Origin of the sequence: Sphingopyxis sp. BSNA05 (assembly GCF_013265645.1) — a bacterium.
Taxonomy (GTDB): domain Bacteria; phylum Pseudomonadota; class Alphaproteobacteria; order Sphingomonadales; family Sphingomonadaceae; genus Parasphingorhabdus.
On sequence record NZ_PYIA01000114.1, the window covers coordinates 1 to 48205 of the forward strand.

General features: G+C 57.6%; 27 protein-coding genes, 9 pseudogenes and 1 riboswitch. Of the genes and pseudogenes, 7 read left to right on the forward strand and 29 right to left on the reverse strand.

What is annotated here, in order from left to right:
* Positions 1-404: zinc-binding dehydrogenase (locus C8024_RS13905; protein ID WP_173206231.1), on the forward strand; the 404-nt coding region annotated here is incomplete at its 5' end.
* 894 nt (positions 405-1298) lie between these two features.
* Here C8024_RS13905 and C8024_RS13910 read toward each other — a convergent pair.
* From C8024_RS13910 to C8024_RS13920, 4 genes are all read right to left on the reverse strand, one after another.
* The gene (locus tag C8024_RS13910; protein ID WP_173206234.1) at positions 1299-2714 is read right to left on the reverse strand and encodes an efflux transporter outer membrane subunit; all 1416 of its coding nucleotides are present in this window, start codon (positions 2712-2714) and stop codon (positions 1299-1301) included.
* Complete coding sequence (locus tag C8024_RS23565) at positions 2711-4138, reverse strand: efflux RND transporter permease subunit (RefSeq protein ID WP_367947350.1); 1428 nt, start codon at positions 4136-4138, stop codon at positions 2711-2713. The genes C8024_RS13910 and C8024_RS23565 overlap by 4 nt, the downstream gene beginning before the upstream one ends.
* Positions 4139-4367: 229 nt before the next feature.
* Positions 4368-5873 carry an efflux RND transporter permease subunit gene (locus C8024_RS23570; RefSeq protein WP_367947351.1) on the reverse strand — a complete coding sequence of 502 codons (1506 nt, stop codon included), beginning with the start codon at positions 5871-5873 and terminating at the stop codon, positions 4368-4370.
* A gap of 192 nt (positions 5874-6065) precedes the next feature.
* Positions 6066-7175: an efflux RND transporter periplasmic adaptor subunit gene (locus tag C8024_RS13920; RefSeq protein WP_173206237.1), complete on the reverse strand. Its 1110-nt coding sequence runs from the start codon at positions 7173-7175 to the stop codon at positions 6066-6068.
* A gap of 477 nt (positions 7176-7652) precedes the next feature.
* Here C8024_RS13920 and C8024_RS13925 point away from each other — a divergent pair, with 477 nt between their 5' ends.
* The gene (locus C8024_RS13925) at positions 7653-8825 is read left to right on the forward strand and encodes a thiolase family protein (protein ID WP_173206240.1); all 1173 of its coding nucleotides are present in this window, start codon (positions 7653-7655) and stop codon (positions 8823-8825) included.
* 48 nt (positions 8826-8873) lie between these two features.
* Positions 8874-9803, forward strand: a complete 930-nt coding sequence (locus C8024_RS13930; protein WP_173206243.1) for an acyl-CoA thioesterase II — start codon at positions 8874-8876, stop codon at positions 9801-9803.
* A gap of 3 nt (positions 9804-9806) precedes the next feature.
* On the opposite strand, the pseudogene C8024_RS13935 reads toward C8024_RS13930, so the two are convergent.
* The 10 genes and pseudogenes from C8024_RS13935 to C8024_RS13980 form a co-directional block, all read right to left on the reverse strand.
* Positions 9807-11524 (reverse strand): annotated as a pseudogene (locus C8024_RS13935) (class I adenylate-forming enzyme family protein).
* A 54-nt stretch (positions 11525-11578) separates the two neighbouring features.
* Positions 11579-13612 (reverse strand): annotated as a pseudogene (locus tag C8024_RS13940) (3-hydroxyacyl-CoA dehydrogenase NAD-binding domain-containing protein).
* 345 nt (positions 13613-13957) lie between these two features.
* Positions 13958-14308 (reverse strand): hypothetical protein, encoded by a 351-nt coding sequence (locus C8024_RS13945; protein ID WP_173206246.1) that lies wholly within the window; start codon positions 14306-14308, stop codon positions 13958-13960.
* Between the two features lie 591 nt (positions 14309-14899).
* Entirely contained in the window at positions 14900-15820 is a 921-nt protein-coding gene (locus C8024_RS13950) for a LysR family transcriptional regulator (protein WP_173206249.1), read from the reverse strand.
* A gap of 241 nt (positions 15821-16061) precedes the next feature.
* Complete coding sequence (locus C8024_RS13955; RefSeq protein ID WP_217272208.1) at positions 16062-17672, reverse strand: BCCT family transporter; 1611 nt, start codon at positions 17670-17672, stop codon at positions 16062-16064.
* Positions 17669-19665: pseudogene (locus C8024_RS13960) on the reverse strand (sulfotransferase). The gene C8024_RS13955 and the pseudogene C8024_RS13960 overlap by 4 nt, the downstream one beginning before the upstream one ends.
* Before the next feature lie 74 nt (positions 19666-19739).
* Positions 19740-22367, reverse strand: coding sequence for a TonB-dependent receptor (locus tag C8024_RS13965; protein ID WP_173206252.1), 2628 nt, complete (start codon positions 22365-22367; stop codon positions 19740-19742).
* Between the two features lie 389 nt (positions 22368-22756).
* Positions 22757-23995, reverse strand: coding sequence for an MFS transporter (locus C8024_RS13970; protein WP_173206255.1), 1239 nt, complete (start codon positions 23993-23995; stop codon positions 22757-22759).
* 133 nt (positions 23996-24128) lie between these two features.
* Positions 24129-24497, reverse strand: coding sequence for a DUF6481 family protein (locus C8024_RS13975; RefSeq protein ID WP_173206258.1), 369 nt, complete (start codon positions 24495-24497; stop codon positions 24129-24131).
* Positions 24498-24859: 362 nt separating this feature from the next.
* Complete coding sequence (locus tag C8024_RS13980) at positions 24860-25207, reverse strand: hypothetical protein (protein WP_173206261.1); 348 nt, start codon at positions 25205-25207, stop codon at positions 24860-24862.
* Between the two features lie 204 nt (positions 25208-25411).
* Positions 25412-25623: riboswitch (cobalamin riboswitch) on the forward strand.
* Between the two features lie 80 nt (positions 25624-25703).
* Between C8024_RS13980 and C8024_RS13985 the strand changes: the two genes are divergently transcribed.
* Genes C8024_RS13985 through C8024_RS13995 form a run of 3 tightly spaced genes read left to right on the forward strand, consistent with a single transcriptional unit; the run spans position 25704 to position 29137 of the window.
* Complete coding sequence (locus tag C8024_RS13985; protein WP_173206264.1) at positions 25704-27641, forward strand: TonB-dependent siderophore receptor; 1938 nt, start codon at positions 25704-25706, stop codon at positions 27639-27641.
* Positions 27642-27668: 27 nt separating this feature from the next.
* Entirely contained in the window at positions 27669-28217 is a 549-nt protein-coding gene (locus tag C8024_RS13990) for a hypothetical protein (protein ID WP_173206267.1), read from the forward strand.
* Positions 28214-29137, forward strand: a complete 924-nt coding sequence (locus C8024_RS13995) for a cobalamin-binding protein (protein WP_173206270.1) — start codon at positions 28214-28216, stop codon at positions 29135-29137. Before C8024_RS13990 ends, C8024_RS13995 begins: the two co-directional genes overlap by 4 nt.
* A 213-nt stretch (positions 29138-29350) precedes the next feature.
* On the opposite strand, the pseudogene lpdA reads toward C8024_RS13995, so the two are convergent.
* From lpdA to C8024_RS14010, 3 genes and pseudogenes are all read right to left on the reverse strand, one after another.
* Positions 29351-30761 (reverse strand): annotated as a pseudogene (gene lpdA, locus C8024_RS14000) (dihydrolipoyl dehydrogenase).
* A gap of 21 nt (positions 30762-30782) precedes the next feature.
* Positions 30783-31166, reverse strand: a complete 384-nt coding sequence (locus tag C8024_RS14005; RefSeq protein ID WP_254305938.1) for an acyl-CoA thioesterase — start codon at positions 31164-31166, stop codon at positions 30783-30785.
* Positions 31163-32481: pseudogene (locus C8024_RS14010) on the reverse strand (pyruvate dehydrogenase complex dihydrolipoamide acetyltransferase). The gene C8024_RS14005 and the pseudogene C8024_RS14010 overlap by 4 nt, the downstream one beginning before the upstream one ends.
* A gap of 136 nt (positions 32482-32617) precedes the next feature.
* Here C8024_RS14010 and C8024_RS14015 point away from each other — a divergent pair.
* Positions 32618-33073 (forward strand): universal stress protein, encoded by a 456-nt coding sequence (locus tag C8024_RS14015; protein WP_100094789.1) that lies wholly within the window; start codon positions 32618-32620, stop codon positions 33071-33073.
* Here the strand turns inward: C8024_RS14015 and C8024_RS14020 are convergent.
* The 12 genes and pseudogenes from C8024_RS14020 to C8024_RS14075 form a co-directional block, all read right to left on the reverse strand.
* Positions 33070-33600 (reverse strand): peroxiredoxin-like family protein, encoded by a 531-nt coding sequence (locus C8024_RS14020; RefSeq protein ID WP_173206273.1) that lies wholly within the window; start codon positions 33598-33600, stop codon positions 33070-33072. The two genes, C8024_RS14015 and C8024_RS14020, sit on opposite strands and share 4 nt — an antisense overlap.
* A 69-nt stretch (positions 33601-33669) precedes the next feature.
* Positions 33670-35967: a ribonuclease R gene (gene rnr, locus C8024_RS14025; protein WP_173206274.1), complete on the reverse strand. Its 2298-nt coding sequence runs from the start codon at positions 35965-35967 to the stop codon at positions 33670-33672.
* Positions 35967-37501: pseudogene (gene proS, locus C8024_RS14030) on the reverse strand (proline--tRNA ligase). Before proS ends, rnr begins: the two are co-directional and overlap by 1 nt.
* Positions 37502-37534: 33 nt before the next feature.
* The gene (gene phaR / locus C8024_RS14035) at positions 37535-38152 is read right to left on the reverse strand and encodes a polyhydroxyalkanoate synthesis repressor PhaR (protein WP_100094793.1); all 618 of its coding nucleotides are present in this window, start codon (positions 38150-38152) and stop codon (positions 37535-37537) included.
* Positions 38153-38329: 177 nt separating this feature from the next.
* Positions 38330-39385, reverse strand: coding sequence for an alanine racemase (gene alr, locus C8024_RS14040; protein WP_173206277.1), 1056 nt, complete (start codon positions 39383-39385; stop codon positions 38330-38332).
* 19 nt (positions 39386-39404) lie between these two features.
* A complete protein-coding gene (locus C8024_RS14045) occupies positions 39405-41042 on the reverse strand; it encodes an MFS transporter (RefSeq protein ID WP_173206280.1) in 1638 nt (545 codons plus the stop codon).
* A gap of 26 nt (positions 41043-41068) precedes the next feature.
* Entirely contained in the window at positions 41069-43039 is a 1971-nt protein-coding gene (locus tag C8024_RS14050; RefSeq protein ID WP_173206283.1) for an acetyl/propionyl/methylcrotonyl-CoA carboxylase subunit alpha, read from the reverse strand.
* A 150-nt stretch (positions 43040-43189) separates the two neighbouring features.
* A pseudogene (bioB, locus tag C8024_RS14055) lies at positions 43190-44185 on the reverse strand (biotin synthase BioB); the annotation flags it as partial.
* An 88-nt stretch (positions 44186-44273) separates the two neighbouring features.
* Positions 44274-46409, reverse strand: a complete 2136-nt coding sequence (gene scpA / locus C8024_RS14060) for a methylmalonyl-CoA mutase (RefSeq protein ID WP_173206286.1) — start codon at positions 46407-46409, stop codon at positions 44274-44276.
* A gap of 51 nt (positions 46410-46460) precedes the next feature.
* A pseudogene (locus tag C8024_RS14065) lies at positions 46461-47242 on the reverse strand (enoyl-CoA hydratase-related protein).
* A gap of 88 nt (positions 47243-47330) precedes the next feature.
* Positions 47331-47764 (reverse strand): annotated as a pseudogene (mce, locus tag C8024_RS14070) (methylmalonyl-CoA epimerase).
* On the reverse strand, positions 47761-48205 hold a 445-nt coding region (locus tag C8024_RS14075), incomplete at its 5' end, for a DUF808 family protein (RefSeq protein WP_173206289.1). The gene C8024_RS14075 and the pseudogene mce, both read right to left, overlap by 4 nt.

Consider the following 48205-nt stretch of genomic DNA (forward strand, 5'->3'; position numbering starts at 1 on the left):
AAAACGAAAACGTGACCGAGCGACTGGGCGCGCTCTGCCCCGAGGGAATTGACCTGTGTTTTGAAAATGTTGGCGGTGACATATTGGACGCATCCCTGACGCATATGAAGGATTTCGGCCATGTCGTGATCTGCGGATTGATTTCATCTTATAACAGCAATGAACCGACCCCTGGCCCCTACATGTTTCGCAATCTCATCATGCGTCGCCTGACCGTTCGCGGCTTCGTTATACTTGACCATGAAGACCGTTTTCCAGACGCCATGGCTGCGCTTGCCGGATGGCTTGCCGAAGGAAAGCTGAGCATGCCCCTCCATATTGTCGATGGGCTCGAAGCCGCGCCCAAAGCACTCAACCTGCTCTATACTGGCGGCAATACCGGCAAGCTATTGGTCAGGGTTTAGGCCGATTGCAAACCGACCCTGCACAACCAAAGCTTGATTGCAGAGCGCCATCCACACATGATAATGCCGAGCAAAAACCCTGAGAAACTGCCGGCAACAGGTGTTGCGATCTTCCGACTTGGTCATCGCTCGTTTGCTTTCCCAACCGAGCAAGCACTGCTTTTAAGGGGGTCGAGCGGGATTTGTCGTTAGCGTGGTTGCGACACATCATTGGGACACGGCTAATCGCAAATGAATGACTGTTGCGGGGTCACGTCAGCCGGCTTGGCCCGTCAATCGGAGCCTCAAAAGACCCAAAGCAATAAGGATATCGTAAGAGAGTTATCTCGATCTGTTCGCGGTGGCGTAGGTCAAGCTTAACGGAGCCTATTAGCATGCGTGTGAAAGATGCCTGCCGCTGCACGGGGATCGGCCAGAGTACGCTCTATCTGTTGATTGCGAGGGGAGATGTCGAGATCATCAAGCTTAGCGCATCGACATTAGTGGTGACCGAAAGCCTTAGGCGCTTCGTCAATAAAAGGCGCCGTCGCGCTTCCTGACATATCAGGTCAAGCAGACGGTATCGTAGTTTAGAAAACTGCAGAAAAATCTGGACAAAATTCGGCGCTTCGGGCATAACAATATCACACCGGCTTTGACCATAGGCGGATGCGTGTGGTAACAGGTGTGGTAACGAAGATTTGGGTATGATAACCTGCAAGTCATTACAAATACTTGCAAACTTTTTTTAAAACCACCCTGTCCGCCACAACCCGATCCCGCCCAATACGATACCAGTCATTTTCAGACGGAATTACGCCGCCGATGACGTCCTGCGACGTCGGGTTTCCGGGGAGTGCTAACTCCGGATAAAAACGATCACCCGCCCGACTAACCAGGGCGCGACGTCTCAAATCAAGGTCTGATTCCACCGCCGAGTGCGATAAAAAGCGACACCTGGTTCTGGTCATTCGCGCGGATCAGTTCCAGCAGAGACTGCTGGGCGCTGAACAGGTTTCTCTCTGCGTCCAGAACTTCGAGATAGCTGACGACGCCCTCGCGGTAGCGCAGACGGGCTATCCGTGCGGTCGCTTCTTGCGCCGCAACCGTACGCCTTGCCGTATCGACCTGTTCGCCAAGCCAGCGGCGACCGGCCAGAGCATCGGAAACCTCGCGAAATGCCGTCTGCACGGTCTTGTCATAAGTGGCGACTGCCTCGGTTTCGAGAGCCCGGGCAAGGCCGAGGTCGACATCGCGTGCGCCCCAGTCGAAGATCGGCAGGCTGATCGATGGACCGAAGCTCCAGGTAAAATTGTCGTCGCTGAACAGATCATCCAGACTGTCGGACGTCAGTCCGCCGGACCCGGTCAACGATATGCGCGGGAAAAATGCCGCGCGCGCGGCTCCGATATTGGCGCGGGCTGCGCTCAGGTTTTGTTCGGCTGCGACGATGTCAGGACGGGTGAGCAACAGATCGGAAGGAAGACCAGCATCGAGAGGGCCGGCAAATTCCTGTCTCTCCAGCGGAAGACTGTCGGGCAGATCGGCGGGAAGCCGGCCACCAACCAATACCGTCAACTGGTTGCGGGCTTGTGCGTGCGAGAGGCGTTGTGCCCCCAATGTTTGCTTCGCTTGGGTCAACAGCACTTCTGCTTGCCGGTAATCGAGAGCCGATGTGACACCGGCATCCAGCCGCAATTTGGCGATCCGCAAGCCTTCGGTCCGGCTTTGCAGGGTCGCTTCGGCGAACGCGATCTGTTCCCGGGTTTCGATAAGATCGAGATAGGTCGAGGCGACATCACCGATCAGTGAAAGATAGAAAGCGCGCTGGGCCGATATGGTTGCCAGATAGCTGGCGCGCGCGGAGTCACTCAAATTGCGGACGCGGCCCCAGAAATCCAGTTCGAAAGAGGTGACGGCAACGCCGACATTAAAATTGTCGATTGTGACCGAACTGCTCCCGCCGGTGTCCGTCTCGAGCGGCGTGCGCGTGCGAATCCCGCTACCGCTGGCGTCGATTCGCGGCAGGCGCTGGCTGTCCTGGATCCGGTATTGGGCGCGCGCCTGTTCGATGCGCGCCGTAGCCGCCACCAGATCACGGTTGTTCTCAACCGCGGCAGCGAGCAGCCGTTTAAGCTGCGGATCGTTGAAATATTCGCTCCAGCCCAATTGCGAAGCAATAACGGTGCCGTCGGGACGATATTCGCCATCATAGCCCGGTGCGGTAGCAAGCTCCGGACGCCGGTCTTCAGGCGCCAGATTCACGCATCCGCCGAGCAAGGTGGAGCAGGCCAAAACAACGGATAATGCAAGACGGGACGGTCTGGTCATGCGCTTTTCCCTTCTGCTTGTTCTTCGTCGAGCGAGCCTGCCGCCATCGGAGCCTGTCGGCTCAATTTCTGCCGTACCAGCATGTACAGCAGGGGTATGATGAAGATGCCGATAGCGGTTGCGCTGACCATGCCGCCCATCACGCCCGTTCCCACAGCTATGCGGCTGTTCGCGCCGGCACCCGTCGCAATCGCCAGCGGCACCATCGCCAGGATGAAGGCAAGCGAGGTCATGATGATCGGACGCAGACGCAAGATTGCAGCCGTTTTGACCGCATCGATGGTCGATTTGCCCGCCGCCTCTTCCTCAATGGCGAACTCGACAATCAAAATGGCGTTTTTCGCCGCCAGTCCGATGATGGTTATCAACCCGACATTGAAATATATGTCAGCCGACAATCCACGCAGCAGGGAAAATACCACTGCGCCCAAGACGCCGATCGGAATGATCAGCAGGACCGCCAGCGGCACGGCCCAGCTTTCGTACAGCGCGGACAGCAGCAGGAAGACCACCAGTACGGAAAGCCCCAGCAACAAGCCGATCTGGCCCGCTGACTGCTTCTCTTCATAGCTGAGACCGGTCCATTCATAGCTGATCCCCTCGGGCATTTGCGTCATCGCCTCTTCGACCGCTGCCAGGGCATCGCCGGATGACATGCCGGCCGCAGCAGACCCCGAAACGGTCATCGCAGGATAGCCGTTATAGCGCGCAAGACTGGGCGCCCCGGCCGTCCATTTGGCGGTGGCGAATGTTGAAAATGGTACCAGCTCGCCCTGATCGTTCGGCACCCGCAGCGCCATCACGTCATCCGGGGTCATCCTGTATCGGGCGTCCGCCTGCACATAGACTTCCAGCGATCGCCCGTCGAGAATGAACTCATTGGCGAAAGCGGAGCCAAAATTGATCGACAATGTGGTGTTCACATCGCTGATGGACAGACCAAGCGAACGCGCCAATACCCGGTCGATATCAACCTTGAGTTGCGGGGCGGGTTCCTGGTCTTCCGGCCGCACGCCCGTGACCACATCGCTTTGCGACAAGATGCCAAGCAACTGGTTGCGCGCTTCTGTCAGCCTGGCCCGGCCCAAACCGGCGCGATCTTCGATTTTCACGCTGAAGCCGCTGGCGTTGCCCAGAGACTGTATGGCCGGCGGTTGTATCACGAAAATGATGGCATCTTCATTCTGCGCGAATTTTCCCATGGCCTCGTTCAACAACGCATCCGCCTGGCTTTCATCGGCGGAGCGTTCGTTCCAGTCGATCAAGGGCGAAAACATCATCGCATTATTCTGGCCCTGCCCATAGAAACTGAAACCGCGCACCACGACCAGATCAGAAACCTCATCCTTGTTCATCCAATGTTCGGAAACGGGCTTAACGGCTTCCTCCGTGCGCGCCCGGGTGGCGCCCGAAGGCGATTGCACGACGGTTATCAGATAGCCTGATCCTCGGTGGGCAGGAATGCGGTCGGCAGGCGCAGGAACAACAGGCCTGCAACCAGACACAGTACCAGGAACACGGCAAGGCCGCGCATGGGGCGTCCCAGCAACGAGTCGGTCGCACGGCCGTAGCGGTCGGTCAGCCGCGCAAACCAAAGATTGAATTTGTTCAGCCAATCCGAAACATAAGCGACAATTTTTGCCCATATCTTCGCTACGCCGGTATTTTCTTCCTTATCGCTTCGACAGCGTCCAGATCGGATTCCGTCTCGCCGTCCCTGATAGGCTTCAGCAGGGTCGCGCACAGAGCGGGAGTCAGGGTCAACGCCATCAGCGCAGAGAATAGAATGGAAACCGCCAGCGTTACCGAGAATTGACGGTAAATACCGCCCGTGGATCCGGGGAAAAAGGCCATCGGCAGAAACACCGCGACCAGCACCAGGGTGATCCCGATAATAGCACCGGTTATCTGGTCCATCGCCTTACGCGATGCCTCGACCGGCCCAAGTCCTTCTTCGCGCATGATCCGTTCGACATTTTCAATCACGATGATCGCGTCATCGACCAATATGCCGATGGCGAGCACCATGCCGAACAGGGTCAGCACATTGATCGAAAATCCGAACATCCACAGGCCCAGACACGCGCCCGCCAGCGCGATCGGCACCACCAATGTCGGAATCAATGTGGCTCGCCAGCTCTGCAGGAAAAGAAACATGACAAGGAACACCAGAACCATTGCTTCGATCAGGGTAGTGACAACCTCTTCGATGGAAATGGTGATGAAGGGGGTGGTGTCGTAAGGTATGCTCCAGTTGACATCCTCGGGAAGGCTGGAATTAATGGCCTGCATCCGCGCCTCAACCCCCTCGGCAACCGAAAGGGCATTGGCACCTGTGCCAAGCTGTATGGCCATCCCGGCCATCGGCTGGCCGTTCAAGGTCGTCGATGTGGAATAGCTTTGCGCTCCGATTTCCACGCGGGCAACATCACCCAGGCGCACCGTTGCGCCGCCGGTTTCGGCGAGCAATATGATTTCCTCGAACTGCTTGGTGGTGGTGAACCGGCTTTGCGTCGTGATGGTAGCGTTGATCTGGGTATCTTCCAGAACAGGAAGCGCGCCCAGGGAACCGCCGGCGGTCTGGCTGTTCTGTTCGCGGATCGCGGCGAGAACCGTCGATGGCGTTAGCTTGAACGAAGCGAGGCGTTCCGGGTCAAGCCAGACCCGCATGGCATATTCGGACCCGAGCAGAGTCACGTCACCAACACCGTTTACCCGGCGTAACTCGTCGATAATCTGGGTCGATGCAATATTGCCAAGATCGGTCGAATCCAGATCGCCGCTTTTCGAAGTCAGCGCGACGATCTGCAAGAAGCCGCTGGTGGCTTGCCGCACTTGAATCCCCTGCTGGGTTACATCACTGGGCAGGCGGGCCTCGATTGTGCTGAGGCTGTTTTGCACGTCGGTTTGCGCAATATCTATGTCCGTGCCCGCTTCGAAAGTCAGCGTGATCGAGCCCGTGCCATTGGACTGGCTGGACGAGGACATATACAAAAAGCCTTCGATACCATTCAGCTGCTGCTCGATCAGCTGGATCACATTTTGTTCCAGCGTCGCGGCATCTGCGCCGGGATAGACGACCGAGATACTCAGGGATGGCGGGGCGACTTCGGGATATTGCTCGATCGGCAACTGGCGCAAGGCGATGAACCCGGACAATAATATGCCGAGCGCGATGACCCATGCAAAATGGGGCGGTCAATAAAATATCTTGGCACCGCTCAGCCCAACTTTCGCGAAATATATAGCTGGCTCGACAGGATCATCGCACGGCCTCCGTTTTCGGTTTGGAAGCAGATGGAGCAGTCGGCGTTTTCGGTGCGGCTTTAGTGCCGGCGCTGTCCGATACATTCATAGAATTTTTGCTGTCACCGGCACGCCCGCCCGGATTTTCTGCAAATTGCTGATGATGACCTTGTCGCCCGCTTTCAGCCCGCTTTCGATTATCCACATGGCGCCGGTCATCGCGCCCAGTTCGACGGAGCGTTCGGCCGCATTGCCGTCACCATCAATAACCATGACGGTGCCCCCAGTTTCGCTAACGGTTACGGCTTTCTGAGGAACCATAAAGCCCCCTTTCTTCTTGCCCACGAATATTCGAGCCCGGACAAATTCACCTGGCAGCAAAAGTCCGGACGGGTTGGCAAACTCGGCCCGCAAGTCCACCGTACCGGTGGTCTCGTTGACCGAAAAATCCAGAAAGTCGATCTGGCCGGGGATCGGATATTGGGTGCCGTCTTCGAAAATCAGTTCGACCTCTGCGCTATCATTTTCGTTCAAGACAATGGTCCCGTCGGTAATCCCCCGCCTGACGTCCAGCACGCGCGAGGAAGACTGGGCAAAGGTGACATAAACGCGATCGGCCTGTTCTATACGGGTCATCAACGTGGCTTCAGAGGCACTAACCAGCGCGCCCTCGGTCACTTCGGCGCTCCGCGCACGACCGCTGATGGGCGCCCGGACCGTGGTATAACCAAGTTGCAGATTTGCGGCGTCAAGCTCAGCCTTGATCTGGGCGACGCTGGCCTGGGCTTCGCGGGAAGCTGCTACTGCTGCATCATATTCCTGACGGCTTATGGCCTGTTCCGCAACCAGCGGACGATAGCGATCTACCACCGCTTGCGCATTGGCTGCCGTGGCTCTTGCCCGTTGCAGGCTGGCTCGCACCTGCGCGGTGCTGGCACGCAATTCCGAAGGATCAATCGAGAACAAGGGCTGTCCCGCCCGAACATTTGAGCCTTCTTCATAGAGACGCCGCTGTACGATGCCGGTGACCCGCGCTCTAACATCTGCGACGCGCACCGCCTCCACACGCCCGGGAAGCTCTATAATATTGGGTATTTCGGATTCGCTCACAGTGTAAATTTCCACCGGCATAGCCTGTTGCACGGGAGCTTCCGGTTCGCCGGAGCAACCCATAAGGCCGAGAATGAAAAATCCAGCCAGCACATTTTTTATCATATTCAAATTCCTGTGTATCGAGCGAATGTCCGATGAGCTTTGGCACGAGGATAGGCCCATCATTTCCGCACCGCAACATTCATTGTGCACCGCAGCAAAAACATTTGTTTGGAAGGCGCAAACAAATAATTCGGCCCATTTAGGAGATTTCCCACCAGCCTGCAGTCCCTTTCTTCGCTCCGGATCACAATCGAAATACGGGGCCTAGGGCTGATCTATCCGCTATTGACGGGGTTGATGGCGGTCGTCGAACTTCTCCGACGTTGCGCTTTCGGACCACCGTAAATGCATGCCCAGACCCGCTAGGCTTCGGGAAGGTGCGCTGCACTTTTGCCACCATCCCGCCGCCGTGCCCCTACCATGTCTTTATGCGCGGCTCTGCGGTGGACTTTTGCACCCTGCCCCCTATAAATCCGCTTGGACACAGACCGCGACACCAAAACCAACACTCGCGGCACATCGGCAGGAGAATTCAATATGCGTGAAGCAGTCATCATATCCTATGCTCGCACCGGGCTCGCCAAAGCCGGACGCGGCGGCTTCAATATCACGCCTCCGATGACAATGGCTGCCCATGCGGTGAAGCATGCCGTTGCAAAGTCGGGTGTCGAAAGCGATTTCGTCGATGATTGTATTTTCGGCAATGTCGCGCATGCAGCTCCCAATATCGGGCGTAACGCGGCGCTTCTTGCAGGGCTTCCCAAAACCACCGCCGGGGCCACGGTCAACCGCTTCTGCTCGTCCGGCATGCAGTCTATCGCGATAGCGGCCAACCATATCCGCGGCGACGGCGCGGATTGCGTGGTCGCAGGCGGCGTCGAAAGCATTTCGATGCAGGGCCCCCGTGCGGCCGAAGGCAGTATCGACGAGGAAATTCTGAAAATCGCGCCCGCGATCTTCATGCCGATGATCGAGACCGCCGATATCGTCGCAGAGCGCTACAATATCAGCCGCGAATATCAGGACGAATATTCCCTGCAATCGCAGCAGCGTATTGCGAAGGCCCAGGAAGCCGGGCTTTTTGACGATGAAATCGTCCCCATGCAGACCAGGATGAAAGTCGTTGACCGGGACACCAAGGAAGAAACCATCGTCGATTACACGGTGGATCGGGACGAGTGTAATCGCCCCACGACCACCTTGGAAGGCCTGGCCAGTCTGAAACCGATCATGGGCGAAGATAAATATATCACGGCCGGTAACGCCAGCCAGTTATCCGATGGAGCCGCCGCGCTCGTGCTTATGGAAGCGAAGGAAGCGGAGCGTCGCGGGCTGAAGCCATTGGGGCGTTTTGTATCCTGGGCGGTAGCCGGATGCGAACCGGATGAAATGGGCATTGGCCCGGTATTTGCCGTTCCCAAACTGCTGGAGCGCCAGGGCCTCACCGTTGACGACATTGATATCTGGGAACTCAACGAAGCCTTTGCCAGCCAATGTCTGTACAGCCGCGACCGGCTGGGTATCGATCCCGAGAAATATAACGTCAATGGCGGCTCCATCTCGATCGGCCATCCCTTCGGCATGACCGGTGCGCGCTGTGCCGGGCATCTGTTGCAGGAAGGCCGCCGGCGCGGCGCGAAATGGGGCGTCGTCACCATGTGTATCGGTGGTGGACAAGGCGGTGCCGGACTGTTCGAAATATACCCCTGAGCCTTCGCATCAGTCAGAATAAGATAGATTTTAAGGAATAAACGCAGTTTGGATCAACTAACAGACGAACAAGTCGAGCGCCGGCTGTCCGCCGCTCTGGCCCATCGCACTTCCGTGCCCGCAGAGAAACTTATCGCCGGATTGCTCCGGACCTTCACGCTCACCGCGGATGGTGATGACGAGTTCATTTTTCCTGCGCTCAGCTCCACCGCGCGCGAACGGATTTTTGGCGGACAGGTGATCGCGCAGGCGATTGTCGCGGCGGACCGCACGGTAGACGACGAAAAGAATATCCATTCGCTCCACTCCTATTTTCTGCGGGCCGGAGACGAAACAAAGCCGCTGCATTTCCGGGTGCACCGCGATTTTGACGGACGGAGCATTTCCAATCGCAGGGTCGTTGTCCGTCAGAATGACAAGGTCATCTTCAACCTGACCGCTTCCTTTCAGAAGCCGGCCGAAGGGCTGCATCATCAGGTGGATATGCCCGATGTGTTGCCGCCGGAAGACTGTCTGAGCGCGATAGAGCAAATCGCCCGGAATCCGCAGGTCTCGGACGAACATATCGAGCGGATGAGCATGCCCCGGCCCTTTGAGGTGCGCAGCTTCCACCCCGAAGGCAAAACCAAGCACGCGCGCCAATATCAGTGGTTCAAGACCGTCGCGCCGCTGCCCGACGACCCGCTTACCCATCGGGCGACTTTGGCGTTCGCCTCGGACATGGGCTTGCTCTCGACGTCGATGATACCGCATGGACTGCACTGGACGACGCCGGGACTATTCTCGACCAGCCTCGACCATGCCATGTGGTTCCATGACGATTTCAGGGTCGATCAATGGATATGTTACGTGATGGACAGCGACTGGACCGGCAGCACGCGCGGCCTCAACCGGGGTTCGCTTTACCGGCAGGACGGCACATTGGTCGCATCAGCCGTACAAGAAGGTCTTATCCGGCTGATGCCGCCCAAAGTCTGAGGCTCAGAAAAGCGTCTTCAGATCCTTTTTCAATATCTTGCCATTGGCGTTGCGCGGCAGGCTTTCGGTCCGGAACAGAATCTTTACCGGCACTTTGAAACCGGCCAGCCGTTCCCGGACCCATTGCTGCAATTCCGCCTCGCTGGCGGTTTTGCCCGGAACAAGCTGAACGATAGCCGCCGGTTCTTCGCCCAGTGTCTTGTGGTCGATGCCAACGAGCGCCGCATCCATCACAGCCGGGTGGTCGTAGAGAATATTCTCCACTTCGGATGAATAGATATTCTCTCCGCCCCGAATGATCATGTCTTTCGCGCGGTCCACGATATGGCAGAAACCTTCGTCATCCAGTCGGGCCAGATCGCCGGTCCGCACCCAGCCGTCGACAAAGGTTTCGGCCGTCGCGTCCGGACGGTTCCAATAGCCTTTCACCACCATCGGGCCGCGGGCCCATAGTTCGCCAACTTCGCCCACGGGCATTTCCTGGCTGCCGTCGTCACTCATAACCTTCAGGTCTGCTGCCGCCACCGGCGGACCGCAACTGGTCGGCCGATTGAGATAATCTTCGGCGCTATGCGATGTAACCGTCGCCATGGTTTCGGTCATGCCCCAGCCATTTCCGGGCAGCGCGCCGAACACTTCATAGATTTTCCGGGCGAGCTCCGGCGCAGAAGGGGCACCGCCATAGGCGATGGAATCGATGGAGCTGAGGTCATATTTGTCGCGGTCCGGATGTTCGATCAACTGCCACGCAATGAATGGCACGCCGCCGGTTGCATTGACCTTTTCCCGTTCGATAATCTCCATCGCCTGGACGGTATCCCATTTGTGCAGGAAGACCATCTTGTGGCCGCCGTGGACGGTGGGCATCATTATCGCCGAACAGGCCGTGCAATGGAACATGGGCACCACCGTCAGGCCCACGCGAACCGTAGGCTCGGGAAGCTCGTCGCCGCGTCGCAAGGCTGCCGCCGCGCCGGAATAGCCGACCGAAATTGCATTGGTGGTGAGGTTGCGGTGCGAACCGAGCGCCCCCTTCGGCTGTCCGGTCGTGCCGCTGGTGTAGAAAATAGTCGCTGGATCATCGGGTGCGATATCAACCGCCGGTAGTTTCTGATCAGGCAATTCCGCATAGTCATTGGGCCGGCCGATAATTTCTTCCAGAGGACGCGCAGGATCTGCCAACGCCACCGGGCTGCGCGCCACAATGACATGGTCGAGATCGGGCAGGTCCGCCATGTGGGGCGCAATGCGATCCCATCGCTCGGCATCACAGAGCAGCACACTGGTTTCGGAATTGGCCAGTCCGAAGACCAGCTCCTGGTCGGTCCACCATGCATTGAGCGGGACAACAATCGCACCAACCGACGCCGCTGCAAAAATATCACCGGCCATTCGGGCAGATTGCGCATCGCCAGCGACACCCGGTCACCTTTGGCCACGCCCATATTCTGCAGTTCGAAAGCCAGAGCGGCGACCGCGCGGTACCAGTTCTCATAGGTAACGCGTTCATCTGCATATATCAGGAATTCGCTGTCACCATGGCCGCGCGCATGTTCCGCCATGGCGGCGAGCGTGGGATGGGCATGTTTCCAGACACGGGTTGCGACGCCGTCAATATTGACCATTTCCATTTCAAACGGCTGGTCCGGCGCGCACAAGATGGATTCGACTTCCTTGCGCGACCGTACGGGCCATCCAGCAGGCGGTGTCCACTTTTCCAGTGGATCTATTGCTTCAGCTGACAAAATTTTCTCTCCTAAACGATAAAAATTGTTCTATTTGTTGAACTTGCCTCCTGCGGCGGCTTTTTCCTGCAACATGTTCGCGACCGGCAGGCCATGTTTTTTCAAGCCGGCGACAATATTGTCGAGCCCAACCGTATCGGCCCAGAACATCGGTCCACCGGTATAGAGCGGCCAGCCGTAACCATTGATCCAGACCACATCGATATCGCTCGCACGCTGCGCCATACCTTCCTCGAGGATTTTGGCGCCTTCGTTGACCATCGGGTAGAGCAGGCGCTCGCGGATCTCGTCTTTCGAGATTTCTCGCTGTTCTTTGCCCGCTTTGGCTGCGAATTCGGCGATGATTTTTTGACTTCATCGGAAGGCGTGCGCTGACGCGCCTGATCATAGTCATAGAAACCTTTGCCGACTTTCTGACCCCAACGGCCGGCAGCACATAGGGCGTCGCGCAAGGTTTCGATACGCTCCGGATCGCGATGCCAGCCGATATCCACGCCGGCCAGATCGGACATCTGGAACGGTCCCATGGGGAAACCGAATTCGAGCAATACGTCGTCGACGACCCAGTAATTGGCGCCTTCCATGATCATGAGATTGGCCTGCTCCTGACGCGGACTGAGCATCCGGTTGCCGATAAAGCCGGGGCAGACGCCCGAGACTGCCGCGACTTTGCCGATCTTTTTCGACAGCTTCATCGCGGTCATCAGTACATCGTCTGCGGTCTTCTCGCCGCGCACGATTTCTAGGAGCTTCATCACATTGGCTGGCGAGAAGAAGTGCAAGCCGAGCACATATTCGGGCCGCTTCGTTACCGCAGCAATCTCGTCGATATTCAGGTAGCTGGTGTTGCTGGCCAGGATCGCGCCCTGTTGGACGATTGCATCAAGCTTGGTGAACACGTCCTTTTTGACATCCATATTTTCGAACACGGCCTCGATCACCAAATCGCAATCGGCGAGATCATCGTAGGACAGGCTGGGCGTCAAAATGCCCATGGCATCCTCGACTTGCTGCTCCGTCATGCGGCCGCGCTTGGCTGTGTTCTCGTAATTTTTCCGGATCACGCCAACGCCGCGGTCGAGCGCCTCTTCTTTCAGTTCGACGATGGTCACGGGAATGCCAGCGGAGAGAAAGTTCATGCCGATACCGCCGCCCATGGTGCCGGCGCCCAAGATACCGACTTTATTAATCGGGATGGGATCGATCTTGGGGTCGATACCGTCGATCTTGTTCGCGGCACGTTCGGCGAAGAAATAGTGTCGCATGGCTGCCGACTGGGTGCCGGTCATCAGCTTTATGAACAGTTCACGCTCTTTCGCGACGCCATCGGCATAGGACAATTCCCCCGCAGCCTTAACCGCCTGAATGCCCGCTTCCGGAGCCTCGAAGCCGCGAATTTTCCGGCCGTTTTTCTGCCGGAACTCGTCGAATATCGCGGGGTTTTTACGCCATCTTCGTTGGCTGTGCCTTCGGAAGACCGGGGCGGTTGTTTGCCGATCTGTTCGCGGGCGAAGGCTATTGCATCTTCGGCCAGACTGTCTTCACCGACGATTTTGTCTACAAGTCCGATCGAGTGGGCCTTGGTCGCCGAAATGGGATTCCCAATCACAACCATGGGTAACGCCGCTTCCGCGCCGACGACCCGCGGAAGGCGCTGGGTCCCGGCCGCGCCCGGGATAAGCCCCAGCTTGACCTCGGGCAGGCCCATTTTAGCCGACGGAACAGCAACCCGATAGTGACAGGCCAGTGCAACTTCGCAGCCACCACCCAGAGCGGTGCCGTGAATGGCCGCAACAACCGGCTTGCTGCTGGCCTCCAGCCGGTCGAGGGCCTCGCCCAAATTGGGCCCCTGCATCGGCTTGCCAAATTCGGTTATGTCGGCACCGGCAAAAATGTCCGTCCGTCACAGCGGATCACCACCGCTTCTACCTCATCATCGGATAACGCTTCTTCGATGCCGTCGACCAGTCCTTGGCGTACGGCCGCGCCAAGCGCGTTGACCGGAGGGTTGTTCGAGATGATGACAAGAATATTGTTCTGTTTCTCGGTGGTGACGACAGACATTTTTCTCTCCTTGATTATTATGTCCAGAGGCAGAACAGATGCCATGCGCCATGTCAATCGTGACGGTATATGCTGACATGGAAACCCGCTCCGTTGTGAGATACCCGTGCATGTGCAGCCAGGGAGACAGTAGTCAGCAAATTCGGACAAATCTCGAATTCCGTTAAGAGCATTGCCGGGCCCCAAATGGTTCCGCCGTTTTCGAAAGAAATCATTTCGCAAAATAGCTGCTATTTTAGACAACAGTTTGCTTTCTCCCGGCTCTGCGTTGAATTCGGTACAAGTTTCAAGCCGGCACCCCGATGTGCTGCACAAACAAATAGCGAGAGAGCAATGCCAGTCCGTTCACTTCACCACGTTTCCTTCACCGTTACCGATCTTGATAAAACGCAACAATTTGCGGAAGATTTCGGTCTCCTCACCGTCGAGAAAAGCAACGACAATCTTGTCATGAGAACCGGCGGCGGCGATGCATGGTGTTATCAGGCCCGTCCCGGAGAACGTGGTTTTTCCAGCCTCGGTTTCCTTGTCGACAGTGAAAGAGACCTGGAGAACGCAGTCAGGGACCATGGCGCGACCGCTATCCGCGAGCTCGACACACCCGGCGGCGGTCTGGGAGTGACGCTCACCAACCCTGAAGGGATGAAAGTCGATCTGGTGTACGGAATAGCGGGAGATGTCCCAATAGAAGTTCAACCGGAACTGCGTCCCAATACGCCGGCAGCACGGACCCGATTCGGAGAGCCACAAAGCACCCGTCCACTTGGACCCGCGACTCGCGACGCTGCGCCGTCACGACGATCACGTCCAGTCCACCGGACCGTTGCGCTCTTTCGTCGCTGGCGGAATCCTGAGCCGCGGCCGGCGATGCAAACATCGCGGAAACCAGAGCTATCGAAAGTGCGGCCTTGGATACGGACGCATTACATGTATGGAATTTCATTCTTTTCCTCCCCTTTTGAACACGGTTTTTGCCGCTTGTACGCCGCGGCTTGATACCGTCTCGTGAATAAGCCAGATTCACGAATTGCGAAAATCACTTTCAACAATAGTAATAATCATTTTTGCAGATAGCAAAAATCATTTGTTTATGTCAGTATTCACAAATATTATTTATGGATAAAATGGGTCGGAAACCTCTGATTTCGATGGCGATTTGCAGGTTCCCGGATCACCGCTCGCAATTCGAAGCCTGAAAACCAGAAAAATTCGGGTGTTTGGTCCTAGGTTATAATTCGGGGAAAGGCCGCGATCACTGCAAATCTGGATCATTGCGAAAGGGTCCCGCTACGATGCCTTCGGCAACCCCATCGGCCTCTCACTGACCTGTTTCAATTTCCGGCGCAGCCATATCAACGCTTCATCGGTTTCGCGGCTGGCGTGAAACTGCATCATCTCCTGCATCACCGGCAAACTGATCGGCGGCTCGGCGATGACCAGCGAAGCAGCCGGCGCCACTTTTTGGGCCAGCCTTTCATGCATCAGCGACAGCCGCATGGTACCCGGGATCAGCCAGGGCGCCTGGATGAATGATGGTGCTGTTATCTCGACCCGTCTTTCCAGCCCATGGATTTCCAGGGCCCGTTCGATGAGAGTATTGCGATGACCAATCTGCACGGCAATATGGCCGCAACCGAAGAAGCTCTCGGTCGTTAGGGGCTTCTGCATGATCGGATTGCCGGACCAGCCCACGACGACATATCGCTCCTCGAACAACAGATCGCGCGGATGGTCCGGGTGCACAAAATCTTCCGGTGTCAGAAACAGATCAAGCTCGCCGTTGATCAACTGGTCTACCGTGTCGTGATTGGGCAGAGAGATATCAAGCCGCAAATGCGGAGCCTCGCGTTGCAACACGTCAAGCAAGGGGACGATCAGTACGGTGGTGATATAATCGGATGCCGCAATCTTGAAGCGGCGATCCGATGTCTGGGGATCGAATCCCTTCCCGCTGGAAATCAGACTGCGCAACTGCATTATGGTCCTGGAGATTTCCGGGGCTAGGGCGATCGCCCGCGCGGTCGGTATCATCTTCTTGCCATGTTGCTTCAATATGTCGTCTTCAAAGGATTCCCTCAGCCGCTTCAGGGCAGCGCTCATGGCTGCCTGGGTGACGTTGAGGCGGTTGGCGGCACGGGTCACGTTGCGCTCCTGCAACAGCACATCAAAAGCCACCAGCAGATTGAGATCGAAATTGTCCAGCCGCATTGGCAATAGATAGCAGTTATCTAAGGTGGCTTAAACAGAAAATTGAATTGATGGTCTTGTCGCTTACCCACTGCCCCTGAGGGTCGGCAGTATGCACATAGGCCATCGCCCAAGCGTCGTTTCGCCAAGCGTCGTTTCGCCAAGCGTCGCTTCGCAGCGTAGGTCACCTGTCGCTCGTCAATTGCCCCAGGGCCCTGATATTATGCCAAAGCCTGGTACAAGCGGACCGTCTAAATTAATCCTAGGCGTCCGGCTTCCTCGCGCTCAGCAGACGATATTCCGACATCAGCCCCTTGAACAGACTGTAGCAACAGACCAGCAGCACCACGGTAAACGGCAGGCCACTGGCTATTGCTCCGGCCTGCAGCGTCCCCAATGCCGTGGCACCGCCGCCGACCAGCAGCGCCGCTGCAACCATGCCCTGCAATACGGCCCAGAAGATGCGCTGTGCAACCGGCGCGTCGGTTCGGCCACCAGCCGTGATCGCGTCGATTACCAGCGAACCGGAATCGGAAGATGTTACAAAGAATACGATCAGAAGAAGGATGGCGAGAGACGATGCGATAAAGGGGAATGGCATATTCTCGAGCATCTGGAATAGGACCAGCGGTACTTCGCTGATACCGGCGGGTAATTGACCGACACCTTCCTTCACCTGCTCGATGGCCGTCACCCCGAAGGTGGTGAACCAGATGATCGCGACGATCACCGGCACAATGAGCACCACGGTCAGAAATTGCCGGATGGTCCGTCCCCTTGAAATCCGGGCGATGAACATGCCGACGAATGGCGACCAGCTGATCCACCAGGCCCAGTAGAATATCGTCCAGCCATGATACCAGATCTTATCCTCACGACCGGTCCAGTCACTCAAAGGTATGGCATATTCCGCATAGCTGGCGACAGCAGTTCCGAAGCCCTGGAATATCTGCATCGTCGGACCTGCGACAAATACAAAGGCGAGCAGCAATGCGGCCAGAAACATATTGATGTTGCTCAACAGCTTGATGCCGCCGTCAATGCCGCGGATCACCGAAATGATCGCCAGTCCGGAGATGACAACGATCAGCAAGAGCTGCGATGTCAGGCTCGCATCGACCCCGAACAGGAAAGATATTCCGGTGGCAGCCTGTTGCGCGCCAAAACCGAGCGAGGTTGCCAGCCCGAAAAGCGTCGCGATCACGGCGAGAATATCGATAAGATGGCCAGGCCACCCCCAAATCCGGTCACCCAATATCGGGTAAAAAGTCGAGCGTATGGTGAGCGGCAATCCCTTGTTGAAGGAGAAGAAAGCGAGCGCCAGCCCGATCACGGCGTAGACCGCCCATGGCGTGAGGCCCCAATGGAACACGGTCGCGCCGAGCGCCAGGCGTTCGGCCTCGGGCGTCAGCGCTTCGGCATTGAGCGGTGTGCCACCCCAGTCGGTATAATAGGCCATTGGTTCGGCGGCACCGTAGAACAGCATGCCAATGCCGACACCGGCGGAGAACAGCATGGCTATCCAAGAGACCATAGTGAATTCCGGCTTGGCCCCCTGCCCGCCCAGTCGGATTTTTCCCAGAGGAGAGATGGCGACAGCAACACAGAAGAACAGCACGAAATTCGTGGCAATAACGAAGAACCAGTCAAAATATCGCAGCGTCCAGGCTTTGGTTGTCTCGAGTCCGTCTTGCGAGATATGCGGAAATACCAACGACAGCAGCACGAACGCGATAATCAGAATGGCGCTGATGAAAAACACCGGATTGTGCATTTCCAGACCGAATGTATTTACATTGTCCTGTCCCGCTTCATAATCGGTTTCATAATCCGTATCGACAACATCCGCCGCAGTTGTTTCCGTTCCGCTCACTGTCGTGGCTCCATCTTTTTATTTCCCAACGCATCTTTCAACGGCTGCAAATGTGATTGATAGCGGCGCCACAAGTCGACACTCGCTCTGGTGATTGGCCGGCGCACTTGCTCGGAACTGGCAGTACGCACAGCGCGTTCGGTCTGGTGAAAATCGATACAGGCCTGCTCAAAGGGCAAATCCAGATGATCGAGCATCCGGCGGACCTGCCCGACGAGATCGTCGAGCACATCTTCATGCTGCACCCGCAGGACAGCACCGGGTAGTACATTGTCCCAATGGTCCATCAACCGAACATAATCCCGGTAATATTGCCCCACGTCCTGCAGCCCGTAAGTGAATTCCTGCCCCTCGGCGAACAGCTGCTTGAAACCGGAAAAGCAACAGGCCATCGGCTCCCGTCGCGCATCGATAATTCTGGCATTGGGTAATATCAGTTTGATCAAACCGATGTGCCGGAAATTATTAGGCATTTTATCGATAAAAATGGTGCGCCACTCCGGTGAATTCGGGTGCTGTCGATATATTCCTGCCCCATCGCTCGCAGTTGTTCGGCGTCGAGGTGAAAAAGATTGTCCGGATATAGAGAGTCGTTGCCCGCCTGCTTGGTCCGCCGCAGCCGGTGCGCGAGGGACAGGATATTGGGCAATTCCAGCGTACCGTCAATCTGGCTATGCGACGCCAATATCTGTTCCAGCAAGGTCGAACCCGCGCGCGGCAGTCCGAGGATGAAAATCGGGTCCGGAGCATCGCAGCCTTGGCCAGTGTGCTTGTCAAAAAGCATTTCCGTACAAATCTCGATCTGGCGGTCAAGTTCATGCGTCATTTGATCGGCGTCATAGCGCGACTGTACGCGTTTCAACCGGTTTCCGCGATCATAATGGCCAAAAGACCTGTCATAATCCTCGCGGTCTTCATAGGCCTTGCCCAGCGCGAATCCGATATGGATCCGGTTTTGATAGCTCAGCCGATTGCCGGATTCCTGAGCCTCCATCTGATGCAGTTCCTCGTCGCTGAAGCGATAGATTTTCAGGTTGGCCAACCCATACCATGCATCTCCATGACCGGGATCCGACTGAATGGCCCTTTGGTAGGACAGGACCGCTTCTTCATGGCGACCAAATGTCTTCAGCGCATGCCCGCGAGATGTCAGTGTGACGGGATCATCAGGCAAGCGGTGCAGGACCTTGTCAAACAGTTCCAGCGCCTGTTCATAATCTCCGGTCTGCATCGACTCGATGGCGTAGAGCGATTGGAAAACCGGATTGTCCGGTTGCCGCCGATAGAGAGTTTCGCTTTGTTGCAATGCTTCTGCAAATTTCTGACGTTTGCGAAGCACCTGGATATAGTCGATCCGTACCTGAATGTTATCCGGTTCAAATTCCAGTGCGCTTTCCAACAGGAAATCCGCATCTTCCAATATTCCGAGCCGCGAACCGATATCCGCCAGCAAGCGCATGGCCTCCACATGCTGGGGATTGTTTTGCAGGAAGTGCCGGCAGGCCGCCTCGGCCTTGAGCAGCTTTCCCTCATAAAGAAGATTCGCAATCACAACCAATGGCTTTGGCATATTGCCGATCCGCTGTTCCTGTCCGCGCATCTCCTTAGCGGCATCGTGATGGCCCCGGCTTTCCAGAATCTCGGCCTGCGCTCTCCAACTGGCCTGCAGCGCGGGATTGCATTGGCATGCACGCCGATAGGCAATCATCGCCTTGTCCAGATCGCCTGCGGCCTTGAGGATATGACCTTCTTCCTGATGCGCCCGGCCAAAATCGGGAGACAGGCTCTTGAGACGTTCGACGCTTGCAAGAGCGCCATCGCCAAGACCCAGATAGCGCTCGCAAACCGCCTTCATGTAGAGAGCGTCGATATTTTCTGAGTCGGCCCGCAAGGCGCTATCCGCCAAGCGCAACGCAGCATCAAACTGCCCCTCATACATTCGGGTGCGGACCAGTTTCAGCTGCTCTTCGATATCAGGACCGGATTCTGGCATCTGTTTTTGGCTTATAGTCCTCAATGTCCGGGGAGGCCCGCCAAGCGGCGAGCCTCCCCAAATGTTTCTTCAACTCAATAGGCGAAAGAAATGCGGGCGCCCACGGTCAGCGGACGATTTACAGTTATCCGCGCACGATCATAAACGAAACTTCCGCTTATCTCGGCCCTTTCGTCGGTCAGATTCTCGCCAAAGATTTCAAACGACCAGCTGTTGTCCGTCACACCCGCTGCAAGTCCGAAGGTAGTCCAACTGTCCAGCGTGATCCGGTTGATCTCGATGATGTCGGTAGCGGACGAGGCGGAATAGGTAATCTGCGGCTGGACATGCGCCGTCCAGTCACCAAAAGCCTCCCATTCGTAACGGGCCCGTATATTGCCCTGAAAACTCGGCGCATAAGCAAGGCTGCGTCCCTCGACGACATCATTGGTCGGAGTCAGTACGTCGGTGATCTCCGTATCCAGGATCGAGAATGCCGCGCTGATGGTCAGGCCATCGGCAGCATAAGGCGCGATTGTGATATCTGCCTCGATACCGCGGATCTCCGCATTCGCCGCATTGTCCGAGAAGAACAAATTGGTGATGCCGGTGTCAAAAATCGTGGTCTGCAAATTCTGCACATCGACAAAGAAGGCGCTACCGTTGAATCGCAGCTGATTATCGAAGAGCGAGGTTTTCCAGCCGATTTCATAATTGGTCACATCATCGGTTTCGAGCGCGAACGGTACGGTAAAGCCACCCGGGCTTTGCGCGCCGCCCGGACGATTCAGCAGACCTGGCCGGAAGCCTTCGGAATAGGTTGCATAGAAAAGCAAATCCTCGGTCGGCGTCCAGGTCAGATTGGCCTTGAAGATGAAGCCGTCCGTTGCCGCCTTGTCCGGCGCGCTCAGCGAGTTGAACACCTGCTGTGCCTGCGCCTCGCTCAACCCGGCAGCCTGAATATCGGCAACCGTCTGGCCCTGAGTAAAGGTCTGGCGCAGCGCGTCATCGCAACTGCCAATGAAGGTAAAGCTGCCGTCACCGTCATAAAGGTCGCTGATATTGGTGCCGAACGCATTTTCGTCAACGCCGCTGGAATTGCAGAAAGACGAATTGGCGCTGCCTTCGAGATCGACTTTCACGTCATAATAGCGCGCGCCGAGAGTGATCGCGAACTGGTCCGAAATATCATATGTCGCTTCGCCGAACAGTCCGAATTGCTTGTCGGTGCGGCGCACATCGTTGCGGAATATGACACCTGCGGGATAGGCTCCTGTATCCGTATTGAACGCGTTGGGCTGGGAGAAATTGGCTGGAAAGGAACCGCCGAACAAATCTATCGCGGTGCTGCCAGGATAGGTAAAGTCATTGCGCTCTGACAATTCCAGATCGCTGTAGAAGCCACCAGCGGTCAGGCGTAGCGGGTTATCGGCAGGAGTGTTGAAGCGCAGCTCGTGCGTCATCACTTCCGTCTCTGTCCGTGAGTTGACCAGCAGATTCGGTGCCTGGCAAGTCCCGGTGGGTGCCCCGCCCGGATAAGAAACCGAACCATCACAGATATAGTAAGGCAGATACTGGCCAACGAACAGATAGTCGGAATAATCGACCCGCTGCGACGTTTCGCGCTTGGTATAGGCACCGGTGTAAACCAGTTCCAGCGCACCAATGCGGCCTTCCAGGGTCCAGCTCGTATTGCTGAAATCATCCTGGATTTCATCCTGTTCGAAACGTTCTATCTGCAAGTCGTCGAGCGTCGGATCTTCGAAGAACACGCCGTCGGAGTCCAGACCCTGACGGGCATGGGCCACAGTCAGGCTCCAGTCATTCGAGAATTCATATTTGCCGCCAACGCGAAAGCCGAGATATTGCGTGTCGTTGAAATTCTTTTCGGCCAGGGCCGAATTGTCTGCCAATATGAAATTGACACCGGACAAGTCAGCGCCCGACTGCAGACCGTCGCGGGAAGCGCTCACGGGAACGCCATTGTCGCGCACCGTGCCGGCAGAGCGGAAACGGGCACTGTCGGCAGTGCTGCGCGTACCGGCTACATTGTCGATATAGCCGCCCTTGTTGTCATAATAGCCAACCGCACGGACGGCGAAGCTGTCGGTCACCGGGATATTGACCATGGCTTCGATATTATAGCTCGGGTCACCGCTTTTCGTGAAAGCGAGACCGGATTTTACCTTCGCCTGAAACTGTCCGATAACAGGTTTGTTGGTGATCAGGCGCACTGTGCCCGCTTGCGAGCTGGCACCGAATAATGTGCCCTGCGGTCCCGACAATACTTCTACGCGCTCGAGATCGGCGGCATAGACGTCGAGATTGCGACCCGGCTGAGACACAGGCTGTTCGTCGAGGTAAAGCGCTACATTGGGCGCCAGTCCGGCGACTCCGGCTGTGGTCAGATTTGGCGTCGTCGATGCCAGACCACGAATATAGATCGTGCTTTGCCCCGGCCCACCGCCTCCGGCTGTCACGCCGGGCAATTGCTGCAGATAATCGTCAAATACGGTAACGCCCAGCTGATCGAGCGTTTCTTCGCCAAGCGCCTGCACAGCGATCGGAACATCCTGCAGATTGGCGCTGCGTTTTGTCGCGGTAACCACGATCTCGGTCACGCCTTTGTTCGTATCCCCTGATACTGATTCTTGAGCTTGTGCTGATGCACAGCCCAGCGCCGCGATAACCGCGAGCGATGCGCTCGTTTTTAAATAGTTCAAATAACCCTCTTGTGGTTCAAGTTCAAATTTAAGGGAAAAACACGTCCGACCGGAAAACCTATCGAACCCACTGCAAAGCCGAAAAATTAAATGTCCCCTGCGACATCGGCTTTCAAATATGGCGGCGGTATAGCAGCTATTACGCTTTTGTGAACCGTCCTGTCCAAAAAGCGATTCTCCGCTGCTATTGAGACCAATAGCGGCCTGAGCCTCGCAATATCTCAGGAGCGAATTGGCTGCCAAAAGCCCTGTTCTGCGGGCGTGTTCCGGACCGGAGCTTGTTCTCGGTCATTGCCTTGCACAGCGGCAAAGCCATGCGCATGCCAATATACCGACGTTGCCTCCCTCCATCGTTCGCGACCCGCGCGGGGAGCAGAGCCGGCCGCTGGTCAGGCGTGATTCTCCCGATCGGCAAGCACTTCGGTTTCTGGCGTGCTGTTTCGCGCAAAGGGTATATTCTGGAAACTCGCCTTGTCTTCGGCGTCCACCTGCTCCCGCCGCCATACGCGCAACAGGGCGAACAGGACTATGGAAAGATGCGCTGCAAAAAGGGTTGAAAACAGCGCCATCGGCCCGAAAAAGGTCAAGGCGAGACCAGCGATGAACGGTCCGGCAATTGAACCGATGCCGAAGACCATCAGCAGCCCGCCGCTGGTCTGGATGAACTGCCCCGGATCGGCATGGTCGTTGGCATGCGCCACGACGATAGGGTACATGGCAAAAATCGCCGCCCCCAGCAATGCGCTGATCAGGATATTTGCGATGCCGGTGTCAGGCCGGAGAAATATGAATGCGCCGTCGGCCGCCATTGCCACCAGAGCCAGAATTATCAGCACTTTTCGGCGGTCAGACCGGTCAGAGGCGCGGCCGACGGGGATCTGGGACAGCGCCCCGGCAAGAATCGGGACGCTGCAAAACAGGACGATGGCCGTTACGTCCAGACCGATATTATTCGCATAAACCGGCGCCAATGCGCCGAAGCTGCCGTTGGATATCCCGATCATCAGGACGGCGAACACGGCGACGGGGGAATTGCGCCAGAGTTGGGGGATGTTGAGCTTGACCTCGAACAGCGGTGACGGCGCGCGGTTCGAACTGATCGTGGTCGGGATCAGCGCCAGACAATAGAAGATAGCCGCCAGCATGAAAAACCAGGCGGTGGATATATCGGCACCGATCAGGATCATCTGTCCGCCGGTCGTTCCAACCAGATTGATCATCGTATAGGTCCCGAAAACGCGGCCGCGGATAGAGGAATCGACTTCTTCGTTCAGCCAGCTTTCGACGATCATTGCGGCCCCGGCGAAACAGAAACCCGATACGGCCCGCAACGGGATCCAGCTCCAGGGACTGGGGAACATCGCCGATAATAATATGGCAATCGCAGCGGTCGCCGCGAGCGTCCCGAACACCCGGATATGCCCAACCCGGGATACCAGCAAAGGCGTGTAAAGGCAGCCGAGTACATAGCCGGCAGCCCAACCTGTCCCCAGCAATCCGAGGGAAAAGGCGCTAAAGCCTTCCTCCGATCCGCGCAGTGGAAGGATCAGCCCGTTGATTCCGCCGGCGATCAGCAGGAACAGAGAGCCGAGCAAAAGAGCGCTGAGAGGGATTAGTCTGGTTGTCATAACCGCCTGATAACTGCTCGAATTTGGAGGCCCTGTCTAGCAAAGCGTCGGCGCAGTGTGCCTGATGCCTGCGATCAGGCCCGGAAACAAACCCTCTCCGGATGTACTTTTGACGGTATAACCGGTCCGAACTTCAGGACGACGGAGTCTTGTGATCGCTTCCGGGAATTGGCGTCGGCGCGTTATTTCCGGCGTTTTTCCGCTCGGCATAGCGCGCGTCACGGGCGGCTTTCTTTTCAGCTTCCGTCAGGCCGAGCGCCAGTTTGGGCTTGGCCTTTTCCTTGGCGGCTTTGCGCTCTGCTTTCGCCTGTTCAAAAGCTGCACGTTTCGCTTCGCTTGCAGCCGCGCGTTTCTGCTCCCGCGCGAGCTCGGCCGCCTTGCGTTCGGCGATGACTTCATCGCTGAGCGGCGGCTTGGCCTTCAGCTTCTTGAGCGCAGCCTGCTTGGCTTTGGCCGCCATTTGAGTGCGTTCCTGGAATGTAGGTGGTGAAAATGGCGGCATTTGGGTTCATGTTTCCTTGATGGTGCGATGGAGGCGTAGGCGCCGGACTAATTCCGCACATTGATGCCGCCCGTACAGCCATTGGCCCCTTCGGGCAATGTTTAAGCACCCCTATGCTGTTATATCGCATCGCAGACAGCACAGGCAGGACCATGAATCGGGCGGGTTCCGCCAATGTCATGCGATGCAGATTGATACGCTTCGCCAACAGCGATCGCAGGAAAAAGGTTCGCAGCCAGAGGCTGCAACCACATAATAGCGAAGGAATTTGCCTGGGCGGAGGCTATATCGACTCTGCCTCTATGCCTGTCCGGCGCGCGCCCGCCAATATGGCGATGGCGCGCGCGGATCAGCCCGACCGGTCAATCCTGTTTGACGGGCCGCGTGTTCGAACTCATGTAACCCGCATAGCTATCGGTAAATGCAAACAGCACACCGTCGGCTTCTTCCATGGCAAAGCTTGCCGCTTCCTCATCCGAGCTGCCGTAAGTAATCTCGTCTTTTTTGATGGCGGAGATCATCGCTTCACGTTCCGCGGTGCAGGCTGTCTTTGCAGCCTTCTTGAAAGCGCCTGTCCCGGTTTTCTCGTCAAGCTGAGCTCCTGTGAACTCGACGAGGCAGTTGGAATAGGCAATACGCGCGGTTTCCGCGTCGGCGATTGTTACGGCGGATACAGTGCTGAACAAGGCAATACTCAAAAATGCAATCATGACTATCATTCCTAAATTGAGACCGTCTCTATAGCATAACTGAAATCCAGGAGCGAAGCAGAATCCAACGTACTCCCGCTAAAAATTTCTCGGCAGTTGCCGGCCCGAACGCTAATTGCAGATTTTTTCCAGCGCCACATATCGACATGAATATTGCATGGCTCAGTTCATATTGGGGCTTGCAACGCGAATCATTTTCGGCGAATGGGGCGCCAGATATCGGGTTTCTCTTAATCGAGAATTCAAAGGGAAATCGGTGAGAAGCTGGCTCCGGCCTGCTTCAAATCCGGTACTGCCCCCGCAACTGTAAGCGGCTAGTCGATATGCCAAATGCCACTGGATCTCCGGATCTGGGAAGGCGGTGTATCGACAGCGATCCGCAAGTCAGGAGACCTGCCTGTTATCGTCGTTCTTCAGCCGGACGGGGTGTGTCGGGTGAACGGGGCTTTTCCCTGCGTAACGGCAATATTGGTCGTTAACACAAGGAAATATAGTCATGCCGAAATTCAAACAACTGACTTCCCGGCTTCTGGGTAGCGTCGCTCTGTTGTCCGCTCCAGCCGCCTTTGCCCAGGACAATCCGGACCAGGTGGGCAGCGATGAACTGATTGTCGTCACCGGAACCCGTTCGGGCGAGGCTATCGCACCGGATATTCAGGCAGGCTCGTTGACTGTGATTGACGGCAGCCAGATCGTCAACCGCCAGGTACGCGAGGTTTCCGAAGTGCTTCGCGACGTGCCCGGTGTCGCCGTCAGCATTGTCGCCGGACAGACCCAGTTGCGACTGCGTGGTGCGGAAGGCAATCACACGCTTTTCCTGATCGACGGGATAGAGGTTTCCGATCCCTTCTTTGGCGAATTCGATGTCGGAACACTGATCGCTGACGATAGAGCACAGATCGAGATATTGAGAGGCCAGCAAAGCGCTCTGTACGGATCGGACGCCATCGGTGGCGTGGTGCATTACCGCACCCTTAGCGGCGCAGCCGCTCCGGGCCTGTCGGCGCGGATCGAGGCGGGTTCGTTCAACAGCGTCAACAGCGCCGCCCGCCTTGGCGGAAAGACGGGTGCTTTTGACTATGTCGTCACCGCAACGATGGTCAGCACCGACGGCCAGCCCAATGCGCGCGGCGGAACCCGTGATCTGGGCAGCGATACAGCGGCAGTCGCCTTTGTCGGCAATCTGCAAGCGACCGACAATTTGAGCTTCGGTGTCGTCGCCCGCTATTCCGAAAATAGCGGTGATTTTAACGGCACCGAAGGCGATACGACGAGCCCGAATTTTGGACAGATCATCGACAGCCCGGGCCGGGGCTTTGAAAATCAGGGTCTCTATGGTCTGGTGAAAGCCGAGCTAGATCTGATGGACGGTCGCTGGTCGCACCGGGCCTCCGCGCAATTTGCCAATAGCGAAAGGCGCGGATTTTCCGGTGGATCGCAAAGCTCCGGCAGCATCGGCAAGCGCCTCAAGGGCAGCTATGAAACGACTGCAAAATTCACTGGTGGCGCGCTCGAGCACCGGGTGACCTTTGCTACCGACATCGAACGCGAGACCTACCGGAACGACGACCCGTCCGGATTCGCCTTCACCGGAGAAAGAAGCAACGAGAATCTCGGACTGGTCGGCCTCTACGAACTGGAAGCCGGCGGCCGTGCATCGTTCAGCGCGGCGATCCGCTATGATGATAATGACGGCTTCGCCAATGTGACCACCTATCGCGTGCAGGGTGCCTATTTGCTGCCCACCGGAACCCGGTTGCAGGCGGCCTATGGCACCGGCGTCAAGAATCCCGGATTCTTCGAACTGTTCGGCTATTTTGACGGCCAGTATATCGGTAACCCGGACCTGACCCCGGAAAAGTCGGAAGGATGGGAAGTCGGCGTTACGCAGAATTTCCTCCAGGGTCGCGGCAAGATCGGACTGACCTATTTCGAAAGCGAACTGGAAGACGAAATCTACACGACCTATCTGCCACCGACCTTCGCCGCGACGCCGGCCAACCGGGACAGTCTTTCGAAGCGTAACGGCGTCGAGACCTGGCTCGAAATCGATCTGGATGACAGTTGGCGGATCAACGGCAGCTATACCTATATGCGGGCGCGTGAAAATGGCGTGCAGGAAGTGCGCCGGCCGAAACATATCGGAAGCATCGCCATCGACTGGCACTTGCCGGACGACAAGGCCGGGGTAACCTTGGTGGGCCGCTATAATGGCGCGCAGCAGGATGTGGCCTTCACCGACCCCAGCTATGTGCCGGTCGATGTCCGCCTCGACGACTATCTGCTGATCAACCTGAACGGTCGCGTCAAAATTGCCGGCAATCTCGAGCTGTTCGGGCGCGTTGAAAACCTGTTCAATGAGCGTTATGAACAGGTGTTCAGTTTCGTTTCGCCCGGTAGATCTGCCTATGCCGGCATTCGCGGTCATTTTTGAATTCAGAAAACAAAGGGAAACATGCTTATGACGACGCAATCATTGTCCGGAAGAGCGGAAAATATCTGGGCCGCGACCTTGGCCTCCGCTTCCGTTCTGGGAAGCTGGATATTTGCCTGCATGATGCCGTTCACCGCGATCGGCGTATTGCTTGCCGCGACGTTGCCAGTACGCAAGGCGATGACCTGGATGGCCGGTGTCTGGATTTCGAACCAGCTGGTCGGTTTCCTGATCCTCGACTATCCGCGCACGCTCAACAGCTTCGCCCATGGCGGCAGCATGCTCGTGGCCAGCGTGGCCGGTCTTCTGGTCGCCCATCAGGTGCTGAAAATGCGCAAGGATGAAGGGCTCCTCAGCCTCGGCATGGCCTTTGTTGCAGCTTTTGTCGCCTATGAAGCCCTGCTCTATGTTGCGGCTCTCTATCTGGGTGGCATTGCGAACTTCTCGGCGGATATCGTCTGGCTGATCGCCAAGAATGACATGATCTGGTTCGCTGGACTGCTGGCCGTGCGCACGGTTCTGACCCGCGCCCTGCCCCGCTTCTACGCACCACAGCTGGCTGCGCGATCCGCATGAGCGGCGACCTTCGCGTCGTATCGCTATTACCCAGTGCCACGGAAATAGCCGTGGCGCTGGGCCTCGAACCCAATATTGTCGGACGGTCGCACGAATGCGACTTTCCCGATTTTGTCCGGGACCTTCCCATTTGCACCTCGACCAAGCTGGAAAAGGGCCTGCAATCGGACGAGATCGACAAGCGGGTCCAGGAAATCGTGCGCCAGGGCCTGTCAGTCTATGAAGTCGATACGCCATTGCTGCAGTCATTGAAGCCCGATGTCATCCTGACCCAGTCGCAATGCGCGGTCTGCGCGGTGACGCCGGATGATCTGGAAGAGGCGCTGGCAAGCTGGATCGGCCAGAAGCCGAAACTGATTTCTCTTGCCCCTGACAATCTCGACGACGTGTGGCGTGATTTCCGCAGCGTCGGCGAAGCGGTTGGGCGCACCGAGCAAGCCGAGCAGGCAATTGCAGAATTGCAGGAACGCCTGCGCCAATTGGGTGCCAACAAAGCCCCTCCGCCAACCGTTGCCGCGATTGAATGGATCGAGCCGCTGATGGTGGCCGGGAACTGGGTTCCCGAACTGATCGAGATAGCCGGCGGACAGTCGCTCTTTGCCACTGCCGGCCAGCATTCGCCGTGGCTGGAGTGGGATGACCTGCTCGCTTCCGATCCGGACAAGATCATCTTCATGCCCTGCGGTTACCAAATCGGCCAGACGCTGGCCGAGATGCCGACCATGGTGAAGCATCCGCATTGGCCGAAGCTGTCGGCGGTCAAAAATGGCGAGGTCTTCCTTGCCGACGGTCATCATTTCTTCAACCGTCCGGGGCCGCGACTGGTCGAGTCCGCCCAGATCATCGCCGATACGCTATATGCGGATCCCGGCGATAATGGCGACCTGTCAAAGGGCTGGATCCGCTGGACCGGTGAATGACGATCGGGGCCTCGCACCGATAGCGATCCGATCTTTCGGTGCAATAGCCCCGTAAAATGAAAGCCTTACATTTTCGGCCGATTCACCCTTGAGCGTGAATCAGCAACCTCTTGCTCGTCGACTCTGCACCTGCGACGACAAAAATCTTGTTTCCCGTCCTTATACTCTCCGGAGCAAAGGACGGGAGCGGCCTCCTGCCTGAGCAGAGCACCGTCACATATGCAAGACGCGTCCATAGGCATCGAGCACGCTCTCGTGCATCATCTCGCTGAGCGTCGGGTGCGGGAAGACGGTGTTCATCAGTTCCGCTTCGGTCGACTCCAGCGTCTTGCCAATGGTATAGCCCTGGATCAGTTCCGTGACTTCCGCGCCGATCATATGGCGCCGAGCAATTCGCCCGTCTTGGCGTCAAACACGGTCTTGATGAAGCCCTCCGTCTCGCCGAGCGCAATCGCCTTGCCATTGCCGATAAAGGGGAATTTGCCGATCTTGACATCATGGCCCGCTTCCTTGGCCTTGGCTTCGGTCAGGCCGACGCTGGCGATCTGCGGGTGGCAATAGGTGCAGCCGGGGATATTGTTGACGTCCATGGCATGGGGATGACCGTCCTTGCCCATCGACTGGGCAATGGCTTCCGCCGCGATAACGCCTTCATGGCTCGCCTTGTGTGCCAGCCATGGGCCGGCAGTGCAGTCACCGATTGCATAGATGCCGTCGATATTGGTCCGGCAATATTCATCGGTTTTGATATGATAGCGTTCATCCGGTTGGACACCCAGCTCATCGAGGCCGATGGTCTCGATATTGGGCTGGATACCCACAGCCACGATGACATGGCTGAAATCGTGAGTCTCTTTCTTGCCCTTGCTGTCCTCGATCTCCGCCTTGACGCCCTTGTCGCCGGTTTCGATGCTCTTCACCCCTGCGCCGGTCATGATCGTCATGCCCTGCTTTTTCAGCGATTTTTCGAGGAATTTCGAGATTTCCTCGTCTTCCACCGGCACGATCCGGTCGAGCATTTCGACGACCGTCACATCAACGCCGATATCATTATAGAAGCTGGCAAATTCGATGCCGATCGCACCCGATCCGATGACCAGCAATTTGGTCGGTGTCTCGGTGGGAGTCATCGCGTGGCGATAGGTCCAGATGCGCTTGCCGTCGGCCTTGGCAAAAGGAAGATCGCGGGCGCGGGCGCCGGTCGCGATGATGATATTCTTGGCCTCAAGCTCTTCCTCGCCCTTGTCGGTCTTGACGGTCAGCTTGCCCGGCGCGGTGATCGTGCCATCGCCCATCACGACATCAATCTTGTTCTTCTTCATCAGGCCGGTGACGCCTGATTGAGTTGCTTGGCCACGCCGCGCGAACGTTTGACAATCGCGTCCAGATCGGCGCTGATCTTCTCGGCAGCCAGTCCATAGTCGGCGGCATGTTTCATATTGTGGAAGACTTCGGCGGAGCGCAGCAAGGCCTTGGTCGGGATACAACCCCAGTTGAGGCAGATGCCGCCGAGATTTTCGCGTTCGACAATCGCGGTCTTCAGGCCCAGTTGCGCGGCGCGGATCGCGGCCACATAGCCGCCGGGGCCGGAACCGAGTACGATGAGGTCATATCCGTTTGCCATGTTATTCCTTTTCGATAATCTCTAGTCTAAAGCGGGTACCTGCACCGGCTTGCCATCCCGGTCCACCGCCACAAATGTGTAGACGCCCGACGCAGCCTTGGTCATTTCGTCCTCGTGCCGGTCACGCCGGAAGGCTTCAACGTCCACCGTCATCGAGCTGCGGCCGATTTTGGCAAATTCGGCGTAGACCGATAATTCGTCGCCGATTTCAACCGGATGGCCAAAGCGGACGTCATTCGCGCCCACCACCACGGACTGATGCTTGCTATGCTGCGCCGCCAGCGCGCCGCCGGCCTGGGCCATCTGCGCCATCAACCAGCCGCCAAAGGCCACGCCGTAGGGATTGCCTTCGGTCGGCATGACGATGGTGCGGATAGCGGGAACTTTCTTGCTCAGGTCGGTCAAGCGAGCATTCCCAGCGGGTTTTCGCACAGTTCCTTGAAGACCTTCATCAATTGCGCGCCGTCCGCGCCGTCAATCGCGCGGTGGTCGAAGCTACCGGTCGCGCTCATGATCGTTGCGATCTGCAGGCTGTCGTCAATGACATGCGGGCGCTTCTGCCCTGCCCCGATTGCCATGATCATCGCTTGCGGCGGGTTGATTACAGCGTCGAAATTCTTGATCCCAAACATGCCCATGTTGGAGATGCTGGCGGTGCCGCCTGATATTCGTGCATCTTGAGCTTGCCGGCCTTGGCGCGATCAGCAAGGTCTTTCATTTCTGTGGAAATGGCGCTGAGCGATTTCGTGTCGGCGCTCTTGATGATCGGCGTAATCAGACCGCCGGGAATGCTGACCGCTACCGAGATATCGGCGCGTTCGAAGGCCTTGAGCTGATCGCCCTCGATCGAGACATTGCATTTGGGCACCTGCATCAACGAGACAGCCAGGGCCTTGATCAGAAGATCATTGACCGACAGCTTGATGCCGCGCGGTTCCAGCGAGGCGTTGAGTTCGCTGCGCAATTTGAGCAATTTGTCGAGCTCGACATCCACCGTCAGGTAGATATGCGGAATCGTCTGCTTGGCTTCGGTCAGGCGACGGGCAATGGTCTTGCGCATGCCGGACAGTTTTTCGGCGGTGTGCGGGATGTCGAAATCGCTGGTAGCTGCCGAAGTCTGCTTGGCCGGTGCTTCGACCGGCTCAGCACGAACGGATTTTTCCTCAGGCCGTTCGCCCTGAGCTTGTCGAAGGGTACCGCCTTCCGCTCCGTCAATATCGGCCTTGATAATCCGCCCGTTGGGACCGGAGCCCGACACAGCGGTCAGGTCGACACCTTTCTGTTCAGCCAGACGGCGCGCAAGCGGGCTGACTTTCAGGCGGTCTTCGCCGGAATCTGCCGCAGCTTTCGGTGCCGGTGCCGGGCTAGCTTCGGGAGCGGGTGCCGGTGCTGGCGCGGGCTCTTCTTTTTCGGAAGCAGGCTTCGCGGCCTTCTCGGCCTTCGGTGCAGGCGCGGCTTTTGCATCGCCGACATCTTCGCCTTCTTCCGCGATGATCGCGATGACATCGCCAACCTTCACATTCTCGGTGCCCTCGGCGACCACGATCTTGGCGATTACACCTTCGTCAATCGCTTCAAATTCCATCGTTGCCTTGTCGGTTTCGATTTCCGCCAGTAAATCGCCGGACGACACGCTGTCGCCTTCCTTCACCAGCCACTTGGCAAGGGTCCCTTCTTCCATCGTCGGGGAGAGCGCAGGCATTTGGAGATTGATGGGCATGGCCGATGATCTTTCCTGAATTGGTCCTGTTTTCACGTAAAGCTGTCCAACATTGCGCCTATGGCGTCAAGGGCGGTCGCTTGCCTTGCGGCCATTTTTATCGCAACAGGTAATTCTGACAGGGCGAGGAGGGTTCATGCGTACATATCTGGTGGTGATCGACGAGACCGACGAGGCCAGCCTGGCGCTGCGCTTTGCCTCGCGCCGGGCAATGAAGACAAATAGTGCGTTGCACATTCTGGCGCTGGTCGAGAGCGAGGGCTTCGTTGCCTGGGGCGGGGTGCAGGCCACGCTTGAAGAAGAAGCGAAGAGCCGGGCCGAAGCGCTGGTGTCCGGCGCTGCCGGTACCCTGTTCGAGGAAACCGGCATCCGGCCCTCGATCACGGTCAAACAGGGGAAAGGCCCAAAAGTCGTGCGGGAGATGATGGACGAAGTCGACGGGCTGGCTGCCCTGGTGCTTGGAGCCGCCGCAACCGGCGCACCGGGCCCGCTGGTCAGCCATTTTGCCGCCACCGAGGCAGGGACATTACCCTGCCCGGTGATGGTTGTTCCCGGGTCGCTGACCAAGGAAGAGATTGACCGGCTGAGCTAGTCCGCCTTCGCCAGTTCGCCGCGCGCGGGATAGTCGTTTTCCAGCGCGTAATCGATACCTTTGAGCAGTTCGTCGAGCGGCGGCCGAGTGAACGGCATGCTCTGGACGCTGGTGAAGTAAAGCGTCTGGTCGGGTTTGACCAGCAGCATGCCCGGTTCGGAGAATATCGCCGGTTCCTCGCTCCCGGGACGCCCCGACGAGATATAGAGACCCAGATCGCGAGCCATATCCTCACCGAGTCCGTAGCCGAGAAGAAGCTCGTCCACGCCCCATTCGTCGACCGATTTCTGCGCCCGTTCCTGGCTATCCATGCTGATCGCCACCACGGTGATGCCCCGCTCGGCAAAATCGCCCAGCTTGCGTTGCAGTTCGCGCAGCTGCATCTTGCAGATCGGGCAGTGCACACCGCGATAGAAGAGCAGCAGGGTGAAATTATCTCCGAGCCGCTGGCTCAGCTGGAACTGGCCGCCGTCAATCAGCGGGACGGTAAAATCGGGTACGGTGCGGGTAGGCAATAGATTCGACATGGGGGGAGTTCCTTTTCTGTTACAGGATATACCCCCATCCGAGCGGATTGGTTGCTCCGCCACAACCAACTATTTCTTTCGGCGCGCCTTACTCTTGTTTCCGCGAATATTGGCGGGACGACCCGGCTTGCCCTTGCGGTGCGGCTTTCCCTTGCCGGCGCGATGCGGAGCGGGACGCGATCCCATATGGTTGGCACCCTCGGCCAGTTCGAACAACAGGCTGCCGGTCGCGGCATTGGCTTCGACCAGTCGCAGTTCGATCTTCTGTCCGACATTATAGGTGGTGCCGCTGTCCATGCCGGTAAGCTGCTGTTTCGACTCGTCATAATCGAACCGTTCGGCGCCCAAGGTCCGGACCGGCACCAGCCCGTCACCGCCGAGATCTTCGACGGTCGCGAAAAAGCCAAAATTCTGGACACCGGTAATCCGGCATTTGACAACCTCGCCAATCCGGTCTGCCAGATGCGCAGAGATGTAGCGATCCACGGTCTCCCATTCCGCCTTCATTGCGCGACGTTCCAGTTTGGAGATTTTCTCCGAGATCAACTCGAGGCGCCCTGCTTCTTCCTTGCCCAGCCCGGAACATTCCGGAATGACGCTGCTTTTCGGCGCCGGTTGCTCCAGCTTGCAAGCGGTCACCAGAGCGCGATGTACGACCAGATCGGCATAGCGCCGGATCGGGCTGGTGAAATGCGCGTAGCTGCCCAGCGACAGGCCGAAATGACCCATGTTCGTATGGCCATAATAAGCCTGGGTCTGGCTGCGCAAAATCTGCTCCATGACCAGAGGCAGCAATAATTCGTCATCGACCTGCGAGATGAGATTGTTGAAGACCGCCGGCTTGATCACCTGCCCCATGGCAAAGCTCATATCGAAGCTCTTGAGATAGTCCTTCAGCGCGATCAGCTTCTCGCGGGACGGCGTTTCATGGACGCGGTAGATGACCGGAGATTTTTTCGACTCCAGCATCCGCGCCGCCGCGACATTGGCGACGATCATATAATCTTCAACAAGGCGGTGGGCGTCGAGCCGTTCGCGAATGGCAATTTCTACTATCTTGCCCTGATCGTCGAGCACCACCCGCTTTTCGGGCAGATCGAGATTGAGCGGTTCGCGTTCGTCGCGCGCCTTCGCGAGCAGTTTCCAGCAGTTCCACAGAGGTTCCAGAGCCTTGCTCTTCAGCGGATGGTCCAGCTTCCCGTCCATCGCCGCCTGCGCGTCTTCGTAGGCGATATTGCCGGCCAGCTTGACGATCGCGCGGGTGAAGCGGGAACCGGTCACCTGCCCCTTCGCATTGACCGTAACGTGACAGACCAGAGCCGCGCGCTCGACATCCTGTTTCAGCGAACAGACATCGGTCGACAGCGCTTCCGGCAGCATCGGCACAACCCGGTCGGGGAAATAGACGCTGTTGCCGCGCTTATAGGCTTCGCGGTCGAGCTTGCTGCCCGAACGGACATAAAAAGAGACATCGGCGATGGCGATCAGCGCCTTGAAGCCGCCCTTGTTATCCGGGCTATCATCCGGCTCGGCCCATATCGCGTCATCATGGTCGCGGGCATCGGCTGGATCGATCGCCACGATCGGCAGATGGCGCAGATCCTCGCGTTTGTCTTTCGAAATTTCGAGCCTGGTCGCCTGTTCGGCTTCCTCCGTCACCGCATCGGGAAAGTGCAGCGGGATTTCAAATTTATGGATGGCGATCAGGCTGAACGATTTGGGAGCAAACGGATCGCCCAATATTTCCTTCACCCGCGCTTTTACTTCGGAGCCGCGCTTGACCGGTTCGGCCAGTACCAGCTTGCCCGGTTCGGCCTCGCCCAGATCGATAATCGGCGTGCTGCGGCGGATCTTGCGGTCGACCGGTTTCAGCCAATAGCGGTCGCGCTCGTCCTTTTCGACGACGCCCAGCAGCATTTCGCTGCTCTGCGCCAGTTTCTTCATAAGAAAGGCAATATGGCCCTGCCCGCGCTCTTCCGTCCGGGCAAGAATACGGTCGCCGATTGCCAGCGCAGCGCGTCGGCCCTTTTCCTTGATCCTGAGCCTTGGCGCGGGGCCGCTTCCCTCTTCCCATTTCTCAGGAATGCCAATCGCCTCATTGCCGTCAATCTCGACAATCCTGAGCACGGTCACCTTCGGAACGCCGCCCACCTTATGCAAGGCCCTGGCCGGATCGCCCGCCAGCAGACCGTCCTTCGCCATGTCCTTGAGCAGCGCTTTGAGCGCAATCTTGTCCGGACCCCGCAATCCGAAGGCTCGTGAAATCTCGCGTTTTCCTGCAGGCCGTTCCGACCGCTCGATAAAATCCAGTATCTGCTGGCGCGTGGGAGCCTGATTGCTTTTCTGAGATTTGCGGGGACCTGCCATTAATATGCTTTGCCGATGATGATCCGCTCGACCGCCGGTTTGCCCGTGAAAATGCAATTGCCGTCAGCGGGCGCGGCATCAACCGGCACGTTGCGGAACGTCAGCTTTAGTTTTTCAGCCGCTCTTCGATTTCTTCCAGTTCTTCACCGGTCGCCTTGCACCATTGCACTTCCAGCCATCCCGGATGTTTCTTTTTCGCCGCATAGAAACGTTCGACGTCGGACCAATATTCCACGCCCCGCTTGATGTTACCGCTGAGACGCTCCTTGGCTTCTTCATGCAGTGCGGTCTGGAGATCGGACAGCAGGGCCGGGATCTCGGGGATGAAATCCGCCTTGGCGAGAAATTTCGTGTCGAGTTTTCCATTGTCCTGATAAAGCGCGTCGCGCCGGATCATCGCGACCTTGTCCTCGGCCATGTCCCGCGGACCGATTTCGAGAATGACCGGCGCGCCTTTCTTGACCCAGGACCAGCGTTTTGTCTGGGTCTTCGCGCCGCTGATATCGAGCTTTACCCGGACCGGTTCGTCAAAGGCTCTGAGCTGGGCAATATCCTTCGCCAGCGCCTTGCAATAGTCCAGCACATCTTCGTCTTCCGGCTTGTCGCGCAGCATCGGTACGATCACCACCTGATAGGGCGCAATCAGCGGTGGCACGCGCATACCGTCGTCGTCGCCATGGGTCATGATGACGCCGCCGATCATCCGGGTCGAAGTGCCCCAGCTTGTGGTATAGGCAAACTGGAATTCGCCATCCTTGTCCTGATAGCGGATGTTCTGCGCCTTGCTGAACGTCTGGCCAAGGAAGTGGCTGGTACCGGCCTGCAAGGCCTTGCCGTCCTGCATCATCGCCTCGATCGAGTAAGTCGCATCGGCGCCGGGAAAACGTTCATTCTCCGGCTTTTCGCCAGCGACTACCGGCATGGCCAGCACATTTTCCGAAAAGTCACGGTACATTTCCAGAGCGTTCAGCGTTTCTTCCATCGCCTCGGCCTTGGTGGCGTGGGCCGTATGACCTTCCTGCCAAAGAAATTCGGTGGTCCGCAGGAACATTCTGGTCCGCATTTCCCAGCGCACCACGTTCGCCCACTGGTTGATCATCACCGGAAGGTCACGCCAGCTTTGTACCCAGCGGGCAAAAGCGGTGCCGATCACGGTCTCGGATGTCGGCCGTACGACCAGTGGTTCTTCCAGCTTGGCTTCCGGATCGACGACCAGTCCGCCATCTTCGCCCTTGATCAGCCGGTGATGCGTGACAACCGCCATCTCCTTGGCAAAGCCGTCGACATGCTCGGCCTCTTTCGAAAAATAGCTGAGCGGGATGAACAGCGGGAAATAGCAATTTTCATGGCCGGACGCCTTGATCCGCTGGTCCATCAGATATTGCACCCGTTCCCAGATGCCATAGCCCCAGGGCCGCATGATCATGCTGCCGCGCACGCCCGATTCTTCGGCCATGTCGGCTTCGGTAATGACTTGTTGATACCAGGCCGCGAAATCCTCTTCGCGGCTGATTGAAAGGGCATTTTTCTTCACTTGGTTTTCCTGCGGATTAGTTTGTACCGGTAATCAGCTATCGAGCTTGTCGATTTTCGACTGTATATCGGCCAGTTGCTGTTTCAGCGCCATGATTTCGGCATCTTTTTCCGAATCACCGGCCTGCGCTACATCATCCGCTTCCGCGCTATCGCTCTGGCCAAGGCTCAGCGCCTTTTCAAAGACACCGGCCAGCGGGCTTGCCTTCAGGGCATTTTCCACGGCTTCCTGGAATTGCTTCTGGTTCTTGACCGCCATCTGGCCCAGTGGATTCTTGTTGAGCGCACCCTCTACGGCTTCCTGAAACTGCTTCTGGTTCTTGCGGAAATTATCCATCGACGCTTCGAGATAGGACGGCATTAACGACTGCATGCTGTTGCCATACATGGAGATCAGCTGGCGCAGGAATTTCACCGGCAGCATTTGCTTGCCGCTGCTTTCCTCGTCGACGATGATCTGGGTCAGCACATTATGGGTTATGTCCTCGCCGGTCTTCGCGTCGACCACGATGAAATCCTCATCGTTGCGGGTCATCTCGGCAAGAAAGTCTAGCGTGATATAGCTCGACGTCTGGGTGTTGTAGAGGCGACGATTGGCGTATTTCTTGATGGTTATCGGATCACCCGGATTATTGTTCTTGGACTTGGCCATATCAGCTCCCGATGGGTTAGAATCCTGTTGTTGACCAAGACTGTCTAACCGTCAATTATTTACATGTTGCAACAGCACTAAACCTATTTGTGCATTGCCGCAACTTTTGTCGTTATCGGGGATTTTTGCGCAGCATTTTTATTTTGTGCAACTGCGTAGATATATTTCGCCGCCGCGCTATGTCCATTCCCGCGCCAGACGATTGCCTAGCCCGGTGATCAATTCATATTGCGAGAGGCCCGACTGAGACGAAGCGACCTCGAGATCATATTCGCATTCGACCCAGTCGCCTTCTGCGAGATAGGGTGCTGCCGCAAGATCGATCGCGATCAGATCCATCGAAACACGGCCCAGTACGGGCAGCAGCATTCCATCGTGCATGAACATGCCGCTGTTCGAAAAGCCCCGCAAATATCCGTCGGCATAGCCCATCGCCAATATGCCGATCTTGTGCGGCTCGTCCGCAATATATTGCGCATTATAGCCTAGCTTGTCACCTGGAAGCAGCGAGCGGACCTGGAGAATCTCTGCCTGCGGAAATGCCACCTGGCTGACGATATCGTCGAGAGCCGGACGCTGGACACCGCCGTAGAGCGAAAGGCCGGGACGCGTGACGTCGAAATGATAGTCGCTGCCCAGTGCGATGCCGGCGCTATTGGCCAGACTGGTCCGCTTGCCTGGCACGATTTGCAGCGCCGCCCGAAATTGGCTGAGCTGCTCTTCATTCTGTGGCCCGTCTTCATCAGCAGAAGCAAGATGGCTCATCACCATATCGATTCCCATCCCGGCGAACAGATCGGCTTCAAGATCTTCCACATTGATTCCTAGACGGTTCATCCCGCTGTTGATCATCACGTCGCATGGCTTACCCGTCGATTTCCAGCGCTGCACCTGCTCGAGACTGTTCAGAACGGGTTTTGCCGGGGATTGAAGCGCAAATGCCAGGTCCGCAGCCCGCACGCCATTGAGCACGGACACTTCCGCTTTTCCAGCGGTCAGGTCTTCGATTTCCTGCGCTTCCTGCCAATTGGCGACGAAAAAGTCGGTGCAGCCCGCCGCGATCAGCCTGCGCACAACATCCCGGGCGCCCAGACCATAAGCATTGGCCTTGACCGCTGCGCCCGCCCGCGCCGCCCCCGACATCCTGTCCAGCGCCTGCCAGTTCGCAGTCAGCGCCGCAGAATCCAGCTTTACGCGCGCGGTCGACGGAATATGCGGTTTTGTGTCACTCATGCAGCGACCGATAGGGCCTTTATCGGTCTTCGTCGAGAGCCGCTTCGGGGTCGTTCGGTATGCCCCACCAGGCGACGATGACTCCGAAAGCGACGACCGCCCATGTGTACCAGAGACCGGCATATATATCGCCTGACCGGGCGACGATATATCCGGCAATCAGCGGCAGGAAGCCGCCAAGATATCCGGCCCCGATATGATAGGGGATCGACATCGAGCTGTAGCGGATTTTGGCCGGGAACATTTCCGATAACAACGCCGCAACCGATCCGTAGGTCAGAGCGCTCAGAGCGCCCAGTACCAGGAGGATCGCGACAATGCCCAATATGCTGGCCATATCTGGCTGCTGCTTGGCAAAATCATAGCCAAAGGCGGCAAGCGCGTCGCGAATGCCACTGCTGCGGGCACCGCCGTCTGCCATCCAGTCCGGATTGATCGGTATGTTGCTATTGCCAGCACTGAGTTTCAGCGCGCTGGCATCGACCAGCGTATAGGAAACGCCTGCAGATGTCAGCGTTTCCAGAATCTTGCCGCAATCGCTCTGTTCGCGGCTGAACAGTTCGGCAAAGGGATCGGTGCTGCATGCATTACCCTCGACCCGGACGGGGCTCGCCTGGGCGGCTTCGGTCAGGCCGGGATTGGCGAGCTGGCCCAGACCCCAGAAGGCCGGGAACAGCAACAGCAACGAGAGCAAAGCACCGACGATGATCGGTTTCTTCCGCCCCACCCGGTCCGACCATTTGCCGACCACCAGATAGAAGGACATGGCGATCAGGCCGGAGACGAACAATATGATGTCGACGGTGCGCGCCTCCATGTTCATCGGTCCGCGCAGAAAGGACATGCCGGAGAAAAAGGCCGTGTACCAGATCGTCGTCAACACGCCGGTGATGCCGAACAGGGCGACGAAGATACGTTTCTTGTTGCCCGGATAGGTGAAGCTTTCGACAAAGGGATTGCCTGCGGTCTGGCCCGCCGCCTTCATCGCCTGGAACACCGGACTCTCGTTGAGCTTCAGCCGCATCCACAACGATATCGCCAGCAGGATGATCGACAGCAGGAACGGCACCCGCCAGCCCCAGTCGTTGAACGCCTGTTCCGGGATCAGGAAACGGCAGGCCAATATGACGCCGATCGAGAGAACGAAACCGCCGGCAACGCTGGCCTGGATATAGCTGGTATAATAGCCGCGCTTGTTGGTCGGCGCATGTTCGGCGACATAGATGGCCGCGCCGCCATATTCCCCGCCAAGGGCAAGGCCCTGCAATATCCGAAGGAAAATCACAATCAGCGGCGCCGCCAGACCGATCGTCTCGGCGCTGGGGATCAAGCCGACGCCGGCAGTGGCAATGCCCATCAGCGTAACCGTCACAAGGAACGTATATTTGCGGCCCAGCTTGTCGCCGAGAAAGCCGAACAGAATGGCGCCCACCGGACGGAAACCGAAACCGATGGCGAAGGTCGCCCATACCATCAATATTTCGAGCGTCGGATTGCCGCTCGGGAAGAAGGTCGGCCCGATGATGTAGAAGAGCGTGCCGTAGATAAAAAAGTCATACCATTCGAAAATGGTGCCGGCGGAAGAGGCCGCTATGACCAGTCTTATTTCCTTCTGCGTCGGCTCGCGTTGCCCCGCCGCTGCTACATCACTGGCCATATCTTGCCCTCCCCAAGGCGATCACTCTATTCCAGTTCGAGTATCACGGCATCAACGGAAAGGCTATCACCTTGCGCGGCTTCGACGGATTTTACCACGCCGTTTTTCTCGGCCCGGAGAATATTCTCCATTTTCATGGCCTCGACCACCGCCAGCGGCTGGCCTTCGACAACGGCGTCGCCCTCGCCCACATGCAGTGCGACCAGCAGGCCGGGCATCGGGCAGAGCAGGAATTTCGAGAGATCGGGCGGGATCTTCTCGATCATGTGCACCGCATGTTGCGCAACATGGGCGGGCAGGATCCGTGCCTTGTGCGTTGCGCCATGACTGTTGAGTGCGAAACCGTCGGCGGTCTTGGCGATCTTGACCGACAGCGGCTTGCCCGCAACCTCGGCGAGGATCAGGCTGTCACCCGGCGTATATTCGGTGGACAGATCGATCGCGACGCCATCGACCGAAATTTCTTCTTCCGAGATGGTAACATCCATCGTCTTGTCACCGATCTTTACCTGCCACTCCGATGGCGCTTCGAGCCGCTTGCCAAGCTGGCTGTCGACGCGGCGCGCGCGGTCGGCGTGCGCTGTCGCGGCAAAAGCGCCGATAGCGGCAAGATTGGCGATCAGTTCGTCCGACGCCGGAGCGCCCTGGAAACCGTCGGGATATTCCTCGGCGATGAAATTGGTGGTGATATTGCCTTCGCGGAAACGCTCGTGCTGCATCAGCGCCGAGAGGAAATCGATATTGTGACCGGGGCCAACCAGTTCGAACCGGTTCAGCGCGTCGATCTGACGATCAATTGCCTCGATCCGGGTCTCGCCATAGGTAATCAGCTTGGCGATCATCGGATCGTAGAAGATCGACACCTCGCCGCCTTCGGCCACGCCATCGTCGACGCGAATACCCTCTTCGGCTGCCGGTGGCCGATATTTAACCAGACGACCGGTGGACGGCAGGAAGCCGCGATAAGGATCTTCTGCATAGACACGGTTTTCGACCGCCCAGCCCGTCAGGGTGACCTCGTCCTGGGTCAGCGGCAGTTTCTCGCCATAGGCGACGCGGATCATCTGTTCGACCAGATCGAGACCGGTGATATATTCGGTGACCGGATGCTCGACCTGCAGACGGGTGTTCATTTCGAGGAAATAGAAGCTCTTGTCCGCCCCGACGATCAGCTCGACCGTACCGGCACTATAATAGCCCACGGCCTGCGACAGCGCGACCGCCTGTTCGCCCATCTTCTTGCGCATTTCGGGATCGACGAAGGGCGATGGTGCTTCCTCGACAACCTTCTGGTGGCGTCGCTGGATCGAACATTCGCGTTCGCCGAGATAGATGACATTGCCATGTTTGTCGCCAAGCACTTGAATCTCGATATGGCGCGGCTGTTCGATGAATTTCTCGATAAACACGCGGTCATCGCCAAAGCTGGCAAGGCCTTCGCGCTTGGTCGCTTCAAAGCCTTCGCGAACGTCTTTCTCGTTCCAAGCGAGCCGCATGCCCTTGCCGCCGCCGCCGGCGCTGGCCTTCATCATCACCGGATAGCCGATGTCCGAAGAAATGCGCACAGCATGTTCGGTGTCGTCAATCTCGCCGATATGACCGGGAACCACGCTGACGCCTGCTTTTTCGGCGAGCTTCTTCGACTCGATCTTGTCGCCCATCGCGGCAATCGCATTGGGTGGCGGCCCGATGAAGGCAATATCATTGTCCGCCAGTTCCTGCGCAAAGCTGGTCCGCTCCGACAGAAAACCATAGCCGGGATGCACGGCTTCTGCGCCGGTGTCCTTGCAGGCCGCGATGATCTTGTCCGCGATCAGATAGGATTCTGCAGCAGGAGAAGGGCCGATATGGACCGCTTCGTCCGCCATTTTGACATGCGGGCTCCGCGCATCGGCGTCAGAATAGACGGCAACCGTCTTGATACCCATTTTCTGGGCAGTGCGAATGACGCGGCAGGCAATTTCGCCGCGGTTTGCGATGAGTATCTTCTTAAACAAGTTCTTCTCCAAAGTTACGCATTCCCGGCGCCGTCATTGCGAGGAGCGGAGCGACGTGGCAATCCAGAGCGGCAAGCGACCCTCTGGATTGCTTCGCTGCGCTCGCAATGACAATGCGCTGATTTGCGATCTGAATATTTTTGAGCATAATTACTCAGCCGCCTCCAGCTTGCATTCCCGCTGCTCCGCTTCCATCGGAACCAGACCCAGTTTAGCGAACAACTTCTCATCCGCGTCATCACCCGCATTACCGGTGGTCAGCAATTTGTCGCCGGTGAAGATGCTGTTGGCGCCGGCAAGGAAGCACAAAGCCTGCGTGCTTTCGCTCATGCTTTCGCGGCCAGCGGACAGGCGGACCATCGATGCGGGCATGGTGATCCGGGCCACCGCGATCGTGCGGACAAATTCAATATCGTCAATCTTCGCCAGCGGCGTATCGGCCAGCATATCGCCGAGTACCGTGCCCTTGACCGGGACCAGCGCATTGACCGGAACGCTTTCCGGATGCTTCGGCAGGGTCGCCAGAGCATGGACAAAGCCGACCCGGTCTTCCCGGGTCTCGCCCATGCCGACGATACCGCCGGAACAGACGTTGATGCCGCTGTTCCGGACATTTTCGAGAGTCTCGAGCCGGTCGCCGAAGGTGCGCGTGGTGATCACCTTCTCATAATGTTCGGGCGAGGTATCGATATTGTGGTTGTAATAATCGAGGCCTGCCTCGGACAGCATTTCGGACTGTTCCTTGGTCAGCATGCCCAGCGTCATGCAGGTTTCCATGCCCATCTGGCGGACGCCCTTGATCATCTCGATGATCGCCGGCATGTCGCGGTCCTTGGGGTTGCGCCAGGCAGCGCCCATGCAGAAGCGCGAGGAACCGCGGTCCTTCGCCTGCGCTGCGGTTTGCAGCACGGTGCGGACGTCGAGCAGCTTCTCTGCCTTGAGGCCGGACTTCGCACCAGCAGACTGGTTGCAATAACCGCAATCTTCGGGGCAACCGCCGGTCTTGATCGACAGCAGGGTTGATAGCTGGACCTCGCCGGGCTTGTGATTGGCGCGGTGGACGGTTGCCGCCTGGAAAACCAGTTCGTCGAACGGCAGGTCGAACAGCGCGGCGATTTCCTCGCGGGTCCAGTCGTTGCGGACTGTGTTCCCTGCCGCAGGGCAGGTCCCGAACTGTCCTGAGCAATCGTCTGGGCCCCGCCCTGCGGCGGGGAACTGATATTTTCGTCTAAATTCATTCCGCAGCTTCCTCTTCAGGAGGCATATTATGCCCCAGCAATCTCAATATGTCGGCGGCACATTCCACAATATTGCTGCCCGGTCCATAGATTCCGACCACGCCGCTCTTGCGGAGAAATTCATAGTCCTTCGCCGGGATAACGCCGCCGGCAAATACCTTGATATCGCCGCGCCCGGACTCTTTCAGCAGGTTGATCAGTTCGGGGATCAATGTCTTGTGGCCCGCCGCCAGACTGGACGCGCCGACTGCATCGACATTTTCCGCCAGAGCGAGATCGCGAGTTTCGCCGGGTGTCTGGAACAATGGTCCGGAAATCACGTCAAAGCCCATATCGGTAAAGGCGCTGGAGACAACATTGGCGCCGCGGTCATGACCATCCTGCCCCATTTTCGCGACGAGAATTTTCGGCTTGCGACCAAGCCGTTGCGACACGGCATCGACGCCTTCGATGACCATCGCATAGCGGGCATCGCCTTCATAAGCCTTGCCGTAAATGCCCTTCACCGGTGTTGGCTGTGTTTCATAACGGCCGAAGACCGCTTCCATCGCATCGGATATCTCGCCGAGCGAAGCCCGTTTGCGCGCCGCATCGACGGCCAGCGCCAGCACATTTCCGCCGCCTTTCGCGCCATCGGTCAACGCCTTGAGCGCCGCCTGACAGGCAGCCTCGTCGCGATCGGCGCGCATTTTCTCGAGCCGGGCAATCTGGCCCTGTCGGACTTTCGCATTATCGATGTCGAGCGTTTCCATCGCATCTTCTTCGGGAAGGCGATATTTGTTGACGCCGACGATGACTGCATCGCCCTTGTCGACCGCGGCCTGCCGACCAGCAGCGGCTTCCTCGATCATCGCCTTGGGCCAGCCATCGGCAACCGCTTTCGCCATGCCGCCTTCCGAACCCACGCGTTCGATAATTTCCCAGGCCTTGTCGACCAGTTCCTCGGTCAGCGCCTCGACATAATAGCTGCCGCCAAGCGGATCGACGACCTTGGTGATGCCCGCCTCTTCCTGCAGCACAATCTGGGTGTTCCGCGCAATACGTGCCGAGAAATCGGTCGGCAGCGCAATTGCTTCGTCCAGCGCATTGGTGTGCAGCGACTGGGTTCCGCCCAAAGTCGCGGCCATGGCTTCGATCGTGGTACGGATGACATTATTGTAGGGATCTTGCTCGGTGAGCGACACGCCCGACGTCTGGCAGTGGGTGCGCAGCATTTTCGACCGTTCGGATTGCGCGCCGAGATCGGTCATAACGCGATGCCACAGGGTTCGCGCCGCCCGCAGCTTCGCGACTTCCATGAAGAAGTTCATGCCGATGCCGAAGAAGAAGCTCAGACGGCCCGCAAAGGCGTCGATATCCAGACCGGTCGCCATCGCCTGTTTGGCATATTCGCGGCCGTCGGCTATCGTGAAGGCCAGTTCCTGCACCGCCGTCGCGCCGGCTTCGTGCATATGATAGCCGCTGATCGAGATGCTGTTGAACTTCGGCATATGCTCGGACGTATAACCGATAATGTCGGAGATGATCCGCATCGAGGGCGCAGGCGGATAGATATAGGTATTCCGCACCATGAACTCTTTGAGAATATCATTCTGGATCGTGCCGGACAGCTTCTCCTGAGAAACCCCCTGCTCTTCCGCTGCGATGATATAGAAAGCGAGACACGGAATGACCGCACCGTTCATCGTCATCGACACCGACATTTCGTCGAGCGGAATCTGGTCGAACAGGATTTTCATATCCTCGACGCTGTCAATCGCGACGCCGGCCTTGCCGACATCACCCACAACGCGCGGATGGTCGCTGTCATAGCCCCGGTGCGTCGCGAGATCGAAGGCGACCGAAAGCCCCTTTTGCCCTGCCGCGAGATTGCGACGATAAAAGGCGTTGGATTCCTCGGCGGTCGAGAAGCCGGCATATTGGCGGATCGTCCACGGACGTCCGGCATACATGCTGGCCTTGACGCCCCGGGTGAACGGACCAAAGCCGGGCAGACCGGGGTCACCAGCATCTTCTGCGGTATAAAGCGGTTTGACAGCGATACCCTCGGGCGTTTCCCAAGTGAGGTCGCGGCCCTTCACTTCCTTGTCAGCCAGTTCCTGCCAGTCTTTGATCGTCGGTTTATCGGTCATATCTGCCTTGCTTGTAATATTCGTCCAAATCAGCCGTTAACGGTGAGCGGTCTATTCACCCTTAAATTCTGTTGGCCGCTTCTGCAGAAAGGCAATCGCGCCTTCGCGCGCGTCCTTGCTGTCGCCGGCAATCCGCTGGCCTTCGGCTTCCCGCACCAGCGCCGAAGCATAATCGCTTTCGAGCGCAGCTGCTAGATTCTGGCGCATCACGCCGAGAGCCACGGTCGGGCCACCCGCCAGGCGTTTTGCCAGCATACCTGCTTCATCCATCAGCGCAGTATCTTCAACGCATTTGTAAATCAGTCCCCAGTCCGCAGCCTTCTCGCCATGGATCTTCTCGCCGAGCAGCATCATTTCCGTCGCCCGTGCCTTGCCGACAATACGGGTCAGCATCCACGATGCGCCGCCATCGGGCACAAGGCCGATATTGACGAAGGCCTGCAGGAAATAAGCCGATTTACCGGCAATCGCGAAGTCACTTGCCAGCGCGATCGAACAGCCGACACCGGCAGCCGGACCGTTGACCGCCGTAATCGTCGGAATGTCGAGCTTCGCCAGCTTCAGCATCAACGGATTATAATGCTGGAGCAGCGCTGCATAGCTGCCCTGCCCGCCCGACAAGGCGCTGTCATTCTTCGCCTGCAAATCGGCGCCGGCACAGAAGGCACGGCCTTCACCGGTAATCACCAAACGCGCGCATCCTCCAGCTTGTCCAGCGCGATGAAAATGTCATCCGCCATCCCCAGCGAACAGGCGTTGAGCCGCTCCGGCTTGTTGAGCGTGATGGTGGCCACCTGATCGGCGATGTCGAGCTTGATATTTTCGAATTCCATGTTCGGTCCTTTTGAATGTCTCGTCATCCTGAACTTGTTTCAGGACCCAGCGAGATCCTGAAACAAGTTCAGGATGACGATTGTATAATTAATGCCCTTCAGGCGTTTCCATAATTTCCGTTAGCATCCCGCCCATATCCTTGGGATGGACAAAAAGATAAGCGTGCCGTGCGCGCCGATGCGCGGTTCGCCGAGGACGCGCTTGCCCATCGCTTCGAACTCGGCCTTGGCGGCGTGAATGTCGGGCACTTCAAAACAAATATGATGCTGGCCCCCGAGCGGGTTCTTGGTCAGAAAGCCGTGTATCGGGCTATCTTCGCCGAGCGGCTCGATCAGCTCGATCTGGGTGCCGTTGGTCGGGCCTTCCGCCGGCGTATCGACAAAACAGACCTTCACGCCCTGCGCCGGCAGGTCAAACGGTTCGCAAATAGACGTAGCGCCCATGACATCGCGCCAGTGGGCGATACTGTCGGTGATCGACGGCGTGACAACGCCGATGTGATTGAGACGACCCAGTTTCAATGTGCTTCTCCATGCGGAATGAATTTATGGACCAGTGGCGCAATGCCCGCGCCTACAAGAACGCCCAATATGCCCGACAAGAGGGCAAAGGCGATGCCACCGACCATCAGCTTGGCCGAGGCGGGGAACAGGCCGAGCAACGGATGCGACAGCCATTCGATCAGATGTTCCGGGCCGTGCCAGCCCAGCGCAGCAATATTGTGGACCAGCAGTCCGCCACCGACCCAGGCCATGGCCAAAGTGCCGATAATCGAAAGGGCCGCGAGCAGCTTCGGCATCAGCCGGACAAGACTACAGCCAAAGGAGCGCAAAGCGCCCTCGTTATTCTGCGCAATATGCAGGCCGATATCATCCATCTTCACGATCAGCGCGACCGCGCCATAGACCGCCACGGTAATCGCAATGCCGATGATTGCCAATATGATCGCCTGTTCCCACCAG

What these genes read in the sequence shown, in the direction of transcription:
- alr (WP_173206277.1), bottom strand. Translation starts at nt 39,385, where the DNA reads ATGAGTGACACAAAACCGCATATTCCGTCGACCGCGCGCGTAAAGCTG.
- phaR (WP_100094793.1), bottom strand. Translation starts at nt 38,152, where the DNA reads ATGGCCAAGTCCAAGAACAATAATCCGGGTGATCCGATAACCATCAAG.
- C8024_RS14015 (WP_100094789.1), top strand. Translation starts at nt 32,618, where the DNA reads ATGCGTACATATCTGGTGGTGATCGACGAGACCGACGAGGCCAGCCTG.
- scpA (WP_173206286.1), bottom strand. Translation starts at nt 46,409, where the DNA reads ATGACCGATAAACCGACGATCAAAGACTGGCAGGAACTGGCTGACAAG.
- C8024_RS13985 (WP_173206264.1), top strand. Translation starts at nt 25,704, where the DNA reads ATGCCGAAATTCAAACAACTGACTTCCCGGCTTCTGGGTAGCGTCGCT.
- C8024_RS13980 (WP_173206261.1), bottom strand. Translation starts at nt 25,207, where the DNA reads ATGATTGCATTTTTGAGTATTGCCTTGTTCAGCACTGTATCCGCCGTA.
- C8024_RS13975 (WP_173206258.1), bottom strand. Translation starts at nt 24,497, where the DNA reads ATGCCGCCATTTTCACCACCTACATTCCAGGAACGCACTCAAATGGCG.
- C8024_RS14020 (WP_173206273.1), bottom strand. Translation starts at nt 33,600, where the DNA reads ATGTCGAATCTATTGCCTACCCGCACCGTACCCGATTTTACCGTCCCG.
- rnr (WP_173206274.1), bottom strand. Translation starts at nt 35,967, where the DNA reads ATGGCAGGTCCCCGCAAATCTCAGAAAAGCAATCAGGCTCCCACGCGC.
- C8024_RS13970 (WP_173206255.1), bottom strand. Translation starts at nt 23,995, where the DNA reads ATGACAACCAGACTAATCCCTCTCAGCGCTCTTTTGCTCGGCTCTCTG.
- C8024_RS13910 (WP_173206234.1), bottom strand. Translation starts at nt 2,714, where the DNA reads ATGACCAGACCGTCCCGTCTTGCATTATCCGTTGTTTTGGCCTGCTCC.
- C8024_RS13950 (WP_173206249.1), bottom strand. Translation starts at nt 15,820, where the DNA reads ATGCGGCTGGACAATTTCGATCTCAATCTGCTGGTGGCTTTTGATGTG.
- C8024_RS14045 (WP_173206280.1), bottom strand. Translation starts at nt 41,042, where the DNA reads ATGGCCAGTGATGTAGCAGCGGCGGGGCAACGCGAGCCGACGCAGAAG.
- C8024_RS13920 (WP_173206237.1), bottom strand. Translation starts at nt 7,175, where the DNA reads ATGATAAAAAATGTGCTGGCTGGATTTTTCATTCTCGGCCTTATGGGT.
- C8024_RS13995 (WP_173206270.1), top strand. Translation starts at nt 28,214, where the DNA reads ATGAGCGGCGACCTTCGCGTCGTATCGCTATTACCCAGTGCCACGGAA.
- C8024_RS13990 (WP_173206267.1), top strand. Translation starts at nt 27,669, where the DNA reads ATGACGACGCAATCATTGTCCGGAAGAGCGGAAAATATCTGGGCCGCG.
- C8024_RS13925 (WP_173206240.1), top strand. Translation starts at nt 7,653, where the DNA reads ATGCGTGAAGCAGTCATCATATCCTATGCTCGCACCGGGCTCGCCAAA.